Below are 57,671 nucleotides of genomic sequence, written 5' to 3'. Positions count from 1 at the left end.
TTAGGAATGACCCCAATTCGACGGATCACTCCATGCGTTTGCATAGTCGTTATTTTTTGCATAAGGATGTCTACATCCATATTAAGCGACTCAGCAAGCACCTGATAAGGTTGGGGAACCAAAGGTAAACCTAGTTGTGTCGCATTAATAATTTTACGATCAATTTCATCAATTTCCATTAAATTTACCTTGCCTTATTTACTGTCTATTTCGCCAGGCACGATGCTTAATCATAAACGCTAAAACCTCGTCGGGATCATCGGTTATTTTTATCAAATCTAATTCTTTCTCAGTAATGGTTTCATAATCCACTAAGGTTTTTTTTATCCAGTCAATTAACCCACTCCAAAACTCAACGCCAAATAAAACTAAGGGAATCGGGTTGATTTTATGCGTTTGCATTAAGGTTAATGCTTCAAAAAATTCATCTAAGGTTCCAAATCCTCCTGGCATACAAACATAACCCATTGAATAACGAACAAACATGACTTTGCGTACAAAAAAATAGCGAAAATCTAATGAAACATCTAAATAAGGATTGGACGTTTGTTCGCGGGGTAATTCAATATTAAGCCCAATTGAGGGTTGGTTTTGTTGATAAGCCCCCTTATTAGCCGCTTCCATAATACCCGGCCCACCGCCACTAATAATCGAAAACCCATTTTTGGCTAATAGGGTTGATAACTCATAGGTTTTTATATAATAAGGATGATCTGAATGTAAGCGAGCAGAGCCAAAAATTGAAATGGCATCCCCAATATGCTCCAATTTTTCAAAACCATCGGTAAATTCACTAATAATTCTAAAAAGTCGCCACGATTGGTCGGCTTTAAAGTCACCTAGAATCGTTAGGGGTTCATCTTTTTTATAATGCCACGGCATCGTATTAACAACTAGTTAGCAACACTATTTTTAAGAATATAGTCGCTTAATTGGTTCAACGATTCCCCTTTTATATTTGGAAATTTTGGCATCATTAAACTACCACTTTGAATACGTTCTTGAATATAGGCAACGTTTGCTTTCTCAGCGGTAAACGTAAAAATTGTTCCTTCCGTTGTTTTCTGATGACATTGTACACAGGCATTTTGATACATGGATTCCGCTGTATCTTTAGCACTCGGACTGTAATCTTTTGAGCAGCCGTTAAGCACTAACAAACTGCTGACTATTAATAATAACTGGGTTGTTTTCATGCGTGTTTTTCCAAAGTATAAATAAGATGACCTTTTTGTAAGGTATGAGTGACGCGTCCTTTTAAGGTTTGTTTCCAAAAAGGCGTATTTTTACCCCGACTAATCCAGTTTTTAGAATTAACTTGCCAAAGTGTTTCAGGATTGAAAATACAAATATCGGCATCATTTCCTGATGCTAATGTTCCTAAAGGTAACCCTAAAATAGCTGCAGGTTCTAAACTCAAACTGGCTAACGCATGAGATAATGCGATAACATGATCACCTACTAACTTGAGCGTTAAAGGTAACAGCGTTTCTAATGAAGACATTCCTGCCTCTGTTTCTGGAAACGCGCCTAATTTTGCGTCTAAATCATGCGGTTGATGATCGGAACAAATAGCATTTAGAGTTCCATTTGCAAGGGCTTCACGTAAATATTTTTTATCATCTTCACTGCGTAACGGCGGTAAAACATGATAAAAACTATTAAAAGGTTCAATGTCATTTTCAGATAAATGCAGTTGATGAATAGCCACATCTGCGGTCACATGAAGCCCATATTTTTTGGCTTGTTGAATTTTAATGACGGAACGTTTACAACTAATTTGGCTAAAATGAATTCGACACCCTGTGAGTTCAGCAAGCTCTAAACATTGGGCGACCGCAATAGATTCAGCCGCCTCTGGAATGCTCGGCAAGCCATAATGAGTGGCCATAATTCCTTCATGGGCGCAGCCGTTATAACTTAAAGAGGCTTCATCGGGGCGATAAAAAATGGTTAAATCATGCCCTGCGGCATATTCCATCGCTCGTCTTAAAATCACTAAATTATCTAAGGGGGCATCCGCATTGCTGACCGCAATACAACCTGCGGATTTTAAGGCAAACATGGAACTGAGTTTTTTTCCCGCCAATCCTTGTGTTAATGCCCCTAAAGGGTAAACATTGGGATAATTAACGCGTTCCGCTTTATCTTTAATTAATTCAGCAATCGCAGGCGTATCAATGATCGGTCGGGTATCAGGCGGTAAGCATAGTGAGGTTATGCCAGCACTCGCTGCTGCTTTGGTTTCAGAGGCTATCGTGGCTTTGTGTGTGTGTCCAGGTTCTCGTAGTCGCGCACTTAAATCAATAAATCCAGGACAGACAATGCAGTTTTCAGCATCAATAATTTCATCCGCACTAAACGTGTCGGGTTTATCAAAGACCGATAAAATTTTTCCGTCCGCAAGGTAGAGTGAGCCTATTTGATCGATGTCATGAGCAGGATCAATAATACGTCCTTGTTTAATTTCAATGCGCTTCATAGTTTTCCACCGCCTTCTGCTTGCATCGCCATTGACATAATAGCCATTCGCACCGCAATCCCATTACTCACTTGCTCTAAAATTAACGAGTGCTTGCCATCGGCCACCGCTGACGAAATTTCGACCCCACGATTAATAGGCCCTGGGTGCATGACGAATACATTTTTTTTAGCTAATTTTAATTTGGCTTCGGTCAACCCAAAACATTTAAAATATTCATTTTCAGAGGCTAAAAAAGCCGAATTCATGCGCTCTTTTTGTAAACGTAACATGATAATGACATCAATATCATTTAATCCCGCTTCCATATTATGATAAGCATGAACCCCTAGGGATTCGATGTGAGCGGGTAATAAGGTTTTTGGGGCAATCACACGGACTTCTTTGGCCCCTAATGTATTCAGGGCTTGAATTTGTGAACGCGCTACCCGAGAATGTAAAATATCACCAACAATGGCGATTTTTAATTGACTAAAATCATTAATATGTCGGCGAATTGTAAAGACATCAAGCATCGCTTGGGTGGGATGAGCATGTTGACCATCGCCTGCATTAATCACGCTAATATGGGGGGAGGTATGTTGAGCGATAAAATGCGCCGCGCCACTGAGTCCATGACGAACGACAAACATATCAACGTGCATGGCCTCTAAGGTGTTGATGGTATCTAAAAGGCTTTCCCCTTTTGAGGTGGCTGAGGTGGCAATATCCATGTTTAAAACATCGGCAGACAGGCGGGTTGCAGCTAATTCAAAGGTCGTACGTGTTCGGGTACTGTTTTCAAAAAACAAATTAACAATTGTTTTTCCACGAAGCAAGGGGACTTTTTGAACTTGCTGCTGTGACATGCTGACAAATGATTCTGCTGTATTTAAAATCTCAGTTAAAATGTCCGCACTTAAGCCTTCAATTGATAAAAAGTGCTTTAATCGCCCTTCCTTATTTAATTGTAAATTTCGATTCATCATTTGATTAGGGGTTGTTATACGATTGTATATGGACCTTTAAGGATTCAGGACCCGTTAATTTTATTCGCATTCCTTTCGGTAAGGTGAGTTCAATCCCTGCGCAGTCAGGTTTAAGGGGAATTTGCTGGCCATTGCGTTCGATTAAAACCGCTAAGACGACTTGGTTAGGCCGTCCAAAATCAAAAATTTCATTTAAAGCCGCGCGTATGGTTCGCCCTGTATAAAAAACATCATCGACAAGAATAATATCACGTCCCTCAAGACTTAGGGGAATTTGGCTGGATTTCGTCTGTGGGTGCATTCCTATTTGAGAAAAATCATCACGATAAAAAGAAATATCCAGTAAGGCTAACGGCTCTTCAATTTCAAGGCGTTGATGTAGTTTTTCAGCAATCCATACGCCGCCACTATGAATTCCTATCATAATGGGATTTTTTAATTCACGCTCTTGCGTTAGCGATTTAAGTTTAACCTCAAGCTGATTAAGCAAGAGAGACACATCTAGGTTTTCATCATTCATAACTTATAATTTATCTTCTTTCTATTTTTTAAGTGATATTCCCTAGCGGTGAAAAAACAAGGTTTTCAGAGAGGATGTATCTTTTATTTATTAGCCGTCGTGAGCCAACTTTGTAGTATAAGCTGGGCGGCGAGTTGGTCTTGTACTTCCCATAGTTTAGTGGCACTTAACTTAAGTTCATCATAAAGCAATTGTTTGGCTTCAAACGTCGATAACCGCTCATCTTGTTGATAAGAAGGCCGTCCAAAACGACCTTCTAATTGACGACAAAATTTACGCATTCGAGGCGTAATAAGGTTATCTGAACCATCCTCTTGTTTCGAGATGCCGACGACAAACCCAACGGGCTGCCATTGTTTTATTAATTGACCGATGATTTCCCAATTAGGCACTTGATTAATGGATTTAATGGTTTGTAAAGGACTGGCCGTGGCGGTTACTCGTTGACCGACCGCTACGCCAATTTTTTTACTTCCAAAATCAAAGCCTAAATAGGTGTCCCCTGTTAATTTAGCCGCTAATGGATCGTTAACCATGACCTGCCATTGATGTGAGTAAGTTAATATCAATGCCAATTAAATTGGCGGCGGTTGTCCAGCGTTGGCTGACAGGGGTTTCATATAAAATAGATTTTTCATAAGGGGTGTTTAACCAAGCATTACTGACAATTTCTTTTTCTAATTGTCCCGCGTCCCATCCCGCATAGCCTAACGCAATTAAATAATTTTCAGGGCCTTGGTCAAGTGCAATTGCTTCTAAAATATCCCGTGAACTGGTTAACGAAACCACGTCTGAAATAGCAATCGAAGACTCCCAATGATCTGAGCCTGTATCATGAATAATAAACCCACGCTCCATTTGCACGGGTCCCCCTAAATGAATCGGGGTTTTACAGCTTTTCTCGGAGGCATCTTTTATTCCCATTTGTTCAAAAATATCGCCAAGATTCATCGTCGTTGGACGGTTAATAATAATACCCAATGCCCCCTCATCATTGTGCTGGCATAGATAAGTCACTGTGTGAAAAAAATCTTTATTTCTTTGTGCTGGCATAGCAATCAGAAATTGATTATTTAAAAAATGATTCATAATTTAAGTTGAAAATAATAACGGATAATAGAAATTTAAGGGGCTTTAGAAAACCTAACGAAAAATAGTTTCGTATCACAGCGTTAGGAATTTACGCCTTTAAAGGCACACGCTAACTCACAGGGCTAAACCTGATTCATCAGTAAAACGCCAGACCCTGCGAATCACCAAAACATCTAACTGATTTAATATTTGTTTGGGCAGCGGTGAAAACGGTTCACTCATTCTAACAATACGTTTAGCGGCATCATCTAGGGCTTTATTTCCAGATGATTTTACAATTCGAATTCTGTAAATACGCCCGTTCGCTTTTATACCAACATCCATCGACAAGGTGCCAGAAAATCCTTTTTCGCGGGCAATTTTTGGGTAATTAAGATTCCCAATGCGTTCAACTTTTCGTTCCCAATCTCTAACATACTGGGCCGCAACATATTTATGCGCACTGATTGAATTTACAAATTTAATGTTAGTTTTTTTAGCACTTTGTTTTAAATATTTAACCCGCTCACCCAGTTGTGCAATTTGTCGCTCTAGGGCTTCCATAGAAAGTTCTGCAGGTTTTGTATTTTTTGTGGTTTTTTTAGACCTCTTTTTCTGGGGTTTAACCGTGACCTTTTTGACTTTTTTAATTTTGTTTTTTTGAGTAATAACACGGTGAGCCGCGATTTTTTTATTTTTAGGTTGTTTTACTTTCGTTTTTTTTTGTTTCTTTTTAGGCTGTTTTACCTTGGCCTTGGATTTTTTTGGTTTCTTTTTAGGCTCTTTGACGATTGCTTTCGCTTTGGCTTTAACCTTTGTTGGTTTCTTTGTGGCTATTTGTGGAATCTTTTGTTGATTCGGTTTCGGCTTTTGTTTTTTTAACCCTGCCCCAATTTGATTTTCTTGGGCTAAATAATTCGCATTTTTAGGTTCTTTACGAACGGCAGAGTTAACTAATGTAATTTCAATCGCTTTGCTGACTTTTTTAGGTTCAGGAGAGGTGAAACTAACCCCTAATAAGAGAACCAAATGAAATAAAAGTGCAATAAATATCCAAAGTATTAATGAGTCCGAATGATAGCTTTTCCCATTCTCCCCACTTAGGTTAAAAAATTGCAAATTCATTGACTAAGCCACAGTTTGTTCAATATGATCCATTAATTGCCCTGCAATATTTAAATTAAATTCACGGTCTAATTCTTGTACACAGGTTGGACTCGTGACATTTATTTCGGTTAAATAATCACCAATGACATCTAAACCCACAAAAATAAGTCCTTTTTCTCTTAACGTTTCGCCCACTTGTTGAACAATCCATAAATCACGTTCGGATAAGGGTTGCCCTTTCGCATGGCCCCCTGCGGCTAAATTGCCTCGCGTTTCACCTTTTGCAGGGATTCGCGCGAGCGCGTAAGGAACGGGTTCGCCATTAATGAGTAAAATGCGCTTATCTCCATGCTTGATTTCAGGTAAATAATTTTGCGCCATAATATAGCGGCTTTTATTTTCCGTCATGACTTCTAAGATAACGGCTAAATTAGGATCCCCTAGGCGCACATGAAAAATAGACGTTCCTCCCATTCCATCAAGCGGCTTTAAAATAATTTGTTGGTGTTCGGCTAAAAAGGCTCTAATGTGTTTAGGCTCTCGAGAAACAAGGGTATCAGTACAACATTGAGGAAACCAAGCGGTAAATAGCTTTTCATTGGCATCACGCAAAGATTGCGGCTTATTAACCACATAACAGCCCATCCGCTCTGCTTGCTCTAATAAATAGGTTGCATAAATATATTCTTGATCAAACGGCGGATCTTTACGCATGATGATGACATCTAATTCCGCTAAGGGAATAATTTTTTCATCCTTGAATTCATAATACGCCGAAGCCCGTTCAACGGTTAAAACGCGTACCCGTGCAAAGGCACAGCCATTTCGCAAAAATAAATCATTAAGTTCCATGTAATAAAGTGTCCAATTTCGTCGCTGGGCTTCGAGTAGCATCGCAAAACTGGTATCTTTTTTTATATTAATGAGGTCAATAGAATCCATGACCATTCCGAATTTAAGTGTCATTTAAAATCTCAATTAATCGAGGGAAAAACACGTTATTTAATTTTTTCGTGTTCGTCTAAAATATTTATTTTACTGTTTATGGTTTACCTAAAAACAGTTTTTTGGTATAAAGGACGGCTAACTTTTGAATCACGGCACATCCTAAAGAGGTTTTCATGTCCAGAATCTGTCAAGTTACAGGCAAACGTCCTGTTACAGGTAATAACGTATCACATGCGCACAATAAAACAAAACGTCGTTTTAATCCTAATTTACATCAACATAAATTTTGGGTAGAAAGCGAAAATCGTTGGGTACGCCTAAAAGTTTCGGCTAAAGGAATGCGTATCATTGATAAAAAAGGCATTGATGTTATTTTATTAGATATCCGCAAACGCGGCGAAAAAGTTTAAGGAGCTTATAAAATGCGCGATATAATTAAATTAGTCTCATCTGCAAAGACAGGTCATTTTTACACCACGACTAAGAATAAACGGACCATGCCAGGAAAGATGGAAATAAAAAAGTATGATCCTGTTGTTCGTAAACACGTCATGTACAAAGAAGCTAAAATTAAATAATTACTGACATCCTTCATTTTTCAGTTTAAATCGGAGTCCAATAGCTTTAGCTGTTGGCGAGTTACGAAAATAGCTAAAGCTATTTTACTCCACACTCTGTTTTTAAGAATAAAGTGTAAACTACTTTTAAGCTAAATGAAGGATACCTAATTACGCTTCTCTTTGCTGGAAATACGAGTAAAACCATAGCATTCTTGTTATGGTTTCGCCGCTCTGTTCTGCACTTGTTCCCATTTCAACTGATAGTCGGTTGCCTTTTTAAACAGTAATTTGTTTTTTTCCTTCAATACTTTTTGTTCTTTTTCAAGCTCACTATATTTTCCCCTAAGCTCAATTAAAGCTAACTTTAGCTTATGATTTTCACGAGCCAATACGGCATTCATTTTCTTTGAGTCAGCGATAGAATCCGCTGTTACTGTTCGAGTCTGATCCGCTATTATAGTTCGAGTCTGCCCCGTTTTCTTCAATGCTTTCTGAGCTTTTAGTACCACCTCTTTCGATACATAGTTCAACCCATTCTTGATTATTTTTACCTGAAAGCCGTAGGTTTTCATTAAAAATGCCGCAGATTCACTGGTTTTACCGTCTTCACAAATAATGATATAGAGCTGATTTTTATCTAATGACTTTAATTCCATTCGTAGGGTAAACAGAGGCGCATTCAGTGCATCAGGTAAATGTAGTTTTTCATATTCATCGGGCGGCCTGACATCTAATAATAAAGCCCCTTTATCCTGCCACAGTTCCCATTCAATAAAGTCAATAAAGGTCAAGGAAGGCTCTTTAACCAGCTTTAAAAATTTATCCTTATGAAATCGCAATAAAATCATTTTAGACAAGGCTGTGACGGTTTCAGCGCGAGGTTCACCTGAAATCAAGGCACTTTCACCAAAACTATCCCAAATTTGTAATTTAGCCACTTTTATAGCTTGGGCATGTTTTGAGTTTTTATGGGTAACTAAGCACTCGCCTTTTTTAATTAAATAATAGTAACTACCTAGGCCTCCTTGCTCAATAATAACCTCATCTTTTTCAATAATAACTTCTTCAAGCTCTTCACTGATGGTTCGCAAATTAGCAGGCGGAAGTGAACGAATAAGGGGAATCATCAGCAGGGTTGCAATACAATCCACACTATCTGCTTTTTTTAGCCGCTTTAATTTCCAAGTGCTCTTTTTTTTCAAGCTCTTTAGGATCGGGAGGTTTAATAAAAATAGTATTTAAACGTAAAAAACTGACGGAGCTTTTTTGCAACCGCATCAACTTTTCGGGGAAATTGATGGGCAATCGCAAAACGAGCGGAATCAGAGCCTGATTTTATGTCTTCCATTTTTAAAAGCCCGGACTCTAAGGAAACATCACCGTCGAGTAGATAGATTAAATCATTATTTGTTTCCCCACGTTTAAATAAAAATTCACCTGAACGGGCCGTTTCAATGACTATTTTTCCACAAATAACCTTGAAAATATTATGCGGCATCGTTGAAAAGGGAATCATTTTGCGAATAATGTGTGCTTCGGGTGAGTCTATAGTGACCGACATGGAATTGTCTTAATGAGCGTGGGTTGTGATTAAAAAAACTATCATGGGATCAATAGGGTTTTTGTCCCATGTAATTTCCTGCAGGATTATAATGACAAACAACGATTAAATGATGATTGCAAATTGCTTTTGCACACCCTAATTCGGTCGTAGACTGCCATACTATTTGAGTGTAATGACCTACTTTACGCCAATTTTCTGAGTTTAAAAAATTTCCCTTATAATCGGCCTTTTCCTTTTCCCATGATTTGATAGCATCGATCACCTTGTAGTGCTTTAATGCGCCCATAAAAAGGTTTTCACCATAATTAGAATGTTTATTATGCTGTAACGTACACCCTGTTTGAGCTAAATTTTTTGCCCAAACTTGAGCCTCTTGAGCCATTTCAGTAGACCAGCTTAATGGCTTAAGGTTAGCGTCCTTTCTAATTTTATTATGCGCCTTTAAAAGAGCAAGGCGTTCGCTTTCATTTAAGGCATCGGTACTATTGCTTTTTTCGATTTTAATAACAGTTTTTGTGGTTTTTATTTTTTGATTATCACTAGGCGTACACGCAGAAAAAAACGCCAAGAAGATAAAAATTAACAGTACTTTCATTGATTAATAACCGCCTAAAACTAAAATTATTTAATAGTTCAGCGTAAAAGAGCCTTTGTTTATGGAAACAAAAAATTTTATACGTTGAGCTGTGTTGTTTGATTTAACTGAATTGATCGTCTATTCCATTTTTTTTCATGTATTCATGATATTTATGGTCAACGGTAAGAATATGATTTTTTAACCATTCTAAGCCAACGGTTGCAATTTTTATAGCAACAAAGATAGCCATTCCATGCTCAGCTTCGCTGGCAAAACCGTTAAGTTGATCAATTAACTCCTTGTGTAAAACCTTATGCTGTTCTAAGTCAGGATAGGCTATTTTAGCCATAATCTTTTCTTCTTTTTCAAAATGATAATGGGTATAGTCTAAAAGCTCATCAATTACTTTTAAAATCAACTCGTCATCTGCCCCCTCATCCATCAAAGAAAATAGTTTATTTAAAATATCAAAAAGTTTTTTATGATGGTTATCTAAAGATGTAATCCCCACACTATAATCTTGATTCCACTGACATACTTTCATATCTTTTCTCCATTTCTAATACGGTTATTTATTATTAATTTTTTATAACAATAGCAAAAAAACAATTTTATTGATTGTATTTTCACAAAAAAATAATGGTTTTTTTATAAATCCCAAAAACAAGTTAAAAATAATGAGCCGTCTAAATTAAGGCCGCATGGGTCGTAAGAGAGTCTTAATAACCTATTAAGGCGTGTGTAAACTTAATGATTTCCAAAATTAACCGCTCTAAGGCCTTAAGTTTAACCGTTAAAAAGGGTCTTAGGAATAAACGATTAATAACGCTCGAAAATCATATACAAAATTAAACATAGTTTTGTAGACTGGGGTTAGGCTTATTTCGCTGACGAAATAACGTAACCCCGCTGGGACTCGCTACAATAAAATTTAGAAGCGTATTAAATTATTATTCCTTAACCTAGATAAATCACTTTTTTAAAACCAATCAAAAGCAACTAAAACGGCGTGTTTACCTTCTTAAAAAGTAGACCTATTTTATTTGGTAACCTCTTCTATAAACACCCCAAAACGCATAATTCGTTGATAGCGTTTGTCTAATAGAGTCTCTATATCATCACTTTTTAGCTCATCTAAATGACGAATTAAGGCTTCACGTAAATTTAAAGCTGTTTTTTGAAAATCACGGTGGCCACTTCCTAAAGGTTCACGAACCACTTCATCAAGAAACCCTTGTTCTCTGACTCGATCCGAAGTAATCCCCATCGCCTCTGCGGCTAATTTTGATTTATCAGCACTTTTCCATAAAATAGAGGCACAACCTTCGGGGGAAATAACCGAATAAGTGCTGTATTCAAGCATAATTAAACGATCGCCGACTCCAATGGCTAAAGCACCACCTGACCCACCTTCACCAATAACCGTACAAATAATAGGTGTTTTGAGTGTTGACATCTCAAATAAATTACGTGCAATCGCTTCACTTTGCCCACGCTCTTCCGCCCCAATTCCAGGGTAGGCACCGGGGGTGTCAATTAAACAAATAATCGGTAAATTAAATCGTTCGGCCATTTTCATGACCCGCAATGCCTTACGGTACCCTTCAGGACGAGGCATCCCAAAGTTACGGTAAATTTTTTCTTTGGTATCGCGTCCTTTTTGATGGCCTATGACCATTACGGGTTGACCTTCTAGCCGAGCTAACCCACAGACAATCGCAGGATCATCAGCATAAGTTCTATCCCCATGCAACTCACAAAAATCAGTAAACATGTATTTAATATAATCCAGCGTATAAGGACGACCGGGATGTCTTGATAGTTGTGAAATCTGCCAATCGGACAAATTAGAAAAAATAGACTGGGTTAAGGCTAAACTTTTATCTTTTAATTGTTTTAACGCATCTGAAATATTAATGTCATTTTCAAGCTCCACGCGACGTAACTCGTCTATTTTTGCTTCCAGTTCAGCAATAGGTTGTTCAAAATCGAGAAATTTTAGATCCATGATAGTTGTCTTAATATAGGGTAGAAAAACGTCAAACATTGAAAAATAAAGCGATCAATGCAGAGTAAGGTTCGATTATGTATTTTATCTAACTTTGTCATGCAGTTTTCATTTTTTTCTATATTTTTATCAAAATAAATGATTTTTTTTGAGTGTAACTCGAATAGATTTATGGATAACCTTGGAAGCGAGTGGTTTAAATTTAAATTGACTAAGGGTGATGGCGTGTAGATTAAAGTTATAAGCGACGGAGTTTTTACCCTATTTTATCCTTAATTTATTTTAATAACTGATGTTACGTAAAAAATTATAAATAGTTAAATAATAGGCCATAAACATTTTTGTGGTTTGGAGTGAAAAAACAAGTTTTTTCACCGACCTTCAAAATCGAAGTATTGGCTGTCAGGAACCGTGTGATTATATACCGACAAGAAGCGGGTCTTTATTCCAAGCAAAAAGCATAATGTCGGAAGTTCTCAACGCTATTAAAAATTAACCAAATCCTATGGCTTATCAACTACATTCTGAAGCACGCACAACACCCAAGATTCGAGCTGAAATTCAGGCCTCAACACTTGGTCTGACAAAGTTAGCTAAAAAATACAATATCACCAAAGCAACCGCTTTAAAATGGCGTGGACGCGATGAAGTTGAAGATCGTTCGCATCGTCCACACAAACTTAATACCACCTTGAACGAGGCTCAGGAAGATATTGTCGTTGAGCTGCGCCGCTTTTTACTGTTACCGATTGATGATTTGTTAGTTGTTACCCGCGAGTTTATTAACCTCGATGTTTCTCGCTCTGGATTAGGACGCTGCTTAACCCGTCATGGCGTAGGTAATATCAGGGCTTTAAGAGCCGAACAGAACCCAAGTGAAGAGAAAACAGTCTCCAAAAAAGCGTTTAAAAATTACGCGCCTGGCTTTATTCATATCGACATCAAATATTTACCCAAAATGCCTGACGAAGCCCATCATCGTTATTTATTTGTCGCCATTGATAGAGCCACACGTTGGGTTTACTTTCGTATTTATGCTGACCAAACCCAAGTCAGTAGCGTTGATTTCCTACGGCGGGTAACTGAAGCTTGCCCCGTTCACATTAATAAAATATTGACGGATAATGGTACTCAATTTACTGATCGCTTTACCAGCAAGGAAAAGAAAGCTACAGGCAATCATGCGTTTGACATCACTCTGGGAGTCAGTCATGATACCTCTGAGTTTGCCTGCGAATGTATTCGTCAATGGTGGTTAGAGCATGGACAGGCATTGTATGAGGGATCGACAAATTTATTGATACTATGTGACTGCGGTGGTAGTAATAATGCACGCTATTATATTTTCAAAGAAGATTTGGAAAAATTGTCAGAGAAATTAAAGATTAATATTCGTATCGCCCATTATCCACCGTATACATCGAAATATAACCCAATAGAACATCGCTTATTTCCGCATATTACAAGAGCTTGCAAAGGCGTTGTTTTTAAAAATGTTGAATTGGTTAATAATTTGATGGCAAAAGCCAAAACTACTACAGGCTTAAAAGTATTTTCGAGCATTCTCAATACAACCTTTGAAATAGGGCGTAAAGTAGCGGATGATTTCAAAGAAAATATGCGAATTCAGTTTGATGAATTCTTGCCTCAATGGAATTATGTTGCCGTCCCTGTTGACCTTGTATCTTCGGGTTTTATTAAATCCTGAGTCCTAAATAAACAAACCCACTCTTCACCAGTGCGGCTGAACTTGAAGCTACTTTATATGCCTATTTGAAAGTTTACAACCACCAAATTCCGCAACGTGCCTTAAACCATCAAACACCAATACAGGCATTAATGGAATGGCAAAAAACAACCCCCGATATTTTTACTAAAACCGTATATAATCATACGGGTCTTGATAGCTTAAAACCTATGGTTAGGCGTAGGCGTAAACTACTAACTTTTTAACTTTTTATATTTTAACTTTATAATGACACACAAATTACCCTCTTTAAAAGCGTTTGACGCGCCTGTAAAAGTATTATTTACAGGTTATCTCACTGCTGTTGCCTTTGGCTATTTTTTTGCTCTTATTCAAATTTTATTCACCCATGGAATGGCGGATGGTAAATTTGGCTTATCGGTTGATGACATTGTTTATAGTTATTATGGTAACCGTTCGGGAACAGTATTAGAAACCAAATTAAATGGTTCAATGAAAGATAATGCTATTGAAAGTGAACGGTTTAAGATGATTCAATGGGCTAGAGACGGGGCTGAAGAATCAACTTATGTTTCTACGGGGGTGAAAAAAATTATTGATAACAAATGTGTGATGTGTCATCACGAAGGCGCGTCAGGGATTCCCGATTTTACCGAGTTTGAGAATTTAAAAGAACGCACACATCAAGATGAAGGAGCGACCTTTACATCATTGACGCGTGTATCTCATATTCATTTATTTGGTATTAGTTTTATTTTTATGTTTGTAGGATTGATTTTTAGTTTTTCAGAAACCAGTACTGTTAAATATAAATGTATTGCCATTGGGATGCCCTATATTTTTCTCGTCGTTGATATTTTATCGTGGTGGTTGACCAAATTAAATCCTATATTTGCATGGCTGGTTATTTTTGCAGGCGGGGGAATGGCGTTTTCTTTTGGTTTTATGTTGTTAATTTCATTACTAGAAATGTGGTTTTATAATAAAGTCTTTCTTGATGCAACAGGACAGCGTTATATTCAATGGAGTGTTTATGTTGAATCACACTTAAAAAAACTTGATTGTGAAACTACACGTTGTTTTGTAAAAAAATTGGCTTATTTTTCCAAAAAAGGAGTTGTTTTTATTTGGAAACAAGGACTAGTACGAGGGTTTTATTTTATTAAATCCTTTAAAAAAGAATAAATAAAGCGCACTAAAAATCTAAAATACTGGGTCGCCTTTTAGGCGGCTCTATTTTTTAATTTTAAAAGGTTAGCGTTAATACTGACATTGAGCGGCTATGACTCATAAGAAAGTTGATATATCTCTGCCACCGTTCCCCCAAAAAGAAGCAAGATTTTCTGTCGCAAAGGTGTAAGCCCTTCAATTACTTGCTGCGTCTTCTTTTCAGTGGAAACCTCAAGACAATGAATGCCATACAATAACTGAAAAACCAGCAACTCCCGCCCCAAGTATTATTTTTTTATTTTAAAATGAGTACAAAATTTTATGAATAAGTCACCCTTCGGCAAGATAAACCGACTAAATTTACTAGGTAGACTATTTTATATTAATACGCAAGAAGAAGAAATTATATAACCTTTAATTATTTTATGAGCTATCAAAACCCTCTTTTATATCAATATTAGGTTCTAATATATACGGCTTATGTTTATTTATAATTGATAAATAAAAAATTTCCCAATCTGGAATAAAATAAGACAGGAATAAAGCTGTCATTTTATGCCATAAATAAGTTTTTGTTCTAAATTTTTTCTAGCGTTTTTAAATAATTCACAACATTCTTCTTGTACTTGATCAATTAGAAAAGCTAACATCATTAGCATTGAAAATACTGTTGCTAAATGAATTTTTCCATGACCATAATTATGTTCAAAGTTATAACCTTTATTCTTCAGCGTATTAAAAACTTCATTTTCAACTTTCCAGCGTGACCTCCCAGCTTTCATTATTTCAAATACATTATCTTTTGTTAATTCAATATCACTAACCCATGTTGCATAAAAAATAGAGTCGCCATTTTCATTTACTTCCCAATACTCTAAAAAATTAACCAAGACATCTGAATTACTTTTATTAAGAGCTAAATCATTTATAAATCTAAATCCATGAGTTATTTTTGTTTCTTTATTATAAATTTCTAATTCGTTATCTTCATTTGATTTTATTTTTTCTTGTACGCTATTAAATAAATACTTATGATCCCCTTCTTTTACGCCAATGATATATTTGTAACCCAATGAATTTAATAGCTTAATATTTGGAGCTTTACTATGTAACGCATCCTCAATAATTAAAATAGGTAATCTAGGATGCTCTTTTTTAATATTAGTTAATAGTCTTTTTGAAGCATTTAATTCACAATCATTCTTTGTTACATTATTTTCTTTTATAATAGCTTATGGAGCAAAGGGAATTACTATTTTTTTATCGGGATGAACAATAGCTGCCGCTAATAATTGATGATAATAACTCACATCTCCATTTTTATGATTTTTAACACAGCATTCTGGACAGCTCACCTTATTAGAAGAATATTGTCCGGTTGCATCAACGGTAACAATATAATATTTATTTAAATATTTATATTCTTTTAATGTGCCACTTCTCTGTAGTTTATTTAAGATTGATACAAATGCGGGACGTAATTCTAATGGGTTTATTGGGTCTAATCTATCGCGCATTTGTGTGTCACAAGGCGTATTATTAATTCCAAAAAGATTTTTTAAGTTTTGCTTTATTATTTCTTCATTACGCTCTTCATTAAATTGTAACAATGATGAATGTTTTAATAAAAACATGGCTAATGCAGACATGAGTACATCTGATAAAGAGATACTGATCTTTTTTTTTGATGTTCAGGAATAGCCGAAAAAATAGAACGTACTATAGTCAGCAGATTCGGAATTGACAAATCTTTAGAAACAATAGACTTGTTCTTCTAAATAAAATATATTAAAATCAATTGCTTATATATACTTGATAACATTCACAATCAGTTGATACAGCCTAATAAATAAACTTTAAATTAAATTATTAAAAATAATAAATAAGCTTTATAATAAATTTCTATAAAAAATAAAAATCAAAGTATAACATGAAAATAAAAGAAATTTTACCAAGAATTTATGATGATAGACAGTTAAGAGCTTTAACAGGATTAAAAACAGAACATTTTATTTTACTATTATCTCTATTTGAAAAGACCCTTATTGAAGATCAAAAAGAAAAACATGAAAATAAAGAAAGAAAATACGGTAGTGGTTTAGATAGCACATTAAAAACACCCGCAGACAAATTATTATTTATATTAAATTATATGAAGTGTTATTCTACTTTCGATCACTTAGGGTTTTCTTTTAATATGAATAAATCATGCGCTCATACTCATGTATACAAATTATTTCCAATTTTAATAAAGACGTTAGATATATTTAATGTTTTACCTGCAACAAGTTTTTCAACCCCTGAAGAAATGCAGCAGGCTTTTGGCGGAGTTCAAACATTGATAATAGATGCTACAGAGCGTGCTGTACAACGCCCTAGTGACTATGAAGAACAAAATGAATTTTACAGTGGTAAAAAAAACAGCATACAATTAAAAATACCACTATAGCTTCTTTAGGTCATTTAATTTTATATATTGGGGTTAGTTTTCCAGGTAAAAATCATGATTATGGAATGTTTAAAAAAGAATTTAATCCAGAATTAAATTGGTTTAGTAATTTTAATATATTTATTGATTTAGGTTATTTGGGGTTTAATAATGAATATAAAACTAATTCGGTAAATATTCCTCATAAAAAACCAAATAAATCTAAGCATAATCCAAACCCAACATTAACTGAAAAACAAAAAAAAGAAAACAAAGAGATGAGTCGTGAAAGAGTCATTGTTGAGCATGTAATCGGTGGAATGAAAAGATATAGATGTCTAGTTGACAAGTTTAGAAATAAAAAAGAAGGTGTAAAAGATTTATTTTCTTTTTTAGCGGCTATCCTATGGAATTTTAACATGATATATTAACTTCTTCTTAAAGAACAAGTCTAATACTTCGGACAGTTTTAAAAGTAGAGGAAATCTTCAATTCATAGGAAAATGTAGTTTCTAAAGCAACAATTTCCTGAAAAGAAGATTTCCATGCAACTAATAGAAACGATTTTAGAAAAAATGTCTAGTGGTTCTAAACCACAAAAAAATTTTATCTAGCCTATTAAGTAATTTGATAAGCTTTAGAGGTAAGGCTAACTATACAAATCTCAGCCGTTACAATGAGTTATCAGAAAAAACCTATCGTCGATGGTTTAATAAAAAGTTAGATTTTCTTAAATTTAATCAGGTAGGTAATAATGAAATTCTTTCAACGTCGGGACAAAAAATAGCGGCTTTAGAGTGTAGCTTTGTTAACAAAAGTGGTGAAAAGACTTATGGTTTAGCTAAGTTTTGGGATTCTAAACAAAAGTTTACCCATGGCGTGATCGCTAAAGGTTACCATCAAATTGGAAAATTACGTTGTGATGCTAATTTACGTTTACTCTACGAAGGTGAGCAAAAAGAAAAAGGTCGCCATAAATGTTATGACAGTAAGTGGATTGTGGGTGAGACGAGAAAATTAGAATTAGCAGGTAAACAGGGTGGTGTTAAAATTTATACAGCAATCGTTAATTCTGTCTCATTGAAATGTAATATTCGCATCGCTTATTTAGTTAAAACAACGTCACAAGGTACACGTTATGCCTTGTTGTTTTCAACAGATACAGAGATAGATGCAATGACACTTTATAATTATTACAAGGCACGGTTTCAGATTGAATTTCTATTTCGTGATGCTAAACAATTTACAGGACTTTGTGATTGCCAAGCACGTTCTGAACCTGCTTTACACAGCCATTTTAAGGCAAGTTTTACTGCGCTAAATTTGATTAAATGGCATGACCGACTTTTAAGTCCTAAACGAAAACCAATTTCAATCGGTAGCTGGAAGACTATATTTTTCAATGAGTTATCGATTGAACGTATTTTATTAAACTCTGGGGTAGACCTGAGTTTAATAAAATGCTCTTCTCAATACAAGGAGCTTTGTAGCTTCGGGGTTATCTCGCATTAAAACTGTCCGAAGTGTTGTAGAAAATGACAGCATATTATTTTTCCTTTTATTTTTAAATTAAAAATCTATTTAAACTATTATATGATATAAATGCGTCATCTAATAATATTTCACTTACATTTCATGCAATCACGATTTTCTTATCTGCTTGATATTTATAGATATTTTTGTGGGAGCGGGAATTGCTGGAGAAAAAGTGTCAACTACTTTTTGGGTATATGAAGGATGCCCGTTATTTTTATAATTTTAAGTTAATGCCTTAACCGCATCGGCTGTTTGAAAAAACACCTGACCTGATTTAAGTCTTTCCAGAAAAAAGGTAAGTTTCAATTTATCCATTACAGGTCCTTTGACCTCAGATAAGTGTAAATTGATCCCTTGTTGTTGTATGCTATGAGCAGTAGCTTCTAAGGCCTCTAAAGCAGTACTATCTATATAACTTACTGAAGTAAAAATTAAAACAACATGTTTAACTTGACGGTTTTTTAATCGCTCTAAAATAAAATCTGATACATAATCGGCATTAGTAAAAGTAATATTCTCATCAATTCGTAATAAAATTAAATTTGACCAAGTTTTTACCTTATGGCGTTGAGTATTACGATAATGTTCACTGCCTTCAACTAGCCCTACTTCAGCAATATGCGGATGACTTATTTGACGTAAATAATTAGCAATAGTTAAAACAATACCTAACATCAAACCTTCTTCAATCCCTAAAATAAGCACCCCTAATAAAGTAACGATTTCTACCATCCCATCGCCCCGATCATAACGCCAAGTTTTAATAATATGCCCTAATTTTATTAACGGAAAAATCGCCATTAAAATAATAGCCGCTAAAGTTGCTTTAGGAATAAACTCAAAACCATCACTCGCAAACACAACCGCAAAACTTAACAGCACCACCGCAATAAGCATCGCCATCTGGGTTCTCGCCCCTGCGGTAAAATTAACCATCGTCCGACTAAATCCGCCTGCAACCGACATTCCTCCACTAACAGCTGTGGCTAAATTTGCAAATCCAATAGCAATAAGCTCTTGATTAGGATCAATACGTTGATGACGCATATTAGCCGTTATTTTAGCAATAGCAACACTTTCAATATAAGCAATAAGCGCAATAAAACCCGAATAGGGTAAAAGTAAAGACCATTTATTTGAGCTAATAAAATCAAGGCTTAAGGTTGGTAGTCCGCCTTTAATTGCGCCAACAATAGCCACATTTTCAGTATTGGAAAGATTATAATAGCTAACTAATAAAGTGGTAATTACTACAACTAATAACGGCGCAGTTTTACTTATACCGATGATAATGGCTTGGCTTAGACCCGTTTTTTTCAATAGGCTAATTAAGGGCTTATTAAATAAAATTAAAATGGTTAAACTTAAAAGCCCTAAACTTGCTGCCGCTACATTAAAAAATTGTAGACTCTGTTGATAACATTCTATATTAATCCCACAATGCCGTTTTGGAATCCCTAATAATTGTGGAAGTTGGCTAAAAATAATAAGAATACTCGCCCCACTGGTGAACCCCGTTAAGACAGGATGACTAATAAAACTAACTAAACCCCCCATGCGTAAAACCGCCATTGCTAAAAGTATAAGCCCACTTTCAGCCGCTAAAATAATTGCACTTTCCACTGGATTACCTAACGCATTAATATCAGGTGAAGTTAAAACACTCGCAATCATAATGGCAGCAATTGAAACCGGTCCGACCGACATGGTACGACTTGTGCCTAATAACGCATAAACAAGCGGGGGAATAATACTGGCATATAAGCCTAATTGAGGCGGCAATCCCGCTAACATCGCATAAGCAATACCTTGAGGAACAAGCAGAATTGCGGTGATTATTCCTGCAAAAACATCACCGTTAAAGTCAGTTTTAGTATAACTTTTCAGCCATCCAATGATTGGAAAAAAACGCGTCATAGGGTTTATCAACAAGAAAGATTATAAAGTAAAAAAGAGCCATTTTGAAAATGGCTCTTTTCAAGGAGAAATTAAATTATGATTCGGTATCGTCTTTAACTAATTTAGCACTATATTTTTCTAAATTCGGAATATCAAAACGTGAACCTTTTAACATCAGCTGCCAATACATCCATGGAAATCCCATGGTTTTACCAAACCACCACATCCAACTTTCTTTACGGGGATCAAGAAAAGGAAAAGAGGGCGTTACTTTGCCGCCGTAAGAAAATTCAGCCAATATCACGGTATTAAGTGATGTCGTTAAAGGACAAGAACCATAGCCATCATAGCTTTCGACAACCGCCGAATTATTGATTAATTTTAAAATATTATCAACAACAACAGGCACTTGTTTGCGGATAGCCGCCGCCGTTTTAGCATTCGGCGTATTGGTAACATCGCCTAAACCAAAAATATTACTATATCTCGTATGCTGTAAGGTATTTTTATGCACATCAACCCAACCCCCTGCAACTAAAGGACTCTTTTTAATAAAATCAGGCGCACTTTGAGGTGGAGTAACATGAATCATGTCAAATGGCTTATCAACGGTAGTTTTATTACCTTTACTATCCGTCGTTTCAAAAGTTGCTATTTTATTTTCACCGTTAATCGCGACTAAATTATGCCCAAAATCACAATTGATTCCATAATTTTTCACGACTTTACTAAGTGCTTTTGCAAAGAAAGGTACGCCAAACATCCCAGGGCCTGCATTACAAAACCGCACATCAATCGCATCACGAATGCCTTTTTTAATAAAACGATCCGTGGCTAAATACATAATTTTTTGGGGCGCACCTGCACATTTAATCGGCATCGGTGGTTGGGTAAATAAAGCCACGCCAGATTTTATATTTTTAACACACTCCCATGTATATTCAGTCGTTTCCGCCGAATAATTACTGCAAACACCATTTTTATTCAAGGTTTCTTTTAGACCTTTGATTTTATCCCAATCTAATTGTAATCCCGGGCAAACCACTAAATAATCATAGCTAATTTTATCGCCCGAACGCAGCGTAACGCTATTATCATCAGGTTGAAAGCTTTCTGCATAGTCCTTAATCCACTTAACAGAAGGACTAATTAAATCGGCTTCATTTCGCGTTGCTCTTTTTAACGTATAAGCTCCCCCCCCAATAATGGTAAAACCAGGTTGATAATAATGTTTTTCTGAGGGTTCAATAATAGCAATATCAATCATTTTGTCTTGACGACGCATATTATTGGCAACGGATACGCCAGCCGCGCCCCCGCCTACGATTAAAATGCTATGGTGTAGTTCTGACATTGAGGTCTCCAAAAGGTTATTGTTATTGTTGTCGGCTATAAAAATAGCTTAAAGGTTACAGCCGCTTTAGATGTCATACATCTCAAAAGTCGTACTGATTCGCTTATGATAATGTAGTTATTCACATAGTTCATTATCTATAAATAGTTACTTAGTTTGATTTAGTTACTTTCACTTTGATAGGTGAGGTCAAGTTTTGTAAAAAATTTTCTAAATCTTGTTTTTCTTGCACTGTAAAATTAAGAGGGAAAATAGCTGAATCAAGAAAAGGGTTTTTATTACCGCCTTTATCATAATATTCAATTACTTCCATCAACGTTTTCATACTGCCATCGTGCATATAGGGTGCTGTTAAAGCAATATTGCGTAAGGTTGGGGTTTTAAATTTTCCTATATCACTGATTATTTTAGTCACGCTAAATCGACCTAATTCTGAACTTTGAAGCGACGTTAATGAATCGGCTATTTTCCCTTGTTTCATCATCGCAAAAAAAGGTTTTAACTGTTTTGAACCAACACCAATATTATAAAACCGATTATCGGTAAAACGGGCATTATTCCAAGAGATTTCATGACAATTTGCACAATTGCCTTTGCGTCTAAAAATTCTTAATCCACGCGCCGCGCTTTTAGATAATTGACTTCGATCTCTACCAAAATAATATTGATCGAACTTAGAATTTCCTCCGATTAAAGTTCGTTCAAAACTGGCAATCGCTTTTCCAATATGAAGGGTGCTAATTTCATTAGTATTGAAAACCACTTTAAAATCACGTCGATAATCAGCATCAGCTTTTACAATATTGATGATTGCTTGCGAGTCTTTTAACCCATGCTCAATAGGATTAGTTAATGGCCCTAAGGCTTGTTCTTCTAAAGTTTTAGCCCGCCCATCAACGAAAAAACTTTGATAAAAGGCGGCATTCATCACTGTAGGTGCATTACGTGTGCCTGTTAATCCTTTGATTCCTTTAGCCGTTCTTAAACCATCAGTAAAAGCTTTATCTGCATGATGACAACTGGCACAACTAATTGATCCATCTGCACTCAAGCGTTTATCATTAAATAAACGTTGCCCTAATTTTATTTTTTCAGGCGTTTGTAAATTATCTTTGGGTATAATTAAAGAAGGAAGTCCTAATAAATTATTTGCCAATAAAATTCTTGGTACAAATAAAATAAAAATTATTATTAAAAAACGCATCAGTAACTCCTTCTAAACGAGGGTAGAGAGAGAATACAGCCCCTAACCCTACGCTACATAAAAATTAATCTTGTTCAGGCATATCTTGAACAATCATGACATACGGCTCACCTAAAGGCATATCATCTTGAGGCTGTTTAAAATAAATGACTTTTCCGTAAGTTTCGTTGATCGCAGGGAGAATTTTTGCCGCTTCCTCATCCGTTAAATCAGGAAAAGTGGCATGTGCGCGAGGAATTTCTATTTTATGATAATGCCAATATTTTTTCTCATCTTCAGGTAATTTATTAAATTGTGCAGTGGTAATAATATATTCAAATCCCATCGGTTTATCTTGATCTTTCATCCCCGAATGAAACATTAAACATAACAAGGTTGAATCTTCATAAGCTTTACAATGATGATGCACAATCGTTTGTAATTTAGGATCATGAATATCATGGGTATCAGGTTTTAAATGTCTAATGGCTTGAATATGTAAATCATTAAAGCCTAAATGATTCGGATACTCTTTTTGACGGGGATTAAAGGTTTCATTATAAACTTTTTCTCTAGGCGTTTTGCTTAGTAACGCTCTAATTTTTTCAATGGTATTCGCACTATCTGCGGCTGTCGTCTTAACTTCTGCATTCGCATAAGTTGATGCTGTGATTAATAGCAAACTACTTATAAATAATTTAAGTTTCATTTTTTCCTTCCTTTATATATAATTTTATAATTTATTAGACCATGCCTCAAATCCTCCTAGCATAGACATAACATTGTTATAGCCTAATTCTTGTAAAGTTTGTGCCGCTAATGCTGAACGCCCTCCCGTGCGACAATAAACTAAAACCGCCGTAGATTTATCGTTTAATTCAGAAAAATTAGCGACTTTAAACTCTAAAACACCGCGCGGTAATAAAACCGCATCATCAAGATGCCCTGCGTTATATTCTTCGCCTTCACGAACATCAACCACTGTAATATTACCTTCAGCAATAAGTTTTTTAGACGTTTCAACGGTCACTTCGGTAATCACTTGTTTAGCAGCGGCAACTTTATCAGCCCCCGTTCCTAGATTACGTTTAGGTAAGCTTAATTCTCTACGAACTACCGCATCTTGACACTCATCGGGATCTAAACCACAATAACGGTTTGCAGGAACGGCTTCGTTAATGAGTTTTGGATGTGGTAAATTTAGGTTTTCCATAATCTCAATAAATTCTGCGCGCGATTTATCGGTTAATCGTGGATTATTGGTTTTTTCTTGTTGAATCGTAGAAACCCAACGTCCTTGATAATCATGACCGGGATAAACCAAAGTATCATCAGGTAAGGTAAATAAACTCTGCGTAATGGCATCATACAACGCCCCCGCATCACCGCCTTGAAAATCAGTCCGACCGCAACCGCCAACCAATAAAGAATCCCCTGAAAGCAAACGATCACGCCATAAAAATGAAATGCTCCCAGGTGTATGTCCTGGAGTTGAAATAACTTTAATTTCTTCGTCACCAAATTCAAACACATCACCATCTTCAATCTGAACATCAGCAGTTTCCGCGCCACATAAACCACTCACGGCGGTTTTAGTGCCTGTTTTTTGACGTAATAAGCCCCCCGCAGTAATATGATCGGCATGAACATGCGTTTCTAACGAATACTTGAGAGTTAACCCTTCCGATGCTAATAATTGCAGATAAACATCAATCTGAGTGTTAACGGGATCAACAATAACCGCTTCTTTGGTTTTTAGGTCTGCAATTAAATAGGTGTAAGTCCATGTTGCATCGTCAAAAAGCTGTCTAAAAATCATGGTGTTCTCCTGCTAAGAATAAAGGCTATTAAAAATATACTAACATTACTTTGAATTGCAAGGACAATGCCAAATCCACTTTATTCCATAAGTAACTGTAATTCAAGTTATTTTTTATTTTCATCATCGGCTAAAACTGTTATCATGTTTCAAAAACGTTTCAATGAAACCTTTATAGTGAAACAGAATGAGACAATAATGAAACAGGGCCTCCCTAAATCTAAAAATTGGTTGCAAACCATTGAAGCCAACACCTCTTTACAGCAAAATTTTCATGGCATTTTAAGTCGCGCACCCCAGATGCAACCTGTCTTTCAAATTATTCAAAGTGCGGCAAAAACTGAAGTCACCGTATTAGTCCGTGGGGAAAGTGGAACAGGAAAAGAATTAGTTGCACGCGCTATTCATAGCTTAAGTTCACGCTGTAATAAACCTTTTATTGCCATTAATTGCGCCGCATTATCTTTAAATTTATTAGAGAGTGAATTATTTGGTCATGTTCGGGGGGCATTTAGCGGGGCCATTAAAGATCATTCGGGTTTATTTAGCCAAGCCGAAGGAGGAACTTTATTTTTAGATGAAGTCGGTGAATTACCTTTGGAGTTACAGGCAAAATTATTACGAGTGATTCAAGAAAAAACCTATACCCCTGTCGGAGGAACACACATTTATTCCGCCAATGTTCGCTTAGTTGCAGCGACTCACCGATCCTTACGTGAAGAAGTTAAAGAAGGACGTTTTCGAGAAGATTTAATGTACCGTTTACGAGTAGTGCCTATTTTTTTACCCCCTTTGCGTGAACGTCGTGAAGATATTAATTTATTACTCGCCCATTTTATTGAATTACATAATCAAAAGGGGTTTCGTCAAATAGAAACCATTGACCCCGATGCGATGCGCGTATTACTCGATTATCAATGGCGGGGTAATATTCGAGAATTACAAAATGTTTTAGAATACGCATTTGTTGTTGGGCAAGGAACGATTTTACGCCTCTTTGAATTACCGCCAGAGTTTAGAGAGATCGCCCTCTCAACTCAAGAGACGGTTAACATCATTCCGCCGAGCGTTGGTAATGAAAAAAATGCGATTGAACAGGCTTTAAAAGCGTCTGATGGAAAAGTAACAAAAGCGGCTAAATTGCTTGGGATGAGTCGCGCTACTTTTTGGCGTAAACGTAAACGTTATGATTTATGAACTGATGTTACGCAGAGGAGTGAAAATCAAGTTTTTTCACGTTTGTATATAACGACGGAGTCCAATAGATTTAGCTATTGGCGAGTTTTTAAAACAGCTAAAACAGGCCCCATCAAAAAATATTTTTTCAGTCCAAATAATCTAAGTTCGTACTTAATTTAGGTCACTTCAGAATGATTTTAATTAGCGAAAGATAAAATCAAACCGTATCCATGCGATCGCTATGAGATTGTGTTAGAATGGTATTATCAATCTTTTATTGATATGAATTTAAATTTAAGACTTAGGAAAATAATAAAATGAGTAAATCTGCTGGTACAGTTAAATGGTTTAATGCCGATAAAGGTTTTGGTTTCATCACACCTAATGAAGGTGGCAAAGATCTTTTCGTTCATCATTCTGAAATAAAAACTGGTGATAGCTATACGACACTTGATGAAGGTCAAAATGTTGAGTTTGAAATAACTCAAGGTGAAAAAGGACCCTGCGCGAATAACGTTATTCCTATTTAAAAATTAAATAAGCGTTAACTAATTTCTGAATTAGTTGTCACTTTTATGTCGGGTCATTTTTTTTAAACATGACCTGATATAGTTATCATAAAAATTATTATTTTAAGCTTAGATCCTCCATGATCTTCTTTGAAAAACTCGTCAATTTTTTACCCCTTCGCCATCCCTCTAAATGTTCTTTTTTTGTCGAACATAACACCTAATAAAATTAACTATGAATCTTGAGCGTCTCAAAGTAGTTTAGCTGTGATTATAAAGCGATTCTTAATTTACAGTGCCTATTTTATAAAAACGTCTCCCCGTTATACCCGCTGCAAATCTTTTTGTTATAACCTGCTAGAAAATCCACATAGTCGTCTAAAATCATATTTTGATTTATTTATGATTTTCTTGGTGATGTTAAGCGTTTTTCTGCTTGTTTATGAAGTTAACGGGGAATTAGGTTTTCTAGGGCAACTGTTTGAACACGTTGTGGTCACTATTTTCATTATCGAATATTTGATTCGAGGCTGGTTATACAGTGATAGCCATAAAATTATTATTGACTATCATGAAAAATCGGATTATTTAAATATACCGTTCCATTCGTCCCATGTTTTAAAAAAAATTTTATATAAAAAGTTAGCTTATATTTTTTCACCCATTGCACTCATAGATTTACTAGCGATTCTTCCTAGTTATCGTCCATTACGTTTTCTACGTGTTTTTCTAATTTTCCGACTCTTTAAATTATTTCGTTATTCCAACAGCATCAAACTCTTTACTGATGTTTTAAACAGTAAACGCTTTGAGTTAATCACGTTGTTAATTTTCATGGGCTTTCTGGTTTTTATTGCGAGTATTGGACTCTATTTATTTGAAAATGAAGTCAACGGCGGAGAAATACAACATCTATATGATGCTTTTTATTGGGCCATTGTAACTATTTCAACGGTCGGTTATGGCGATATTACCCCCCAAACAATAGGGGGACGTTTAGTGGCTATTTCTTTAATTATTAGTGGTTTAGGCACCTTGTCATTTTTTACATCCATTATTGTGGCCGCCTTTAATGATAAAATGTACATCCTACGTGAAAATAGAACCTATGCTGAATTAGATCGTTATGAAGCCTTTATCATTATTTGTGGGTTTGGTCGTGTCGGTCAAGAAATAGCCAAACAATTAACAAAAGATAAGATGCAATTTATTATTATTGACAAAACCCTAGATAATATTAAGTACGCCCACCATCATAATATTTTAGCCATTCATGACGATGCCAGTAAAAATGAAGTATTATTAAATGCAGGGATTAATCGTGGGGCGAGTTCTATTCTGTGTACCACGGGTAATGATATTTCCAATGTCTACGTAACGTTAAGTAGCCGATATTTGAATGCGGACATTAAAATTATTTCACGGGCTAATCATGATGATAATGTAAAAAAATTAAAACAAGCGGGGGCAAACCATGTCATCCAACCGTTTGAAATTGCGGGTTTACTTGCAGTTGAGTATATTGGACAACCCGTTGCTTTTGAAGCGATCTTAGGGATTTTACAAGGGCATAAACATATCAGGATGGATACCTTAATTGTTCAACCTCATTCACTTTTAGAAGGGCTTAAAATTGAAGACATCCAATTTGAGCATCGAAAACTTAGATTGGTCGGTGTCATTAGTACCAATACCAAACATAGGAAACATCGTAACCGTTATCAAGTAAAGCATCAGCATTTTTTCTTTAATCCTGAAAAACAATTTATTTGTAAAAAAAATGATATTCTAGTCGTTTTAGGTCGTGATTTAAGTATTGAGCATTTTCGAGATCAAATAGAACAGAGTCGCTTAAAATGAAAAAAATTGTTATTTTTGGCTATAACCGATTGTCTATCGAAGCCATGTCCCGTTTGGACTTATCAGTCTATCAACTCGTAATAGTTGAGCATGATGAAAAACAAATTGAACAAGCAAAAGAACATCAGGTTGATATTAGCTGTATAAATTTTCAAAGTGATGATGACTTACGAGCTATTGGAGTTGGATCGGATGTTGCGATTATTTTTTGCTTTTTTCCAAATGATGCCAATAATGTTTTTTTAACCTTATCCGCCCGTGCATTAGATAAAAATTTACATATTATTGCCATTGTTGAAAATCAAGGCGCCGCCGAAAAACTCTTAGCGGCGGGGGCAAATAAAATCATTGACCCGTATGAAATTTGTGGGCGAAAAATTCATGAACTGATTAAAAAACCTGATATGACCAATATTTTAGATCATACTGTTTTTGGTCGACATGATTTGAATATGGCTGAAATTAAAATTTCTAAAGGCTGCTCTTTAGAAAATAGCTTACTATGTAAATTGAATATTGATGAAACCGCTAATTTAATTTTAATTGGAATTGTAAGTAAAGAACACAAAGACACCTTGCACTTTTCGTTAGCTGAAAAAAAGCATAAAATTAACGCAGGGGATATTTTAGTTGTTATGGGCCCATCACGGGATATTAAGCTCTTTAAAAAAAATATTGAATAATGTTTGAAATAATAAAATTTAATGCCAGAATTTGGTTCTTCTTAGGCTTTGTAAGTTGTGTCTTGATGTTATCGGTCGGGGCTTTCTTTCAATTCATCATGGACTTACAGCCGTGTCCATTATGTATTTCTCAACGTATTGCGATTTTATTCGTCGGGATTATTTTTCTTATCGCAGCCCTTCATAATCCATCAGAAACAGGGGTTAAGGTTTATGCTTGTTTGGGTGCAATTGCGGCCTTAATAGGTGCGTTGGTTTCAGGGCGGCATATTTGGATACAAAATATGCCTAAAGATCAAGTTCCTGAATGTGGCCCAGGGTTAAGCTATATTTTTGATAACTTTCCCTTAATTGATACGCTAAAATTAATGTTAAATGGCACGGGCGAATGTGCTGAGGTTTTATGGGAATTTTTGGGTTTAAGTATTCCAGGCTGGACTTTAGTCGCTTTCATTATGTTAGGTTGTTTGAGTTTATTACAATATTCAAACATGAAACGTAAGCAATCAACTTAAACGTTGATTGCTCTTAAATTTAAGCGTCTTTTTAAGGCGCGACCGTATACGTTTGTGTGTATTTTCTCCCTTGAGTACACACCTTACGACTGGTCGGGCTTTCACAGGATGTATCGCTAAATTCAGCTTTTAAAACCCCTGATTTTTCAGGTATAAAATAGAACCTAAAATTAGGATCGGCACTAATTGCAATGTCTGTTTTTGCCGTTAATAGACGTTGATCATTAAAGCTAATTGATAATTTTTCCATAAAATGTGACTTTTTAGTAAAACGTGTCACTTGATCCATTTGCATCCCCGTAATATTAGGATGACTGATTAATAACTGGGCTAACGAGGGTTCACCCAGTTTAATTTTTTTATTCACTTTAAATTTCATTTTCCCTAAACGTTTCATCGCGGTCTCTAAATCCGCACCGATAGGGGCCGAACACCCGCCACTTGCTTTAACAAACTTTTTAGACATGTGGAGCTGTCCATTATTCATTTCGGCAATTGCTCGAATATAACTGTAGGTATTAACTCTAACCCGCATGGCTAAATCTGCTTTTCCTGTTTTAGGCGTTAATTCAAATTCAGCCACAAAAGGATAGGGATTTTTATCAATGATAACGGTGATTTTCTTAATATAATGATCGTTAGTTTGCTTAATTTTACTTATAATTTTTATTGGAACTAAAGCGGGGTCTTCTGCTCGATAAGGGGTTTCTAATTCAATAACCGTATCAGATTCTTGAATGTTTTTTCCTGCAAAATAGCTGGTTTTAAGTGTTTTATTCCATAAACTGTCATCTGGGGCGGCCATAACAGTTTGAGTTAACGCCAAAGAACAAAGGAGAGGAATTAAATAGTTTCGTAATAATCTCATTTTTTATGATACCTATTAGGCTAGTGTTAAAAGATATTTATGGGTTTAATTTTTAGTTCATCTATCGTCATATTATAGGACTAATCCTTAATTAAAGCGGGGCTATCAAATAACGTCATACTTCGCGTCAAGACGACCCTTTAACTCGCTTTAAATTAGCCGAAAGTCATTTGAAGCTATTTTTTAGTGTGAAAATTTAGGCACTAAAACTAAAATGATGATTGATGCTAACGCACCATTACAGGATAATTGTAGAATATGGCTTTAGTAAATAGCTTATTTCAATTAAAAGGGAAACCATTATGGCAGAAACAGTCGATGATCTTACCGTAACCTATGAAGACGGTGGTATAGAAACAATTAAAGAACTTGATAAAAAAGTTTTAACAAAAGGGGCGTGGGCAACGGTTATTTACCGTTATCAAGACTGGAATCGTACAAAAGAAGAGTACAGTGCCGACAAATACACGATTCGTCGTTATCAAAAACGCGATGGTGAATATCAACAAAAATCTAAATTCAATATTTCAAGTGCGAAGCAAGCAAAAGAAATTGTTGCCGCCTTACAAGAATGGGTTGAAAAATAAAGATCATCCCTTAGTCACTTTTAAAGGTCATTAGGTTCAATTTTTGTGATAAATAACCCGTTTTTAAGACATAATAATTGCATAAAAACCTTAATTAAATATAATCAATACCGACAGCACGTAAATTTGTCAAATTTTTTCAACTGGAGAGTGAAAATGAAAAAAAATATATTAGCCGTTGCTATAATATCCATTTTATCCGTAAGTTCGGTATTTGCTATCGGAGAAGAAGCGGGAAAACCTGAAATGGAAAAATCCGAAGCAGGTAGGCCTGATGCAGGAAAACCTGAAATGGAAAAATCCGAAGCAGGTAGGTCTGATGCAGGAAAACCTGAAATGGAAAAATCCGAAGCAGGTAGGTCTGATGCAGGAAAACCTGAAATGGAAAAATCCGAAGCAGGTAGGGCTGATGCGGGAAAACCTGAAATGGGAAAATCCGAAGCAGGTAGGGCTGATGCAGGAAAACCTGAAATGGGAAAACGAAGAGATAGAATTTCAGGCGGAGCTAGAGCCGATTTTGAACGAGGTGAGTTAATTATCCCTTGTGTTAAAATTTTGCAATCTGGAAATCCAGAATTAGATGGTGGTTTTTTCGATGTTGTTTTAAAACAACGAGGAAAATCTCTTAATTATGAAGTTGTTTTTGGTGAATTAGAAGATAAAGCAACTTGCCAACCTGCTATTGATGCAATGCTTCAAAGTGATGAAGACAGTGAAGATTCTGATGGTGGTTTAGTCGATGTACTGGGTGAGCAATTAGATAATGCTCCTGAAGGTGAAGGCATTCAACCTGCTCCTAGCGAAGGTGATCAACCTCCTCCACCAGCTCCAGAAGGTGAAGGCGATCAACCTCCTCCTGCACCAGAAGGCGACCAACCTGCACCTGAAGGCGAAGGCGATCAACCTCCTGCACCTTAGTGTAAACGTAAGCTAAAACGTATTTCTCTATTCATCCAAAGATAGAATTAAATACTACTTAGTCTATAACTCCCACTTTATTTGATTAAATAATGTGGGAGTTTTTTAATTAAGATTTATAGTGATCATTCACAACCTGTAACCGCTCAGGTGTTCCTATATCAACCCATAACCCTTCAAATTTCTCTCCTGACACGTCTCCCTTGTTAGCCGCTTCTTTTAAAATAGGGCCTAGCTTCAATGTATTGTTACCATAATTTTCAAAAAGTTTCGGGTGATAAAGGCCGATTCCACTAAAGGTATAACGATTGCTCTCTATCGTGCCTAATTTTCCATTTTCAGCTAATGAAAAATCCCCTTCCAAATGAAATTCTGGATTATTAACTAAAATTAAATGCGCTAATTTTAATGATTGCTGCTTAAGTTTTTCCAGTGGAAAATCACAAGCAATATCACTATTAATAACAATAAAAGGTTGATTGCCGAGTAAAGGTAAGGCCTTAATAATTCCCCCTGCCGTCTCTAATCCTTGGCTACCTTCATCCGAATAAGTAATCGTTGCCCCAAATTGATGACCCTTACCCAGCATTTCAATAATTTGCACCCCCAAATAAGCCACATTAATAATGATTTCTTTAAACCCAGCTTTAACCAAATTTTCAATCGTGTATTGAATTAAAGGCTTCCCATTTACTTTTAACAGGGGCTTAGGTGTTTTATCCGTTAATGGACGCATTCGATCACCCCGTCCTGCCGCTAAAATCATTGCTTTCATAATTTTTGTTGATAGGTAGGAAGAATTTCATGATTAAGCCAACGATAAAATTCAGTTAATTCTGAATAGCGTTGGCAAATTTGTTCAACATAAGCCATTGTTTGTGGAATATCGGCTAAATAACTCGCTTTATTATCACGCAAATAGAGTCGTGAAAAAATACCCAAGACCTTTAGATGGCGTTGCAACCCCATTAAATCAAACCAACGTTGAAAGGTGTCAAAAGAAACTTTAAGCATTTCATCATCAACTAAACGTTGATAATACGATTTAAGCCATCCCTCTAAACGTTCGGGAGGCCATGCAATATAGCAATCACGCAGTAATGAAACTAAATCATAGGTAATAGCTCCAATGACCGCATCTTGAAAATCAATTACCCCAAGTGAGGTTGAATCAACAACCATTAAATTACGGGAATGATAATCTCTATGAACACAAACTTGGGGTTGCTCTAAAGCGGAATCAATTAAGAGTGTATTTAAATCATGTTGTAAAGGAACAGGAATCGTTTTTCCCATTAATTGCTGAGTAAACCAGTCATAAAAAAGGGATAATTCATTGGTTAATAAGGCTTTATCATAATAAGGTAAGGGGGTTGGATACGTGGCAATAACCGTTGATTGTAATTTAAATAATTCATCCAATGCTAATTGATAACGCTCATCGGCATTTTCATTATCAAGCTGATCTAATAAACACGTTGACCCAAAATCAGTGAGGACTAAAAATCCCTGTGGAACATTTTGATGATAAATAGTCGGCACATTAACACCTGCCTTTTTTAATAACATAGCCACATTAATAAAAGGGGTAATAGCTTCCTTATCAGGCGGTGCATCCATAACGATGTACGATTCTTGAGCATCATGAAGCCTAAAGTAACGCCTGAAACTAGCATCACTTGAGGCCATTTCAAAAGAACGTACGTCTAAAGAAATATCATTTGTTAGCCAATTTAAAATAGCAGTGGCTCGTTTATCAGTAGTTGTCATAAAGATTAAGGCTTTTATTAAAAGTAATAATTAAATTTAAGGTAGAATAGTGGGTTCACATTCTATTCGATTTTTGTATTAATAAGCTAAAAAACTAATCATGAACCGTCATCTTGTTGTTGTTTCCCTTTTGATCTATGCACCGTTTAATTTTGCGGCAACGGCGGATTGGAATTGCCAAAAAAATGAAGCCGGTGAGTGGTCCTGCATCACCCAATTACCCTCATCCTCTCAACCTGTAGAAACAGAGGGATTACCCTCAGAAAATACCCAGACTCAGGTTAAAAAACCATTAGCTGAACCGACATTACCGGTTATATCAACTCAAAAAGATCCCGTACCTGTCCCTAAAATCGAACAAGAAATTAACGTTAAACTCGCGACGGATCCTGCCCCCATTTCTGCCGTGGTAACCCCGAATGCCATTATGAATAGTCCTGTTGCGGCACCGCCAAAGCAAGCCGCTAATCCTGATGGCTGGAACTGTTTACCGAACACCCAAGATAAAAATTGGGATTGTCAATTAGTCGGCGTTGATCCCAAAGGGAAAAAACAAACCATTGAAAACGAGTCTCAAGCAGGCAGTATTTTTCTCGATCCCGCGTTCAATCGACAACAAGAAAGTGCGTTTAAAAACTTACTTACCGAATTTTCTTACGACCCTTGGGGGCAATGTGATAGTCGTCAACCTATCGTAAAAAGTAGAATGCCCAGAAAACATCTTAGAGAGTCAACCCCGCTTGATATAACCTCGGATCATTCTGAACTACTTGAGGGTGAAATCACAGGGTTTTCAGGAAATGTTGAAATGCGACGGGCTGACCAACACCTTCGCGCGAGTAAGGCCAGTTATGATACCGTCTCTGATATGATGGATACACAAGGACAAGTGTATTATAGTGAAGATGGCCTCGCCTTATTTAGTAACAGTGCCTCCTTGCATTTTGCAACCGATCAATCCATTTTACGGGATGTTTTATTTATTTCACTCGATGGCCCCATCAGAGGAAGTGCTGACGTTGCCTATCGAGACAGCGACATGCTATCCCATTATAAAGAAGCCTCCTACACCAGTTGTCGCCCAGGGAATCAAGATTGGATTATTCATGCGGATCGCTTCAAAATGAACAAAAAAACAGGACTGGGAGCGGCAACAAATGCTTGGTTAGAATTCAAAGGCGTTCCCCTTCTTTATACCCCTTATATTAACTTTCCTATTGATGATCGTCGAACTTCAGGATTGTTATTTCCTAGTTGGGGATCAAATGAAGAAAATGGGGTTGATATTGAAATCCCTTTTTATTGGAATATCGCCCCTAACTTTGATGCCACCATACGACCCCGCTACTTAAGTAAACGGGGTGCATTATTAGGCGGCGAATTTCGATATTTAACGGGAATGACCCGAGGCTCCGTAGGCATAGAATACATGCCGTATGATGAATTACGTGATCGTGCGCGATATCATGGGCAAATTAAAAATTTAACTCAATTTGCACCGGGATTAAGTGCCGATATAGATCTTAACTACATTTCAGATGATGATTATCTTGATGAGTTAGGCGATACCTTAAGCATTTCAGATAGACGACACGTGAGAAGTCGAGCGGATCTTCGTTATCAACAACAAGGCATTTCATTTTTAGCGCGCGGCGAAAGTTATCAAACCATTGATCGAACCATTCCTAATGAATTTCGCCCCTACTTAAAACTGCCTGAATTATCACTCAACCTCGCGCATTCATTTGATTCAACGATCCCTGTTGATCTTGATATGAATAATAGTTATACCAACTTTTATCGTTCAAACAGCGTCACAGGTCACCGTTTTAATACCAAACCTTCCATCAGCTTACCGATAATTGGCGCAGGCTCTTATATCACCCCTAAACTGTCATTTCAATATACACAGTACGAATTAAACAACCAACTGGCAGGAAAATCCAATAGTATCAGCCGAGGCTTACCCATCGCCTCGGTTGATAGTGGCTTATTTTTTGAAAAATCCTTTAAGTTCGGCAGCTCTAATCTTTTACATACCATAGAACCTAGAGTATTTTACCTTTATGTTCCTGAAACCAATCAAGATGACATTCCCATTTTTGATACGGCACTCAATGATTTCACCTACAACAGCTTGTTTAGAGAATACAGCTACAGTGGGTTAGATCGAATTCAAAATACCAACCAACTCTCTGTTGGATTAAGCTCTCGAATTATCAATTCTAATACAGGGATGGAATATTTAAAACTGGGTATTGGTGAAATTTTTTATTTTGCAGATAGAACAGCCGTTCTTCCTGGACAAAAAATAGAAACCAACCGACTGTCTAATCTTGTGACCGAGCTGAGCGGACGTTTTAATGAACACCTTTCTTTTTCAACCAACATACAATGGGATCCTTACGAAAATAAATTTACTCGAGGTCATGCAGGGTTACAATTTATCAATCGTCCCGATCAAATTATCAACCTAGGTTACCATTATCGACAAAATGAACTGATTCAAAGTGACGTTTCATTCCGTTGGCCGATTTATGATAATTGGTATGCGGTTGGACGCTGGCAATATTCTTTAAAGTTTAATACCACAAAAGAGAGTTTCATTGGGCTTGAAAAAGAAAGCTGTTGCTGGCGGTTTCGTGTTGTCGGTCGAAAATATATTAATGCCATTAGTGCTAATTCCGAAGCGAAATTACAAACAGGTATTTTTGTTCAGTTAGAATTAAAAGGGCTCAGTAATTTTGGCGATAAAGTAGAAGAATTTTTAGCAGAAAATATTTCAGGTTATGAAAAACCGCAATAGAGATGAACAAACAATGCGTAAGATAATTATTATTAGTTTTATTTGGGGACTTTCTTGTTTCAGTCTAAAAGCACAAGCCGAACCCCTTGATCATATTATTGCCATTGTTGAAGAGGATGTGGTTCTTAATCGTGAATTAAACCAAGAGGTTGCGGTTATTGCTAAAAAGATCATTGCCAATCAAATGCCAATGCCGCCTGAAGCAGTCTTAAGAAAGCAAGTTTTAGAGCGGTTAATTCTGCAAAAATTGCAATATCAATTAGCCAAACGCTCAGGGGCGCAAGTCAGTGATGAAATGCTGCAATCCGCTATTGCTAATATTGCCCGTGAAAATAAAATGAATTTGCAACAATTCAAAGAGACCTTTAAAAGCCAAGGCTTAAATTACCAACACTTTGCAAAAAAAGTTAAAAGTGAAATTATTTTAGAACAATTACGGCTTCGTGAAATTTCTAATCGAATAAAGGTAACCGACCGAGAAGTTCAGCATTATTTAGAAACACGGTCAGGTATTGATGAGAATGTGAGCTATCATCTAGGGCATATTTTAATTGCGCTGCCAGAAGGTGCAAACGCGACAAAAATACAAACCGCACGCTTAAAAGCCGATAAGATTATTGCTAAATTACGCCAAGGTAAAGATTTTAAACAATTAGCCTTACGTGTTTCAGAAGGAAATCGTGCCTTAACGGGCGGGGATTTAGGCTGGCGATCCATTGACCAAATGCCCACAATCTTTACAGATATTGTCCCAACCTTAAAAAAAGGGGACATTGCTGAAGCGGTTAGAAGTCCAAGTGGGTTTCATATCATCAAGCTATTGGATTTAAAAGGAAATATTGATTTAGACCAATCGCACAGTGTAACGAAAACTAACGTGCGGCACATTTTAATAAAAACCAATGAACTGATTAATGATGAAGATGCTCAACAAAAATTACAGGGATTAAAACAACGAATCAAAGATGGGGATAAATTTGCCGTACTGGCCCGTTCCCATTCAGATGATACCGCGTCCTCACTTAAAGGCGGGGGTTTAGGCTGGGTAACATCAGGGGTTTTAGTCCCTGCATTTGAACAGGCTATGAATAGACTAGGACTTGGTGAAATTAGTGAACCGATTCAATCGCCTTTTGGTTGGCATCTTATTCAAGTATTAGAACGAGATGAACAAGATGACAGCAGTGAATTTGGAAAGAACCAAGTACGGGAGCAAATTCGTCGCCGAAAAATTGAAGAAGAAACGGAACTCTGGATGCGTCGTTTACGGAGTGAAGCCTTTGTTGAAATTTATTTAGAACGCTTGTAAGTCAATGGCTGAGTTTTTAACAACGAGTGCAGGCACGTATCAAATCGAACAAATTATTCTTACCGCTAAAGATCAATTATTTTTATTTTCGCCTTATTTGAAATTTTCAAAAACGATGTTTGAGCGTTTAAAAGATACGGCGGAACGAAATATAAAAATTACGATTATTTATGGTAAAAATGAGCTTAAAGCGACTGAAAAACAAAAGCTCCTGTCCTTAGACAATGTTTCTTTATATTTTTTTGAAAACTTACATGCCAAGTGTTATTTCAATGAGGGTAGCATGGTCATTACCTCAATGAATATTTATGAATTTTCAGAAAAAAATAATCGTGAAATGGGGGATATTATTAACGCGAAGTCAGGATTTAAACGCGTTTACACACGCGTATAAAGAGGCGGTATCCATTGTTAAAAACGCCCTAAAAATAGACGTTATGACCGATGAAGGCTATTGTATTCGTTGCTTAACATCGCTTAAACTTACACACACGTCAAACCGCTGTGCATAAAATGTCACCGCAACTGGTCACGATTTAAAAACCCACATTATATCGAAAAAATAGTGTCATTCTTGTGGCAAAGAATCAACCCGCAGTTTAAGTTCGCCTATTTGTTCTGTTTGTAAAAAATAGAGATTAACCTATAAACGGTTCACATTATTTTCAAATAAGACAATGAGACGGTTTTTTATAAAATCTCAAAAATAGCCATAACTCCTAATTAAATTAGCATGGCTATTTTAGGTTTCATTATAAAATATAACGACTTAAATCTTCATCTTCAGCAAATTCAGTTAGATGACTGTCCACATAGGCCGCATCAATCACAACCTGTTTTTCTTTTCTATCAGGGGCATCAAATGAAACTTCATCAAGTAAACGTTCAACAATCGTATGCAAACGTCTTGCCCCAATGTTTTCAATACTTTCATTAACTTGCCAACCAATTTCAGCAATCCGTTTAACCCCATCTTCGCTAAACGTTAATTCAACGCCCTCGGTCGCTAACAAGGCAACATATTGTTCCGTTAATGACGCATCAGGTTCCGTTAAAATTCGTACAAAATCATCCGCTGATAACGCTTCTAATTCGACCCGAATTGGAAAACGCCCTTGTAATTCAGGAATTAAATCCGAAGGTTTGGTTAAATGAAACGCTCCTGAGGCAATAAATAAAATATGATCGGTTTTTATCATGCCAAATTTAGTACTCACCGTACTGCCTTCAACTAAAGGCAGTAAATCACGCTGTACCCCTTCACGCGAAACTTCACCGCCACCACCGCCCGCATCTGAGCGTTTACAAACTTTATCAATTTCATCTAAAAAGACAATGCCATGCTGCTCAACCGATTCAATCGCAGCTTGCTTAATATCATCTTCATTAACGAGTTTTTCAGCCTCTTCTTCTTGCAAGACCTTCATTGCATCTTTAATTTTGAGCTTACGGGCTTTCGTTTTACCGCTGCTCATATTCTGAAACATGCCTTGTAATTGATTGGTCATCTCTTCCATGCCTGGAGGGGCCATGATTTCAACGCCTACCGAGCCTACTTCCACATCAATTTCAACTTCTTTATCGTCTAATTTACCTTCGCGTAATTTTATCCGCATTTTTTGACGCGTTGCTTCTTCTGAATCCGATAGCATTCCCCCATCAGCCGACGGTAATAAAATGTCTAAAATCGCTTCTTCTGCATCATCTATTGCACGACTTCTCACTTTCTCCATTGCGGTTAGACGTGTCATTTTAACCGCCATATCCGCTAGATCACGGATAATGGATTCAACATCACGGCCCACATAACCGACTTCGGTAAATTTGGTCGCTTCAATTTTAATAAAAGGGGCATGGGCTAATTTAGCTAATCGACGGGCAATTTCGGTTTTTCCCACACCCGTCGGGCCAATCATTAAAATATTTTTAGGGGTAATCTCATCGCGCAATTCTTCACTTACTTGAGAACGTCGCCAGCGATTTCTTAAGGCAATAGCAACCGAACGTTTTGCACTGCCTTGTCCAATAATATGTTTATCTAATTCACTTACAATTTCTTTTGGGGTCATTTGGCTCATAGGTTTACTCTTTAGGTTCTGCGTCTAATTCTTCAATGCGTAAATTGTGATTGGTATAAATGCAAATGTCACCCGCAATATGAAGTGACTTTTCAACAATATCACACGCACTTAAGTCTGTATTGGCTAATAAAGCACGGGCAGCGGATTCTGCAAACGCGCCGCCTGACCCGATCGCACATAAGTCATGTTCAGGCTCAATAACATCACCATTCCCTGAAATAACAAACGTTGCCTTTGAATCCGCAATAATAAGTAACGCTTCTAATTTTCGCAAGGCACGATCTGTACGCCAATCTTTAGCCATTTCAACGGCTGCACGGGTTAAGTTCCCACGATGCTTTTCTAATTTACCTTCAAAATGTTCAAATAAGGTAAACGCATCCGCCGTTGCACCTGCAAATCCTGCAATGACTTTGTCATGATATAAACGCCGTACTTTACGTGCATTGCCCTTCATCACGGTATTGCCTAGGGTCACTTGACCATCACCACCGATGACAACCTTATCACCACGGCGGACTGAAAGAATTGTTGTTCCTCTAAAATTCACTGTTGTTCCTATTTGCAAGACATAAATAAACTGAGTAACATTCATCATTACTCAAATAAAGAAATCTAACCCTAAATGGGGGAATTTTTTCAAAATTGCAAGTCATCCCTTGGATAAATCTTTTTGTGCCGCATAAATGGCGAACAGTATCCATGCGATTATAAAAGCAACCCCACCTAGGGGCGTAATCATTCCTAGCCATTTCAAATTAAGTACACTTAATAAATAAAGGCTCCCTGAAAATAAACCAATCCCAACAAACATCAACCATCCCGACCACTCTAATAGTTTTGAATTCGGTGTTTGTTGTTTGAAGATTGCAATAAGACCTAATCCTAATGCGTGCCACATTTGATAGGTAACCGCTGTTTTATAAATGGCTAACATTTTAAGGCTTAAGATAGCTTGTAGTCCATGTGCGCCAAAGGCACCCAATACAACAGCACATAGGGCTGAGAGCGTTGCCAATAATAAAAAGGGGGATCGCATAGTCTAATTAAACTCAATCTCAAAAAATAGGGGGTATTTTAACCTGAGTTTGTGTAAATAGTTATTAATTTAGAGGGGTGCTTTTTAATTCTACAAAAACTATTAAAAAAATCAAGATGATAGTTACATTAACCGTCAATAAAGATCAAAAACTAGCCGCTAACAAGCCATTGAAATAAAAAGTAACGGGCAAGCTATTTTTATAATAATCGTTATTTTTTGAACAAAATACGGTTGAAAATGGATGAAGAAAAATTTGGCAATATGAAAAATAAAAGTTTATTGCCGTAAACAATAAGCTGATTTAAACGACCTTAAGTCGTTTATTCCTACCTGAATTCAGTGCGATTCCTTTATTTTTATACCCATGTAAAGTAATCCTTTAGGCTAATGTTTTAAAAAACGATCAATTAGGCGGCAACTTCTAAACAAAGAGTGCTAGGAATAGGCTGATTGTAGTATTGAGCTCTATTTGTGTTTACTTTTAAATCTATTGATAAGTCGGTCATCGTATCAACTAAGCCCAACACATTACACGCATTATGAAAATCCAAAACATCACTTAGTTTTTGCCCCGTATGTTGTGAAATTTTAATAACATTTGCAATGTTATTACTCATAAAAGAGGCAATCGGTAAATAACTTTTATTAGAACTCACCTGTGAAATATCAGGCCAATATTTTAAACGCACATTTTGCTCAGGATCATGACTTTTCATAAACCGCCCTTTGGATACAGTCACGGTTGAATGCCACAATAAATCATTTAACGCTTTTGTTTTTAAGCCCTTTACCTGTTGTTTTAATTCTTTTTCACTCATCATAGTAATTTCAATTTTGTCAGGATGCGTCAAAAATAAGGCATATAGATCCACTATTTCAGCCGAACAAAAATAACAATTTTGCTTAGGTAATAGATAAAGACTTATATTATCTTGAAATTTACATCGATACGTATTCCCCGATTGCAAGCTATTTTGCACAATACTTAAAAAATAGTGTTCGGATAAAAAGAAGGGGGATTTTGAGCTTATTTTAGCGGTTTCTTCAACAATGCTAGGCTTTTCACTGACTTTAACACTCAATTTTTCATTAACCTTCACGTTAACATTAAGGTTTTCAGCCCCTATTTGATTGAGTAGTCTGATTAATTCTGAGCGTAATGGCGGTTTGTTTGTTTTGGTTAATAACGTCCATTGTGTCTCTATGTGGGCTAAATTTTCACTATAAGCGACAAGTTTTGCCATTGGGTAGGCGGCTTCTATTTCTTCCCATTGAGATTGGGTAATCGTCTCATCATAATGTACAAAAATAACCGTTGCTAGTGTCTTATCAACGATTTCCCATTCCTCATCAAGACCCTGTGTGGATAAAATTAAGATTGAATAAAAGTCCTGTTGTTGTTGTTGATTAAAATCAAGAAATGCTAATGTTGTGAGCTTTGACATAATTTCCACCGAGATAAATGAGTTATTTGCCATAAAATTTAATAGTACGCTTTATATATGACAAAAAAATGACAGTTAAGAAGATAAGGTTAGTTGCTTTTTATGTTTAATTCTAAAAATAATAATAGGCTTCAAGCACTAACTTATTTTCTCAAATTTTTCCAATAAATAAGTCTCTATGCGTGTACTTTTATAGCCTAGAGCAACCAATTAAATTAACACCCAATCTAGGGAGATATTTTACATAATATTTTTTTAGCATGAGTATTTTGGCTACCAATTTAAGACGGGACATCCAGCAATTTCAAAGGGTTAGAAAACACACGCTTTCGACTATTTCTAGGAAGCGGTAACTCGCCCATTTCATTCAGTAGCCATGAAAACAAGTCTGGAAACTCGGTATCAAATAAACGCATGGCGGCGGTTGTGCCATCCTCACGTTTGATTCCGTAGTTATGAATGACCGTCAACGCGTTTAATCGCTTTTTATTCAAACCTCGCCCATTGCGATACATTTGCGATAAACAGCCATTTCGCCCTTCCACCGCAGATGAACTGCGTTGAAACTGCCTTGCCATATGCTCCGCCAATGTTAGCCATCGCTGCATTTCACTGATTGATAACTTTGCACTAAATGGGTCTGATTTGAGCTTATCAGACGCGGTTTCCCAAGCTTTTCGATAGTTTTCCTTTGACCTGCGGCTTTTAGTTTGTTCCATTTTCTGATGCCAATAAACAACGGGTAATAATGTTGTGGTCAACCAATATTCGGTATCCGCATCAAGCCCCAAATTTTGCAAGGTTTCGCGTACCCAAAGCCACCAAAAACTGATGGATACCGCTAACGGTTTTATTTGATTACGAAACTTTTTCATCACGCCTTTATGATCGTTAATCCCTTGTTTTTCCGCTATTTTTTCAAAGGCTCGCGCTCTTAACTCTAGCAACTTCTCAACCTGTTCCGCATCGTTTCTACGACTATCATTGAGTGAAAAAGGATGAACTTCATCCGCAATCCCTTGTAAGTTTTCGTGATAATCTGTTTGTATTTTTTGGCTTCTTCAAGCTCTTTTTCAGCCGTTATCCGTGTTGTTTTAAGTCCAATAATTTTCTGCATCGTTGCCGTTTTAGAAACAGTAGACTCTGCGGTTTGCGCTGCTTGCCGCTGTTTTTCAGCCCTTGCTGCACGCCTGCCGATTTTCGCGCCTAACCAGCGACTCATATCTTGTTGAGCATGAAAAATATCTGCCCCCGATTCGCACTTAAACCCCGTCACTGCCATTTTTATCAACGCCTTAGCGCGATCACTAATCGCATGATTAACCTCAATGCCTAATGATTCTAATCGTGGCGAAACCTTTTTATACCAAGTATCGTAGCACCTATCATCGCTAATATCTTCCAACAAAAGATAGCCAGAACGTAAGTCCATTAAAACTAAAATCATAAAGTTGCCGAAAAAGTCTCATCCAGCCCAGCAACAACTTTACGTGTTTGTTTTTTCACACTTTTTCGCATTCTTGCTGAAACTGCGGCAATAAGACTTCCATTTTATTGATTTGAGTCCGCAGTGCGTCGGGTGATACGCCCACATGGGTGTCAATCCGTATCATTTTAAAAAACAGCGATAAAGTCTCTGCACCTACGCCTGCCTTTAATCCAAAGACATACAAGGCGGAAAACACCATTAATCTTTGCCAAGAACTACCTGCCTCGGTTTCCCATAATGATGATTCAGGATGTCGATTTCGCTTTGTTTGCGCTTGACGATGACGATGCACACTGCTTTTTGAGCGACCAACAATTGAAGCTAAGTTACGAACAGTTTGCTTGCCTGTTGTTGTAATTTCAGCGATAATTGCGTGACTAGCTGCGCGTATTTTCTGTGTTGTTCTGTTTTTTTAGTCATTAACCTATGATACAAGAATATCGCAGTTAGTTCTTTATTTTGTCCCGTCTTAAGTTGGTAGCCAGTATTGTATTTTTTGTGATAAATATCTAATTTTTAGAATTTAATTAAATTTAAAATTATTTAATATGTAAAAAATATAAAGCATTTATAGTGCCAAAACATAAACATCTTAATTCTAGCGATCTATTTAAGCTAGGAGAGCCGTAAAATAAACGACTATGTGGTTATTAATTTTTATCGAGTAAAATATCTTAGCTTACGTTAGTCGTCTTAATGTTGACTATATTTAAAGCAGGTTTTCCATTTAAAAATTAACGAAAGCAGGAAGTTTCAGATCTCAGGGGGGGGGTAATATAAAACGTAAATATTAGTGCAGAATGATAGAGACGCAAAGCATTGCGTCTCTACAATAATTCATGATGATTATTAGCTACCACTTCATTTTAAGTCTAGTAACTAAGAAAAGTAGTTCATGGCCTACTTATTTTTTTAACTTCATTGATAAAATTTATGCAGCTTCTCTTGCAAAGCGTTTACGCTCATTTTCAGTTAATAACACTTTTCGCAAACGAATAGAATCAGGAGTTACTTCAACTAGCTCATCTTCTGCAATGAATTCCAATGCTTGTTCTAAGCTCATTTTTTGAATTTTTGCACAGGTTAAGCTCTCATCCGTTCCTGATGCCCGCACGTTTGTTAATGGCTTAGGTTTGGTTGGGTTCACCGATAAATCACTGGTTCGAGAATGAATACCCACTAACATGCCTTCATAGATTTCATCGCCATTAACCACTAATAATTCACCCCGTGCTTGTAATGGAAATAAAGAATAGTTAACCGCTTTTCCTTTAGCCATTGAAATAAGAACCCCTCGGTTTCGTGAGCCCACCTCACCTGATTTCATTGCGCCATAATGATCAAAGACATGATAAAGTAAACCCGATCCCGATGTGGTCGTCATAAATTCTGTTTGAAAACCAATCAATCCACGTGATGGAATGATATATTCAAGACGAATACGGCCATTACCATCAGGTAACATATCTTGTAAATCCCCTTTACGTTCACCCATTTTTTCCATAATGGGACCTTGATGTATCTCTTCAACTTCAATCGTGACCATTTCAAAAGGTTCACACAGTTTTCCATCAATTTCTCTTAAGACCACTTCAGGACGTGAAACGCCCATTTCAAAACCTTCACGGCGCATATTTTCAATTAAAATAGCTAAGTGTAATTCACCCCGCCCTGAGACTTTAAATTTATCAGGATCCCCTGTTTCTTCAACATTTAAAGCCACATTATGTTGTAATTCTTTATCTAAGCGCTCACGAATTTGTCGTGACGTTACATACTTTCCTTCACGCCCTGAAAAAGGAGAGTTATTAACTTGAAAAGTCATACTCACCGTGGGTTCATCAATAATTAGAGGGGGGTAACGCTTCAGGGTTATCAGGATGACATAACGTATCTGAAATTTCTAACTTATCAACCCCTGTAAACGCGATAATTTCACCGGTGGTCGCGTCTTTAACTTCAACTCTATCCAAGCCATTAAATCCAAAAATCTGCAACATGCGTACATTTCTTTTTGAACCGTCACGATTAACTAAGGTTAACGGCATATTTGTTTTAATAGACCCACGTTGAACACGTCCTATACCAATAACGCCGACATAGGAGTTATAATCTAAGCTAATCACTTGCATTTGAAAATCTCCATCAATATCCCCTTTAGGCGAATGGACTTTTTCAACGATGGTTTCAAACAACGGAGTCATATCCCCTTCTCGAGACTCACTATTTAAACTGGCATAGCCATTTAATGCCGAGGTATAAACAATCGGGAAATCAAGTTGTTCATCCGTCGCGCCTAAACGATCAAATAAATCAAATGTTTGGTCAACCACCCATTCAGGACGCGCACTGGGACGATCCACTTTATTAATCACAACAATAGGTTTTAAACCTAAAGCAAAGGCTTTTTGAGTCACAAATCTCGTTTGTGGCATTGGCCCATCAACCGCATCAACGAGTAATAAAACCGAATCCACCATTGATAAAACACGCTCAACTTCGCCACCAAAATCAGCATGTCCTGGTGTATCTACAATATTAATATGATAGTCACCCCAATCAATTGCTGTATTTTTTGAAAGAATGGTAATACCCCGTTCTTTTTCAATATCATTAGAGTCCATCATTCGTTCAGTCGTTTTTTCATGTGCAGCAAACGTACCTGATTGTTGCAAAAGTTCATCAACTAAGGTGGTTTTACCATGGTCAACATGGGCAATAATAGCAATATTTCTTAGGTTTTCTATCACGTTTTTTTTACTTAAGGTTAGGTTTAAAAATAATTAAAATATTGGCGCACGGGCCTTTAGCAGGTATAAATCTTACTTAGAAATTTTTTTTATTTATTATTTCCCAGTAAAAAAACCTGATAAGTCTAAGACTTATCAGGTTTTTTAGATTAGAACCTGCTAAAAGACACTCGTACTTCAATTAGCCATCACGGTTAATTTTCGCAATAATTTCGATAAGTATTTTAGCACTTTTTTCATTTTCAATTTGACAAGTTCCTGCATTTATATGTCCGCCGCCTTCATAATGCAAACAAAGTTGGCTAATATTTGTCTTTGAACTACGATCTAAAATAGACTTTCCGATGGCAAATACGGTGTTTTGTTGTTTTAACCCCCACATGACATGAATTGAAATATTACACTCGGGAAACAACGCGTAAATCATAAAACGGTTAACCGCATAGATGCTGCTTTCATTGCGTAAATCTAAAATAACTAAATTATTATGAACCGTTGCACAGCGTTTAATTTGCGCTTTTGCTGCTTTTTCATGTTCCTTATAAAGTGTAACCCGTTCAATCACATCAGGTCGTTTAAGAACGTCATGAATGCCATGATCTTTACAATAATCAATTAAAGCCATCATTAATTGATAATTAGAAACCGTAAAATTTTTAAAACGACCGAGTCCTGTTCGTGCATCCATTAAAAAATTCATTAGCACCCAGCCATTAGGATTTAAAACATCCTCTTGGCTAAACTGGGCAGAATCGGCTTTATCAACCGCATCCATCATTTCATTCCATCGAAAAGAAAAACGATCCACCCCACCATAATAATTATAAACAACCCGTGCCGCCGAAGGTGCGTCAATGTTAATTAGATGATTATCCTTTTTTTCATTCCGCAGTTCTTCACTTAAATGATGATCGAATGCAAGATAAACCCCTTCAACATAAGGAAGGTTTGTGGTTATATCATTATTAGTAATCTTTATTTTTCCATCTTGCATGTCTTTGGGATGGACAAATTTAATCTCATCAATTAAATCCAGCTCTTTTAATAAAACGGCACAAATTAAGCCATCAAAGTCACTGCGAGTAACCAATCTAAATTTTTCATTGCTCATAATTTAACCCTTACTTAAGTCATTGATGTTTTTTTTATAATTAACCGTTTAAAACAACCCTGTAATTGTGCCATCATCCTTTATATCAATACGTTCGGCTGCTGGAATTTTAGGCAAGCCAGGCATTGTCATCATATTTCCTGCAATAGCCACAATAAAACCTGCGCCGTTCGCCAATCTTATTTCACTAATTTCAACATTATGTCCTGATGGTGCCCCTTTTATATCAGGATTCGTGGAAAAAGATATTTGTGTTTTGGCCATACAAATAGGAAACTTTCCATAATCAACTGTCCAATTCGCTAACTGTTTTTTAAGTGCAGGGGATGCGGTAACCGTTGCAGCGCCATAAAGTTTGGTGGCAATCGCTTCTATTTTTTCCCATAAACTTAAATTTTCATCATAAACATAGCTAAAACTAGGTTCCCGATTATCAACAATAGCGATAACTTCTTTGGCCAAGGTTTCAGCGCCCTTCCCTCCTTCGGCCCAATGTTTAGAAACCACACATTTTACCTCTAAAGCCTCGCATTTTTGTTGTAATAACGCAATTTCTGCCTCACTATCAAAGGTGAAGTGATTAATACACACCACACAAGGGAGTCCATAATGATTTCTAATGTTATTCAAATGTCGCTCTAAATTAACAAAACCTGCCTCAAGTGCGTCAAGGTTTTCTTGATTTAATTCATTTTTAGTAACCCCCCCGTGAAATTTTAAGGCCCGTACGGTTGCCACTAAAACTACAGCCGAAGGGGTTAACCCTGCCATTCGACATTTTATATCAATAAATTTTTCAGCCCCTAAATCCGCCCCAAACCCCGCTTCTGTAACAGCATAGTCGGCAAGTTTTAACGCGGTTTTAGTGGCGGTCACCGTATTACACCCGTGTGCAATATTCGCAAAAGGCCCGCCATGAATAATGGCTATATTATTTTCAAGGGTTTGCACTAAATTAGGTTTAATCGCATCTTTTAAAACCGCTGCCATCGCGCCTTCAGCCTTTAAATCACTGGCGTAAACAGGGCTAACACGATCCTTTTTATAACCAATAATAATACGCCCTAAACGATTTTTTAAATCAGCACGCCCTGTTGCAAGGCATAAAATAGCCATAATCTCTGAGGCGACAACAATATCATACCCATCTTCACGTAAATAACCGTTAGTAACCCCGCCTTGTCCAACGGTAATTTTTCGTAAGGCTCGGTCATTCATATCAACAACCCGTTTCCACTGAATACGTCTAGCATCTATATTCAGTTCATTACTATGATGAATATGGTTATCAATTAACGCAGCGAGTAAATTATGAGCAATGCCAATCGCATGAAAGTCACCTGTAAAATGCAAGTTAATATCTTCCATAGGAACGACTTGAGAATACCCGCCGCCTGCAGCTCCCCCTTTTAACCCAAAACACGGCCCGAGTGATGGCTCGCGTAAACACATGATCGTTTTCTTTCCTAAACGATTCATCGCATCGCCTAAACCTACCGTCGTCGTTGTTTTACCTTCGCCTGCGGGGGTGGGACTCATGGCCGTCACTAAAATTAGCTTTCCATCGGCTTTATCATCTAAACTTTTAATATACTCAAGTGAAAGTTTAGCTTTGTAATGACCATAAGGGTCTAAATGTTCAATGGGAATGTTAAAGTTTTTTTCAGCTAAACCAATAATAGGTTTCATAGAAGCTTTTTGAGCAATTTCTATGTCAGACATAATGATAATTCCTAAATTTATAACAGTTAAAATAATTAAGCTTAAGATGTGTTTATGGTACGCCAATAAATGGGTATTGGCTAAAAGATTAGGATTAATAGTCGGCGTTAAACCGACATTTTTATGAGAACAAGCCAAGAATAGCTTGTTTTGTAGGGTTCTTAATTACGTTAATCGCTTAATTAGGTTTTGATGTTTAATCGCGGGTTAGAAAAACTATTTTATAACAATTTTAGCAGCAGTTAACACTTCAATCTTAAACAGCCAACCGCCACGGCAGGCGCGCAATCGGCCAGTGAAAGGGTTGATTTATCAATTTTTGTATGAAAGAGGGTCGAAAAATCTTGATACGGTAATTTTAAATCTAAGGCAATTTGCTTCACTAAAAAACGCCCAATACCTGCACCCATAAGGCAAAGTGGTTTATCCTTATCATAAAAATCTCGACTTAACTGTCGCTGACACGCTAATTGAATTTGCTGTTTTTGTTGTGATTTAAGAGTAAGGGCGAATTGTTTCCATAACCCTAATTCACTGTCTGTAAAATCATAAGCAATCATTCGAGCTAATCTTTTTGCACTGGCCGCGAGTGTTTTTGGCTGTCCATCGGCGGTATCTGTTTTATCATGCGCTTCATTGAGTTCCCCCGTCAATCGATAAACATCGGCCATCGTTGCAAAATATTCTGCCATGATGCCAATAGATTGCCCTTTAAAAAAGGTGGTTTGCGTTAATGCCATCACTGCCGTGCGAACAATGCCCGTGTAAATTAATTCTTGTGACTGTAAACGTTGATAATCACTCAAACCGAGCGCGTCAACAACCTTATTTTGACATAATAAAATATCGGTGGTCGTGCTTCCTACATCAACAAATAATACGTTATCTATAGCCTGTGCAGCCCATGATGCACTGGCCATCCAATTTGCTGAAGCTATTTCAATTGTATGAGATATTTTTAATTGATCGGGTTTAATAAAGCCGTGTTGTCCTCTATAAATTAAGAGTTCAGAGTCCCCAATAACCCCATGTAAAGCCTTTATAATTTTTTCAACGCCATCATCACGCGATGCAAATAAATCAACTAACTCACCTGTCATCGTCATCGCATGTTGATAATCAGCCACGGGAAGTTGGGTCAAAATATTTTTAAGGGCTTGGTCTAAATAATCCAATCCTTTCCACAAGGGACTGGCTTCTAAGTAAACCTTAAGAACACACCCATGTTCATCAATTAAAGCCGCTTTAACATGCGCGCCGCCAATATCCCAACCCACTGTATGTAACATAAATGATTATTTAAATTTTCTAAAGGGTAATAATAATAATTGCAAAAAAACAAGTTGCGATGGATCGCGTAAATAATTAAGTCCTAGACGCATCGTAAGCATGGGATCTTGAGGTTTTTCCGTATAAGTTTTAAAAAGTCTATCCCATAATGAAATAGAAAAACCATAATTACTATCCATTTCGGTTTGATACGTTGAGTGATGAATACGGTGCATATCAGGGGTTACGATTAACCAGCGTAAATTTTTATCCAAGCTTAAGGGCAGTTTAACATTGCTGTGATTAAAGGTTGCCGCCCCATTTAAGATAATTTCAAATAAAATAACCGCAAAGGGATCAATACCGATCACTATAATGCAAAGGCCTTTATAGCCAAGGGAGATAATAATTTCTAAGGGGTGAAAGCGTACGGCGGTCGTTACGTCAATTTCAACATCACTATGATGCACCTGATGTAAACGCCATAACCACTTCCATTGATGAGAGGCAATATGTTGACCATAAATGGCAAGATCTAAAATTAATAGACTAATAATGATCGTTACACTCTCAGGAAGTCTACCTAAATTTAATAAGCCAATCCCATGTTCTTGTGCATAAATAGCCGTGAAATAGGCCATTGCACCAACACTAAAACGAACGAATAGTTGATTGCTTAACGCAAGTCCTAGATTAACCGACCAACGATTTATGCGTGTTAAGGCTAACGGTCGTCTAGGGGTTAATATTTCCCATATAACCATGATAAGAAAGATTCCTAAGGCAAAACCAAGACGAAGACTATTTTCCAAATCCATGAAATTCCTTTATTTAAATGATTTACTCATGTTTAACACGGGTGTAAAAAAATAAATTGTTCCACCCAAACGATTCGATAAGGGTGATGGAGAAATATAATTACCCAAATGAACGCTTAGCCTATTTACTTTAAAAAGTAGAGTTCCTAACTTAAGATGGGGTAAGTTGAGCGTAGAACGCAACACTTTTCTTGTGATGTAGGCTTCCCGTGACTAAAGTCGCGGTTCCAAGTCATTTAACGGGATGATTATAATTTCCACGTCCCTTACTTAAATTATTCAACAGGCATAAAAAAAAGCCCTGAAAATAAATTTTCAAGGCTTTTCTATTTGGCTCCTCCGACAGGATTCGAACCTGTGACCCAATGATTAACAGTCATTTGCTCTACCAGCTGAGCTACAGAGGAATAAATCTTTAATGTATGGTACGCCTGGAGAGATTCGAACTCCCGACCACTCGGTTCGTAGCCGAGTACTCTATCCAGCTGAGCTACAGGCGCATTACATTGAGCCGTGTATTATCCCTTTTATACTTTTTCTTGTCAACAAGTTTTTCAAATCCTTTTAAAAAAATTAGTTATATGGCGAAGAGAGAGGGATTCGAACCCTCGATGGGCGATAAAACCCATACTCCCTTAGCAGGGGAGCGCCTTCAGCCGCTCGGCCATCTCTCCTAATTTTCTTATTCGTCTGAACCTGTTAACCCAGATGATTCAGCCTGTTCTTTCTTTATTCTTTCGTAGATTTCTTCTCGGTGAACAGAAATCTCTTTGGGAGCATTAACCCCAATACGAACTTGATTTCCTTTTACTCCAAGGACTGTGACCGTAACGTCATCACCAATCATTAAAGTTTCTCCAACACGGCGAGTTAAGATTAGCATAATATCTCCCTACTTCCTATAAAAATCTACTGTCTAAAAAAACAGACTCCAACCAAGCGAAGCATTATATCAGCTTTCATTTGAAAATAAAACTTTAGCCCTTATGTCTTCGCCTTATCAAGCCCGAAAGCGGCGTGCAAAGTTCTTACCGCGAGTTCCAAATATTTCTCATAAACAACCACTGAAATTTTAATTTCTGAGGTCGCAATCAATTCTATATTAATATTTTCATCCGCGAGTGCTTTAAACATCGTACTCGCAATCCCTGCATGAGAACGCATCCCTACCCCAACAATAGATACCTTTACAATCTTATCATCCCCTCTGACCTCTTTCGCGCCTAATTCATCACATGTAGCTTGTAAAATAGCAAAAGCTTCATCATAATCATTACGATGAACAGTAAAGGTAAAATCGGTATTTTTATCAGAGGCCGTATTTTGAATAATCATATCCACCTCAATATTCTTATCCGCGATAGGAGCCAGAATTCTTGAGGCAATTCCAGGTAAATCAGGAACCCCCGTCAGCGTTAATTTAGCTTCATCACGATTAAAGGCGATACCTGAAATTAAAGCTTTTTCCATATTTGATTCCTCGTCATAAGTAATAAGTGTTCCGTCACCCTCTTCAAATGAGGATAAAACGCGTAAGGCAACATTGTATTTTCCTGCAAACTCAACGGCACGAATTTGTAAAACTTTTGACCCTAGACTCGCCATTTCTAGCATTTCTTCAAACGTAATTTGATTTAAACGTCGTGCGTTAGGTTCAATACGAGGATCGGTCGTATAAACCCCATCAACATCCGTATAAATACGGCATTCATCCGCCTTTAAAGCGGCAGCCAAAGCAACGGCGGTTGTATCCGACCCCCCACGCCCTAATGTTGTGGTACACCCATATTCCGTCATGCCTTGAAAACCTGCAACAATCGGAATATTATTTTTTGCTAAATCCGCGTTTAAACGGGTATCGTCAACAGATAAGATACGGGCTTTAGTATAGCTACCATCCGTAACAATAGGCACTTGCCGTCCTGTGTAAGAACGTGCAACATACCCTCGTTCTAACAAGGCCATACTCAGTAATGCAATGGTTACTTGCTCACCCGTTGATAAGAGTACATCCATTTCACGCGCATTAGAATGAATCTGCATTTGCTTTGCTAAATCGACTAACCGATTCGTTTCACCACTCATAGCAGAAACGACCACTACAATTTGATGCCCCTCGTCATGGGCGAGTGCTACTTTATCGGCGACGGCTTGAATTTTTTCGACAGTACCTACGGAAGTACCCCCAAATTTATACACATATAATGCCATTTTTTTAATTTTTCCTTAAAAATTTGGAATGATGAACGCTTTAAATAAATAGACGTTGGAAATTATAATCATTTATAAGTCAAAACGATAATAACGTTATTTACGACCCTTTATTTTTATTAATCTTAATATTTTGATGCTCTTCATGTTTTTATCTGAGGAAAAGCATACTTTTCTGCGCTATTATAATAGTGTTTGTCGATACACAAAAATAATAACGATGATTGTCGAGATTAAAATCCGTCTCTCGTCTCAATGTATTTAAATTCTATAGGCTTATTATGCAAACCCTTTTAGTAGGTGGCGCAGTTCGAGATAAATTACTCAATTACCCCGTTAAAGAACGTGATTGGGTTGTCCTTGGTGAAACGCCAAAAACCATGATATCGCAAGGGTTTACACCCGTTGGTAAAGATTTTCCTGTCTTTTTGCACCCAAAAACGCATGAAGAATATGCACTCGCAAGAACTGAGCGAAAAACAGCCGCAGGTTATAAAGGATTTGAGGTTCACACCAGTGCAAATATTACCTTAGAAGATGATTTAATTCGACGTGATTTAACCATTAATGCAATGGCACTTACTACCGAGGGACAGGTCATTGATCCCTATGGGGGGCAAGAAGATTTAAAAAATCGTATTTTTCGCCATGTCTCCCCCGCATTTTCTGAAGACCCTGTTAGAATTTTACGGGTGGCACGTTTTGCGGCTCGCTACCAACATCTGGGCTTTAAATTAGCAGAAGAAACACGGCAATTAATGCAGGAAATGGTTATTGCAGGTGAAGTTCAACACTTAGTTGCTGAACGCGTCTGGGCCGAAGTTCATAAAGCCTTAACCGAGCAAACCCCCGCCGCTTTTTTTGAAACATTACGCGCCTCAGATGCCTTAACGATTATTTTTCCTGAAATCGCAAATTTATGGGGTGTTCCACAGCCTGAAATGCATCATCCTGAAATAGATACAGGCATTCATAGTTTATTAGCCCTGACCCAAGCGACCCAGCTTTCTGATAAAGCGGAGGTCCGTTTTGCCGCCTTAGTTCATGATTTGGGCAAAGCCTTAACCCCTATCGAATTTTTACCCCAGCATAGAGGCCATGAACAAGCAGGGCTTCCTTTGTTAGACTCTTTTTGCAATCGCCTCAAAGTTCCTAATCATTTTAAAACACTTGCAATGCAGGTGATGCGCTACCATACGCATTGTCATCGCGCTTTTGAGCTTCGACCCGCCACCCTAGTTGATATGCTTTCAGAGCTTGGCGCATTTAAAAAAGAAAATAGATTACAAGATTTTTTAATAGCCTGCGAAGCCGATTCTAAAGGGCGAACAGGAAAGGAAAATATGACCTACTCTCAAGCCGATTATATTAAACAAGCGGCAAAACTCGCGTCAACGATTGAAATAAAAACTATTTTAGAATCAGGCGTACAAGGAGCAAAAATTGGCGAAGCGATTCGTCGCTTACGAATTTCAACGGTTAAAAACTATAAATCAAATTATGAAAGACACTAAATCATTAATAGTTTATCCTGTTTGGCGTTTATCGATTAGACTTTTTCATGGTCTTAATTTTATCTGTGTTATGGGGTTAATTTTTATAGGCTTGATTATTTTTTACAATAAGGATTTAGGGGTTAGTTCGGATGGAAAAATTTTATTAAAGACAATACACGTTTATATCGGCTATCTATTTGCTATTAACTTAATCATTCGATTTATTAGTTTTTTTTCGCAGGATCGTTATTCTAATGGCAAGGCTATTTTTCGATTTGGAAAAAATGACCTCCAAGCCTTAATATTATTTATTAAAGGCCGAAAATCGAAGGAACCGTCTCATTATTTAGGGCATAACCCGTTAGCTAAATTAATGATTAATATCTTGTTTCTCTTATTAACCGCACAAGCAGTAACAGGCTTAGTTTTAGCAGGAACCGATTTATATTTCCCCCCGTTTGGCGATAACATAGCCCTATGGGTTACTCAAGGTGATCCTGAAAAATTAGCCGCGCTAAAACCGGGGTCAAAGGAATATGTTAATATAGAAGCATATAATGAAATGCGAACCTTTAGAAAGCCTTTTATTACGATTCATAAATATGTTTTTTACAGTCTACTTATCAGTATTTTTTTGCATATTTTGGGAGTAACGATAGCTGAACTAAAGGAGAAATCAGGATTGATTTCAGCCATGATTACGGGTAATAAAGTATTTTCTAGCAAACCTATTGACGATAAGGAAGAAAAATAATGAGTAACTTAGATATTTCTATGGCAAAGATTTCACATTTAGATTGGAAATCGAAATTAATTGATTTTATATATGGGTTTAGTGACCTACAGCTTTCAGACCTTAGTAGCCATCTTGAGTGTGATTTTGGAAAATGGTTATATAACTCAGGGCTGGAGGAGTTTTCACATTTATCTATCATGAAAACAATTGAAGTCGAACATAAGGCGATACACGATGATATAAAAAGGATTGTTGCGTTACCAAAAGAAAGTCGAGAAGGAGAATTGGGTCAACATGAAATAGATACGTTTAAGGTAAAATGCGATAGTTTGATTTATTTATTAGATCAATTGAAAGTTCAGATCTAAGGTCCCAACTTAAGAGAACCAAGCTAACATAACTTCCGAAACTAAATATGAAAATCTAGCGAACAATTAAAATGTTTCAAGATTAGTTTCGGGTATTATTAACGTCTTATTCCTTAGTATTATTTAACTGGTTTTTTAAATCCGTCATATTATCTTTCATGCTCGCCATAATAAATATTCCTTTAAATGTTATCTAAGATTCCACGCTTTTTCCAGTCGCTTTTCGGAGACAGGAAACGGTGTTTTCAATTGTTGTGCATAAAGCGAAACGCTAAATTCCTCTAACAACCAACGAAAACTATCGCGCTCAGGGTAAATACCATCACTCTCGGCTTGTTTTTGAACCTCTTTCCAAAATCGAAACCAATAACGTTTTACATCCTGATTTTTTGTTGGATTCATATCTCTTTTTTCTAAACGATACGCCATCGCCTTTAAATAACGCGGGAATTGTTGTAATTGTTGATAAGGAATGTAACGTATAAACCCTTGATAAAATAAATGATTCAACTGAGTTTGAATCTCAGCGACCAATTCCCTTAACGATGATTTTAATCCCAGTTGAAGCACCAAATCACTGTAACCTTCCATTATATCGACCAACAACTGAGTTATTTCATTGCTAACAACCATTAATTGAGGCTTGTGTTTTTGCAAAATCGTTTCAAAATCAGCCTGCGAACGAATGCTATTATTTTCAACAAAGACTCGATACAAAATTAAATGTAAGACATCTTCCTTATAAGACTCTATCGCCCGTTTTCTTAAGATAGGATGAGGCTTTAATTGATTATAACTTAATTGTGTTTTTGCAACGCCGCGTAAATTCTTTAAAATATACTGGCATTCTTTATGGCATTGCAATTGAAATAATCGCACTAACCCTAATTCATGATACAACTGTGCTTTACCCAAGGTGTCAAAAATTTTCACACCCACTGTTTCACCCTCATCTAACAATGCAGGAAAACCAATAAACTCTTGATTATTTTGGGTAAATTGATAAGTTTCAGGTAAATCATCAAACGCCCATGTAATATAACCCGTGTAATTTAATTCATCAGCGGCCAATTCATCAAAACTATCCCCTGCGGTTTCCGTATAGCTTTCTTGTAATTTTTTTAAATCGCGTCCGTAATCCAACGCCTTACCGTTCTCATCAACCACACGATAATTCATCCGTAAATGATCGCTTAAATTTTCAAGTCGCCATTCGGTTAAAGGAAT

At 36.8% G+C, this 57,671-nt stretch carries 58 protein-coding genes, 3 tRNA genes and 3 pseudogenes (2 of these 64 only partly in view); 21 read left to right on the top strand and 43 right to left on the bottom strand.

All coding sequences use genetic code 11. The features are described 5' to 3' along the window. The 10 genes from Q9M50_01880 to gshB form a co-directional block, all read right to left on the bottom strand. A protein-coding gene (locus Q9M50_01880; protein MDQ7089382.1) for an Lrp/AsnC family transcriptional regulator crosses the window boundary here: on the bottom strand, nt 1–179 show its start. Its footprint begins 298 nt before the window's first position; only the first 179 of its 477 coding nucleotides appear in the window; the start codon lies at nt 177–179; its stop codon lies off the left edge, out of view. Between the two features lie 19 nt (nt 180–198). Continuing rightward, complete coding sequence (locus Q9M50_01875) at nt 199–882, bottom strand: TIGR00730 family Rossman fold protein (protein ID MDQ7089381.1); 684 nt, start codon at nt 880–882, stop codon at nt 199–201. Nucleotides 883–893: 11 nt separating this feature from the next. After that, nucleotides 894–1,196: a cytochrome c gene (locus Q9M50_01870; GenBank protein ID MDQ7089380.1), complete on the bottom strand. Its 303-nt coding sequence runs from the start codon at nt 1,194–1,196 to the stop codon at nt 894–896. Beyond that, nucleotides 1,193–2,482, bottom strand: coding sequence for a dihydroorotase (locus Q9M50_01865; protein MDQ7089379.1), 1,290 nt, complete (start codon nt 2,480–2,482; stop codon nt 1,193–1,195). The genes Q9M50_01870 and Q9M50_01865 overlap by 4 nt, the downstream gene beginning before the upstream one ends. Continuing rightward, nucleotides 2,479–3,447 carry an aspartate carbamoyltransferase catalytic subunit gene (locus Q9M50_01860; GenBank protein MDQ7089378.1) on the bottom strand — a complete coding sequence of 323 codons (969 nt, stop codon included), beginning with the start codon at nt 3,445–3,447 and terminating at the stop codon, nt 2,479–2,481. The genes Q9M50_01865 and Q9M50_01860 overlap by 4 nt, the downstream gene beginning before the upstream one ends. Nucleotides 3,448–3,454: 7 nt before the next feature. Beyond that, nucleotides 3,455–3,970 (bottom strand): bifunctional pyr operon transcriptional regulator/uracil phosphoribosyltransferase PyrR, encoded by a 516-nt coding sequence (pyrR, locus tag Q9M50_01855; protein MDQ7089377.1) that lies wholly within the window; start codon nt 3,968–3,970, stop codon nt 3,455–3,457. An 83-nt stretch (nt 3,971–4,053) separates the two neighbouring features. After that, nucleotides 4,054–4,506: a Holliday junction resolvase RuvX gene (ruvX, locus tag Q9M50_01850; GenBank protein MDQ7089376.1), complete on the bottom strand. Its 453-nt coding sequence runs from the start codon at nt 4,504–4,506 to the stop codon at nt 4,054–4,056. Beyond that, complete coding sequence (locus tag Q9M50_01845; GenBank protein ID MDQ7089375.1) at nt 4,499–5,059, bottom strand: YqgE/AlgH family protein; 561 nt, start codon at nt 5,057–5,059, stop codon at nt 4,499–4,501. The genes ruvX and Q9M50_01845 overlap by 8 nt, the downstream gene beginning before the upstream one ends. Before the next feature lie 117 nt (nt 5,060–5,176). Further along, nucleotides 5,177–6,166, bottom strand: a complete 990-nt coding sequence (locus Q9M50_01840; GenBank protein MDQ7089374.1) for an energy transducer TonB — start codon at nt 6,164–6,166, stop codon at nt 5,177–5,179. Nucleotides 6,167–6,169: 3 nt separating this feature from the next. After that, the gene (gene gshB / locus Q9M50_01835; protein ID MDQ7089373.1) at nt 6,170–7,114 is read right to left on the bottom strand and encodes a glutathione synthase; all 945 of its coding nucleotides are present in this window, start codon (nt 7,112–7,114) and stop codon (nt 6,170–6,172) included. A 155-nt stretch (nt 7,115–7,269) separates the two neighbouring features. Here gshB and rpmB point away from each other — a divergent pair, with 155 nt between their 5' ends. Together rpmB and rpmG are read left to right on the top strand one after the other, a co-directional pair. Further along, on the top strand, nt 7,270–7,506 hold the full coding sequence (rpmB, locus tag Q9M50_01830; GenBank protein ID MDQ7089372.1) for a 50S ribosomal protein L28: 237 nt from the start codon (nt 7,270–7,272) through the stop codon (nt 7,504–7,506). Nucleotides 7,507–7,518: 12 nt separating this feature from the next. Further along, on the top strand, nt 7,519–7,674 hold the full coding sequence (gene rpmG / locus Q9M50_01825) for a 50S ribosomal protein L33 (GenBank protein ID MDQ7089371.1): 156 nt from the start codon (nt 7,519–7,521) through the stop codon (nt 7,672–7,674). A gap of 197 nt (nt 7,675–7,871) precedes the next feature. On the opposite strand, the gene Q9M50_01820 is transcribed toward rpmG, so the two are convergent. From Q9M50_01820 to accA, 5 genes are all read right to left on the bottom strand, one after another. Next, on the bottom strand, nt 7,872–8,858 hold the full coding sequence (locus Q9M50_01820) for a cyclic nucleotide-binding domain-containing protein (GenBank protein MDQ7089370.1): 987 nt from the start codon (nt 8,856–8,858) through the stop codon (nt 7,872–7,874). 20 nt (nt 8,859–8,878) lie between these two features. Then, on the bottom strand, nt 8,879–9,217 hold the full coding sequence (locus tag Q9M50_01815; GenBank protein ID MDQ7089369.1) for a hypothetical protein: 339 nt from the start codon (nt 9,215–9,217) through the stop codon (nt 8,879–8,881). A gap of 49 nt (nt 9,218–9,266) precedes the next feature. Then, on the bottom strand, nt 9,267–9,815 hold the full coding sequence (locus tag Q9M50_01810; protein MDQ7089368.1) for a CAP domain-containing protein: 549 nt from the start codon (nt 9,813–9,815) through the stop codon (nt 9,267–9,269). Nucleotides 9,816–9,918: 103 nt separating this feature from the next. Next, nucleotides 9,919–10,341 carry a bacteriohemerythrin gene (locus Q9M50_01805; protein MDQ7089367.1) on the bottom strand — a complete coding sequence of 141 codons (423 nt, stop codon included), beginning with the start codon at nt 10,339–10,341 and terminating at the stop codon, nt 9,919–9,921. Between the two features lie 495 nt (nt 10,342–10,836). Next, entirely contained in the window at nt 10,837–11,805 is a 969-nt protein-coding gene (accA, locus tag Q9M50_01800; GenBank protein MDQ7089366.1) for an acetyl-CoA carboxylase carboxyl transferase subunit alpha, read from the bottom strand. 505 nt (nt 11,806–12,310) lie between these two features. Here accA and Q9M50_01795 point away from each other — a divergent pair. The 3 genes and pseudogenes from Q9M50_01795 to Q9M50_01785 all read left to right on the top strand — a co-directional run bounded on the left by Q9M50_01795 (nt 12,311) and on the right by Q9M50_01785 (nt 14,698). After that, nucleotides 12,311–13,513: an ISAzo13 family transposase gene (locus tag Q9M50_01795; protein ID MDQ7089365.1), complete on the top strand. Its 1,203-nt coding sequence runs from the start codon at nt 12,311–12,313 to the stop codon at nt 13,511–13,513. 23 nt (nt 13,514–13,536) lie between these two features. Further along, nucleotides 13,537–13,758: pseudogene (locus Q9M50_01790) on the top strand (hypothetical protein). A gap of 22 nt (nt 13,759–13,780) precedes the next feature. Further along, entirely contained in the window at nt 13,781–14,698 is a 918-nt protein-coding gene (locus tag Q9M50_01785; protein ID MDQ7089364.1) for a hypothetical protein, read from the top strand. A gap of 533 nt (nt 14,699–15,231) precedes the next feature. Here Q9M50_01785 and Q9M50_01780 read toward each other — a convergent pair. Beyond that, nucleotides 15,232–15,909 carry a transposase gene (locus Q9M50_01780; protein MDQ7089363.1) on the bottom strand — a complete coding sequence of 226 codons (678 nt, stop codon included), beginning with the start codon at nt 15,907–15,909 and terminating at the stop codon, nt 15,232–15,234. 6 nt (nt 15,910–15,915) lie between these two features. Further along, entirely contained in the window at nt 15,916–16,332 is a 417-nt protein-coding gene (locus Q9M50_01775; protein MDQ7089362.1) for a hypothetical protein, read from the bottom strand. A 281-nt stretch (nt 16,333–16,613) separates the two neighbouring features. Between Q9M50_01775 and Q9M50_01770 the strand changes: the two genes are divergently transcribed. The 3 genes from Q9M50_01770 (at nt 16,614) to Q9M50_01760 (ending at nt 18,623) form a co-directional block, all read left to right on the top strand. Further along, nucleotides 16,614–17,132, top strand: coding sequence for a transposase family protein (locus Q9M50_01770; protein ID MDQ7089361.1), 519 nt, complete (start codon nt 16,614–16,616; stop codon nt 17,130–17,132). A gap of 26 nt (nt 17,133–17,158) precedes the next feature. Further along, entirely contained in the window at nt 17,159–17,542 is a 384-nt protein-coding gene (locus Q9M50_01765; protein ID MDQ7089360.1) for a transposase family protein, read from the top strand. 196 nt (nt 17,543–17,738) lie between these two features. Next, on the top strand, nt 17,739–18,623 hold the full coding sequence (locus Q9M50_01760) for a transposase (GenBank protein MDQ7089359.1): 885 nt from the start codon (nt 17,739–17,741) through the stop codon (nt 18,621–18,623). 246 nt (nt 18,624–18,869) lie between these two features. Here the strand turns inward: Q9M50_01760 and Q9M50_01755 are convergent, their stop codons facing one another. The 5 genes from Q9M50_01755 to Q9M50_01735 all read right to left on the bottom strand — a co-directional run bounded on the left by Q9M50_01755 (nt 18,870) and on the right by Q9M50_01735 (nt 24,902). Beyond that, entirely contained in the window at nt 18,870–20,564 is a 1,695-nt protein-coding gene (locus tag Q9M50_01755; GenBank protein ID MDQ7089358.1) for a SulP family inorganic anion transporter, read from the bottom strand. 76 nt (nt 20,565–20,640) lie between these two features. Further along, the gene (locus Q9M50_01750) at nt 20,641–21,900 is read right to left on the bottom strand and encodes an FAD/NAD(P)-binding oxidoreductase (protein MDQ7089357.1); all 1,260 of its coding nucleotides are present in this window, start codon (nt 21,898–21,900) and stop codon (nt 20,641–20,643) included. Nucleotides 21,901–22,051: 151 nt separating this feature from the next. Beyond that, nucleotides 22,052–23,104, bottom strand: coding sequence for a cytochrome c peroxidase (locus Q9M50_01745; protein ID MDQ7089356.1), 1,053 nt, complete (start codon nt 23,102–23,104; stop codon nt 22,052–22,054). 64 nt (nt 23,105–23,168) lie between these two features. Continuing rightward, the gene (locus Q9M50_01740; protein ID MDQ7089355.1) at nt 23,169–23,792 is read right to left on the bottom strand and encodes a DUF1264 domain-containing protein; all 624 of its coding nucleotides are present in this window, start codon (nt 23,790–23,792) and stop codon (nt 23,169–23,171) included. A 24-nt stretch (nt 23,793–23,816) separates the two neighbouring features. Then, entirely contained in the window at nt 23,817–24,902 is a 1,086-nt protein-coding gene (locus Q9M50_01735; GenBank protein MDQ7089354.1) for an MBL fold metallo-hydrolase, read from the bottom strand. Nucleotides 24,903–25,166: 264 nt separating this feature from the next. Here Q9M50_01735 and Q9M50_01730 point away from each other — a divergent pair. From Q9M50_01730 to Q9M50_01710, 5 genes and pseudogenes are all read left to right on the top strand, one after another. Next, nucleotides 25,167–26,099: pseudogene (locus tag Q9M50_01730) on the top strand (sigma 54-interacting transcriptional regulator). Between the two features lie 299 nt (nt 26,100–26,398). Next, a complete protein-coding gene (locus Q9M50_01725; GenBank protein ID MDQ7089353.1) occupies nt 26,399–26,611 on the top strand; it encodes a cold-shock protein in 213 nt (70 codons plus the stop codon). Nucleotides 26,612–26,860: 249 nt separating this feature from the next. Beyond that, nucleotides 26,861–28,450, top strand: a complete 1,590-nt coding sequence (locus tag Q9M50_01720) for an NAD-binding protein (GenBank protein MDQ7089352.1) — start codon at nt 26,861–26,863, stop codon at nt 28,448–28,450. Continuing rightward, nucleotides 28,447–29,133 (top strand): NAD-binding protein, encoded by a 687-nt coding sequence (locus Q9M50_01715; protein MDQ7089351.1) that lies wholly within the window; start codon nt 28,447–28,449, stop codon nt 29,131–29,133. Before Q9M50_01720 ends, Q9M50_01715 begins: the two co-directional genes overlap by 4 nt. An 8-nt stretch (nt 29,134–29,141) precedes the next feature. Next, nucleotides 29,142–29,648: a disulfide bond formation protein B gene (locus Q9M50_01710; protein MDQ7089350.1), complete on the top strand. Its 507-nt coding sequence runs from the start codon at nt 29,142–29,144 to the stop codon at nt 29,646–29,648. A gap of 31 nt (nt 29,649–29,679) precedes the next feature. Here Q9M50_01710 and Q9M50_01705 read toward each other — a convergent pair whose 3' ends face one another. Further along, the gene (locus Q9M50_01705; protein ID MDQ7089349.1) at nt 29,680–30,516 is read right to left on the bottom strand and encodes a quinoprotein dehydrogenase-associated SoxYZ-like carrier; all 837 of its coding nucleotides are present in this window, start codon (nt 30,514–30,516) and stop codon (nt 29,680–29,682) included. A gap of 302 nt (nt 30,517–30,818) precedes the next feature. Here Q9M50_01705 and Q9M50_01700 point away from each other — a divergent pair, with 302 nt between their 5' ends. Next, on the top strand, nt 30,819–31,103 hold the full coding sequence (locus Q9M50_01700; protein MDQ7089348.1) for a hypothetical protein: 285 nt from the start codon (nt 30,819–30,821) through the stop codon (nt 31,101–31,103). Between the two features lie 156 nt (nt 31,104–31,259). Further along, nucleotides 31,260–32,021 carry a hypothetical protein gene (locus Q9M50_01695; GenBank protein ID MDQ7089347.1) on the top strand — a complete coding sequence of 254 codons (762 nt, stop codon included), beginning with the start codon at nt 31,260–31,262 and terminating at the stop codon, nt 32,019–32,021. Between the two features lie 109 nt (nt 32,022–32,130). Here Q9M50_01695 and Q9M50_01690 read toward each other — a convergent pair whose 3' ends face one another. After that, a complete protein-coding gene (locus Q9M50_01690; protein MDQ7089346.1) occupies nt 32,131–32,796 on the bottom strand; it encodes a nucleotidyltransferase family protein in 666 nt (221 codons plus the stop codon). Next, entirely contained in the window at nt 32,793–33,791 is a 999-nt protein-coding gene (locus tag Q9M50_01685) for a phosphotransferase (GenBank protein MDQ7089345.1), read from the bottom strand. The genes Q9M50_01690 and Q9M50_01685 overlap by 4 nt, the downstream gene beginning before the upstream one ends. A gap of 100 nt (nt 33,792–33,891) precedes the next feature. Between Q9M50_01685 and lptD the strand changes: the two genes are divergently transcribed. From lptD to Q9M50_01670, 3 genes are read left to right on the top strand one after another with little or no spacing between them, the layout of a single operon-like run. Further along, the gene (gene lptD / locus Q9M50_01680; GenBank protein ID MDQ7089344.1) at nt 33,892–36,597 is read left to right on the top strand and encodes an LPS assembly protein LptD; all 2,706 of its coding nucleotides are present in this window, start codon (nt 33,892–33,894) and stop codon (nt 36,595–36,597) included. A gap of 13 nt (nt 36,598–36,610) precedes the next feature. Beyond that, nucleotides 36,611–37,906, top strand: a complete 1,296-nt coding sequence (locus Q9M50_01675) for a peptidylprolyl isomerase (protein ID MDQ7089343.1) — start codon at nt 36,611–36,613, stop codon at nt 37,904–37,906. A 4-nt stretch (nt 37,907–37,910) separates the two neighbouring features. After that, complete coding sequence (locus Q9M50_01670) at nt 37,911–38,300, top strand: phospholipase D-like domain-containing protein (GenBank protein ID MDQ7089342.1); 390 nt, start codon at nt 37,911–37,913, stop codon at nt 38,298–38,300. 358 nt (nt 38,301–38,658) lie between these two features. Here Q9M50_01670 and hslU read toward each other — a convergent pair whose 3' ends face one another. The 17 genes and pseudogenes from hslU to Q9M50_01585 form a co-directional block, all read right to left on the bottom strand. Continuing rightward, nucleotides 38,659–39,984, bottom strand: coding sequence for an ATP-dependent protease ATPase subunit HslU (gene hslU, locus Q9M50_01665; GenBank protein MDQ7089341.1), 1,326 nt, complete (start codon nt 39,982–39,984; stop codon nt 38,659–38,661). Between the two features lie 4 nt (nt 39,985–39,988). After that, entirely contained in the window at nt 39,989–40,582 is a 594-nt protein-coding gene (gene hslV / locus Q9M50_01660) for an ATP-dependent protease subunit HslV (protein ID MDQ7089340.1), read from the bottom strand. 57 nt (nt 40,583–40,639) lie between these two features. Next, nucleotides 40,640–41,026 (bottom strand): DUF423 domain-containing protein, encoded by a 387-nt coding sequence (locus tag Q9M50_01655; protein ID MDQ7089339.1) that lies wholly within the window; start codon nt 41,024–41,026, stop codon nt 40,640–40,642. A gap of 410 nt (nt 41,027–41,436) precedes the next feature. Further along, nucleotides 41,437–42,474 carry a hypothetical protein gene (locus tag Q9M50_01650; protein MDQ7089338.1) on the bottom strand — a complete coding sequence of 346 codons (1,038 nt, stop codon included), beginning with the start codon at nt 42,472–42,474 and terminating at the stop codon, nt 41,437–41,439. Between the two features lie 281 nt (nt 42,475–42,755). Further along, the gene (locus Q9M50_01645) at nt 42,756–43,421 is read right to left on the bottom strand and encodes a DUF6399 domain-containing protein (GenBank protein ID MDQ7089337.1); all 666 of its coding nucleotides are present in this window, start codon (nt 43,419–43,421) and stop codon (nt 42,756–42,758) included. Next, nucleotides 43,415–43,921: a hypothetical protein gene (locus tag Q9M50_01640; GenBank protein MDQ7089336.1), complete on the bottom strand. Its 507-nt coding sequence runs from the start codon at nt 43,919–43,921 to the stop codon at nt 43,415–43,417. The genes Q9M50_01645 and Q9M50_01640 overlap by 7 nt, the downstream gene beginning before the upstream one ends. Before the next feature lie 55 nt (nt 43,922–43,976). Then, entirely contained in the window at nt 43,977–44,255 is a 279-nt protein-coding gene (locus Q9M50_01635; protein ID MDQ7089335.1) for a hypothetical protein, read from the bottom strand. Between the two features lie 639 nt (nt 44,256–44,894). Next, a pseudogene (gene typA / locus Q9M50_01630) lies at nt 44,895–46,713 on the bottom strand (translational GTPase TypA). Nucleotides 46,714–46,894: 181 nt separating this feature from the next. Further along, nucleotides 46,895–47,824 (bottom strand): exopolyphosphatase, encoded by a 930-nt coding sequence (locus Q9M50_01625; protein ID MDQ7089334.1) that lies wholly within the window; start codon nt 47,822–47,824, stop codon nt 46,895–46,897. Nucleotides 47,825–47,872: 48 nt separating this feature from the next. After that, a complete protein-coding gene (locus Q9M50_01620) occupies nt 47,873–49,546 on the bottom strand; it encodes a formate--tetrahydrofolate ligase (protein ID MDQ7089333.1) in 1,674 nt (557 codons plus the stop codon). A 242-nt stretch (nt 49,547–49,788) separates the two neighbouring features. Continuing rightward, nucleotides 49,789–50,835 (bottom strand): hydantoinase/oxoprolinase family protein, encoded by a 1,047-nt coding sequence (locus tag Q9M50_01615; GenBank protein ID MDQ7089332.1) that lies wholly within the window; start codon nt 50,833–50,835, stop codon nt 49,789–49,791. A gap of 6 nt (nt 50,836–50,841) precedes the next feature. After that, the gene (locus Q9M50_01610) at nt 50,842–51,627 is read right to left on the bottom strand and encodes a sterol desaturase family protein (GenBank protein MDQ7089331.1); all 786 of its coding nucleotides are present in this window, start codon (nt 51,625–51,627) and stop codon (nt 50,842–50,844) included. Nucleotides 51,628–51,964: 337 nt separating this feature from the next. Continuing rightward, nucleotides 51,965–52,040, bottom strand: a tRNA-Asn gene (locus Q9M50_01605). 16 nt (nt 52,041–52,056) lie between these two features. Next, nucleotides 52,057–52,133: transfer RNA gene (locus Q9M50_01600), tRNA-Arg, on the bottom strand. Between the two features lie 82 nt (nt 52,134–52,215). Further along, nucleotides 52,216–52,307: transfer RNA gene (locus Q9M50_01595), tRNA-Ser, on the bottom strand. Nucleotides 52,308–52,315: 8 nt separating this feature from the next. Then, nucleotides 52,316–52,516, bottom strand: a complete 201-nt coding sequence (gene csrA, locus Q9M50_01590) for a carbon storage regulator CsrA (GenBank protein ID MDQ7089330.1) — start codon at nt 52,514–52,516, stop codon at nt 52,316–52,318. A gap of 101 nt (nt 52,517–52,617) precedes the next feature. After that, nucleotides 52,618–53,844, bottom strand: coding sequence for an aspartate kinase (locus tag Q9M50_01585; protein ID MDQ7089329.1), 1,227 nt, complete (start codon nt 53,842–53,844; stop codon nt 52,618–52,620). Nucleotides 53,845–54,125: 281 nt separating this feature from the next. Between Q9M50_01585 and Q9M50_01580 the strand changes: the two genes are divergently transcribed. From Q9M50_01580 to Q9M50_01570, 3 genes are read left to right on the top strand one after another with little or no spacing between them, the layout of a single operon-like run. Beyond that, on the top strand, nt 54,126–55,358 hold the full coding sequence (locus tag Q9M50_01580) for a multifunctional CCA addition/repair protein (GenBank protein ID MDQ7089328.1): 1,233 nt from the start codon (nt 54,126–54,128) through the stop codon (nt 55,356–55,358). After that, nucleotides 55,345–56,094 (top strand): cytochrome b/b6 domain-containing protein, encoded by a 750-nt coding sequence (locus tag Q9M50_01575; GenBank protein ID MDQ7089327.1) that lies wholly within the window; start codon nt 55,345–55,347, stop codon nt 56,092–56,094. The genes Q9M50_01580 and Q9M50_01575 overlap by 14 nt, the downstream gene beginning before the upstream one ends. Further along, the gene (locus tag Q9M50_01570; protein MDQ7089326.1) at nt 56,094–56,444 is read left to right on the top strand and encodes a CZB domain-containing protein; all 351 of its coding nucleotides are present in this window, start codon (nt 56,094–56,096) and stop codon (nt 56,442–56,444) included. The genes Q9M50_01575 and Q9M50_01570 overlap by 1 nt, the downstream gene beginning before the upstream one ends. A 189-nt stretch (nt 56,445–56,633) precedes the next feature. On the opposite strand, the gene hrpA is transcribed toward Q9M50_01570, so the two are convergent. Then, nucleotides 56,634–57,671 carry the 3' portion of an ATP-dependent RNA helicase HrpA gene (gene hrpA, locus Q9M50_01565; GenBank protein ID MDQ7089325.1) on the bottom strand. The gene runs 2,847 nt beyond the window's last position, so 1,038 of the gene's 3,885 nt are visible here — the last part of the coding sequence; its start codon lies beyond the right edge, outside the window; the stop codon is at nt 56,634–56,636.

The sequence above is a fragment of the Methylococcales bacterium genome, from assembly GCA_030949405.1.
Lineage (GTDB): Bacteria > Pseudomonadota > Gammaproteobacteria > Methylococcales > Methylomonadaceae > WTBX01.
This window is presented reverse-complemented; position numbering and strand designations above follow the sequence as displayed.

Bases quoted from the DNA above. Each gene is read 5' to 3' on its own strand.
- ruvX (MDQ7089376.1), bottom strand. From the start codon at position 4,506: ATGGTTAACGATCCATTAGCGGCTAAATTAACAGGGGACACCTATTTA.
- rpmG (MDQ7089371.1), top strand. From the start codon at position 7,519: ATGCGCGATATAATTAAATTAGTCTCATCTGCAAAGACAGGTCATTTT.
- Q9M50_01795 (MDQ7089365.1), top strand. From the start codon at position 12,311: ATGGCTTATCAACTACATTCTGAAGCACGCACAACACCCAAGATTCGA.
- Q9M50_01740 (MDQ7089355.1), bottom strand. From the start codon at position 23,792: ATGAAACTTAAATTATTTATAAGTAGTTTGCTATTAATCACAGCATCA.
- hslU (MDQ7089341.1), bottom strand. From the start codon at position 39,984: ATGAGCCAAATGACCCCAAAAGAAATTGTAAGTGAATTAGATAAACAT.
- hslV (MDQ7089340.1), bottom strand. From the start codon at position 40,582: ATGAATGTTACTCAGTTTATTTATGTCTTGCAAATAGGAACAACAGTG.
- Q9M50_01860 (MDQ7089378.1), bottom strand. From the start codon at position 3,447: ATGAATCGAAATTTACAATTAAATAAGGAAGGGCGATTAAAGCACTTT.
- Q9M50_01865 (MDQ7089379.1), bottom strand. From the start codon at position 2,482: ATGAAGCGCATTGAAATTAAACAAGGACGTATTATTGATCCTGCTCAT.
- rpmB (MDQ7089372.1), top strand. From the start codon at position 7,270: ATGTCCAGAATCTGTCAAGTTACAGGCAAACGTCCTGTTACAGGTAAT.
- Q9M50_01585 (MDQ7089329.1), bottom strand. From the start codon at position 53,844: ATGGCATTATATGTGTATAAATTTGGGGGTACTTCCGTAGGTACTGTC.
- Q9M50_01785 (MDQ7089364.1), top strand. From the start codon at position 13,781: ATGACACACAAATTACCCTCTTTAAAAGCGTTTGACGCGCCTGTAAAA.
- Q9M50_01715 (MDQ7089351.1), top strand. From the start codon at position 28,447: ATGAAAAAAATTGTTATTTTTGGCTATAACCGATTGTCTATCGAAGCC.
- Q9M50_01625 (MDQ7089334.1), bottom strand. From the start codon at position 47,824: ATGAGCAATGAAAAATTTAGATTGGTTACTCGCAGTGACTTTGATGGC.
- Q9M50_01655 (MDQ7089339.1), bottom strand. From the start codon at position 41,026: ATGCGATCCCCCTTTTTATTATTGGCAACGCTCTCAGCCCTATGTGCT.
- Q9M50_01570 (MDQ7089326.1), top strand. From the start codon at position 56,094: ATGAGTAACTTAGATATTTCTATGGCAAAGATTTCACATTTAGATTGG.
- Q9M50_01735 (MDQ7089354.1), bottom strand. From the start codon at position 24,902: ATGATTTTTAGACAGCTTTTTGACGATGCAACATGGACTTACACCTAT.
- Q9M50_01810 (MDQ7089368.1), bottom strand. From the start codon at position 9,815: ATGAAAGTACTGTTAATTTTTATCTTCTTGGCGTTTTTTTCTGCGTGT.
- Q9M50_01615 (MDQ7089332.1), bottom strand. From the start codon at position 50,835: ATGTTACATACAGTGGGTTGGGATATTGGCGGCGCGCATGTTAAAGCG.
- Q9M50_01815 (MDQ7089369.1), bottom strand. From the start codon at position 9,217: ATGTCGGTCACTATAGACTCACCCGAAGCACACATTATTCGCAAAATG.
- Q9M50_01875 (MDQ7089381.1), bottom strand. From the start codon at position 882: ATGCCGTGGCATTATAAAAAAGATGAACCCCTAACGATTCTAGGTGAC.
- Q9M50_01840 (MDQ7089374.1), bottom strand. From the start codon at position 6,166: ATGAATTTGCAATTTTTTAACCTAAGTGGGGAGAATGGGAAAAGCTAT.
- Q9M50_01690 (MDQ7089346.1), bottom strand. From the start codon at position 32,796: ATGAAAGCAATGATTTTAGCGGCAGGACGGGGTGATCGAATGCGTCCA.
- lptD (MDQ7089344.1), top strand. From the start codon at position 33,892: ATGAACCGTCATCTTGTTGTTGTTTCCCTTTTGATCTATGCACCGTTT.
- Q9M50_01705 (MDQ7089349.1), bottom strand. From the start codon at position 30,516: ATGAGATTATTACGAAACTATTTAATTCCTCTCCTTTGTTCTTTGGCG.
- Q9M50_01650 (MDQ7089338.1), bottom strand. From the start codon at position 42,474: ATGTCAAAGCTCACAACATTAGCATTTCTTGATTTTAATCAACAACAA.
- Q9M50_01845 (MDQ7089375.1), bottom strand. From the start codon at position 5,059: ATGAATCATTTTTTAAATAATCAATTTCTGATTGCTATGCCAGCACAA.
- Q9M50_01670 (MDQ7089342.1), top strand. From the start codon at position 37,911: ATGGCTGAGTTTTTAACAACGAGTGCAGGCACGTATCAAATCGAACAA.
- Q9M50_01770 (MDQ7089361.1), top strand. From the start codon at position 16,614: ATGAAAATAAAAGAAATTTTACCAAGAATTTATGATGATAGACAGTTA.
- Q9M50_01685 (MDQ7089345.1), bottom strand. From the start codon at position 33,791: ATGACAACTACTGATAAACGAGCCACTGCTATTTTAAATTGGCTAACA.
- Q9M50_01675 (MDQ7089343.1), top strand. From the start codon at position 36,611: ATGCGTAAGATAATTATTATTAGTTTTATTTGGGGACTTTCTTGTTTC.
- Q9M50_01750 (MDQ7089357.1), bottom strand. From the start codon at position 21,900: ATGTCAGAACTACACCATAGCATTTTAATCGTAGGCGGGGGCGCGGCT.
- pyrR (MDQ7089377.1), bottom strand. From the start codon at position 3,970: ATGAATGATGAAAACCTAGATGTGTCTCTCTTGCTTAATCAGCTTGAG.
- Q9M50_01775 (MDQ7089362.1), bottom strand. From the start codon at position 16,332: ATGTCTGCATTAGCCATGTTTTTATTAAAACATTCATCATTGTTACAA.
- Q9M50_01755 (MDQ7089358.1), bottom strand. From the start codon at position 20,564: ATGACGCGTTTTTTTCCAATCATTGGATGGCTGAAAAGTTATACTAAA.
- Q9M50_01725 (MDQ7089353.1), top strand. From the start codon at position 26,399: ATGAGTAAATCTGCTGGTACAGTTAAATGGTTTAATGCCGATAAAGGT.
- Q9M50_01700 (MDQ7089348.1), top strand. From the start codon at position 30,819: ATGGCAGAAACAGTCGATGATCTTACCGTAACCTATGAAGACGGTGGT.
- Q9M50_01745 (MDQ7089356.1), bottom strand. From the start codon at position 23,104: ATGCGTTTTTTAATAATAATTTTTATTTTATTTGTACCAAGAATTTTA.
- Q9M50_01870 (MDQ7089380.1), bottom strand. From the start codon at position 1,196: ATGAAAACAACCCAGTTATTATTAATAGTCAGCAGTTTGTTAGTGCTT.
- Q9M50_01640 (MDQ7089336.1), bottom strand. From the start codon at position 43,921: ATGATTTTAGTTTTAATGGACTTACGTTCTGGCTATCTTTTGTTGGAA.
- Q9M50_01580 (MDQ7089328.1), top strand. From the start codon at position 54,126: ATGCAAACCCTTTTAGTAGGTGGCGCAGTTCGAGATAAATTACTCAAT.
- Q9M50_01805 (MDQ7089367.1), bottom strand. From the start codon at position 10,341: ATGAAAGTATGTCAGTGGAATCAAGATTATAGTGTGGGGATTACATCT.
- gshB (MDQ7089373.1), bottom strand. From the start codon at position 7,114: ATGACACTTAAATTCGGAATGGTCATGGATTCTATTGACCTCATTAAT.
- accA (MDQ7089366.1), bottom strand. From the start codon at position 11,805: ATGGATCTAAAATTTCTCGATTTTGAACAACCTATTGCTGAACTGGAA.
- Q9M50_01575 (MDQ7089327.1), top strand. From the start codon at position 55,345: ATGAAAGACACTAAATCATTAATAGTTTATCCTGTTTGGCGTTTATCG.
- csrA (MDQ7089330.1), bottom strand. From the start codon at position 52,516: ATGCTAATCTTAACTCGCCGTGTTGGAGAAACTTTAATGATTGGTGAT.
- Q9M50_01695 (MDQ7089347.1), top strand. From the start codon at position 31,260: ATGAAAAAAAATATATTAGCCGTTGCTATAATATCCATTTTATCCGTA.
- Q9M50_01620 (MDQ7089333.1), bottom strand. From the start codon at position 49,546: ATGTCTGACATAGAAATTGCTCAAAAAGCTTCTATGAAACCTATTATT.